This window comes from Bradyrhizobium sp. CCGUVB14, assembly GCF_024199935.1.
In the GTDB taxonomy this organism is placed as follows: Bacteria; Pseudomonadota; Alphaproteobacteria; order Rhizobiales; family Xanthobacteraceae; genus Bradyrhizobium.
Genome location: NZ_JANADS010000001.1, coordinates 6,452,595 through 6,507,406 on the forward strand (window position 1 = coordinate 6,452,595; position 54,812 = coordinate 6,507,406).

Annotated in this window: 57 protein-coding genes (2 of these 57 cut by a window edge); 25 read left to right on the forward strand and 32 right to left on the reverse strand. The window is 64.7% G+C overall.

All coding sequences use genetic code 11. The features are described 5' to 3' along the window. The 3 genes from NLM32_RS30320 to NLM32_RS30330 all read left to right on the forward strand — a co-directional run. Positions 1 to 362 carry the 3' portion of a glutathione binding-like protein gene (locus tag NLM32_RS30320; RefSeq protein WP_254132418.1) on the forward strand. Its footprint begins 277 nt before the window's first position, so only the last 362 of its 639 coding nucleotides appear in the window; its start codon lies beyond the left edge, outside the window; it ends in the stop codon at positions 360 to 362. Between the two features lie 111 nt (positions 363 to 473). Further along, positions 474 to 1,796, forward strand: coding sequence for a caspase family protein (locus NLM32_RS30325; protein WP_254132419.1), 1,323 nt, complete (start codon positions 474 to 476; stop codon positions 1,794 to 1,796). A gap of 82 nt (positions 1,797 to 1,878) precedes the next feature. Continuing rightward, positions 1,879 to 2,703, forward strand: a complete 825-nt coding sequence (locus NLM32_RS30330; RefSeq protein ID WP_254132420.1) for an SDR family NAD(P)-dependent oxidoreductase — start codon at positions 1,879 to 1,881, stop codon at positions 2,701 to 2,703. A gap of 69 nt (positions 2,704 to 2,772) precedes the next feature. Here the strand turns inward: NLM32_RS30330 and NLM32_RS30335 are convergent, their stop codons facing one another. Next, on the reverse strand, positions 2,773 to 3,849 hold the full coding sequence (locus NLM32_RS30335) for a DUF2778 domain-containing protein (protein WP_254132421.1): 1,077 nt from the start codon (positions 3,847 to 3,849) through the stop codon (positions 2,773 to 2,775). A 658-nt stretch (positions 3,850 to 4,507) separates the two neighbouring features. On the opposite strand from NLM32_RS30335, the gene NLM32_RS30340 reads away from it, so the two are divergent. Beyond that, a complete protein-coding gene (locus tag NLM32_RS30340; protein ID WP_254132422.1) occupies positions 4,508 to 5,035 on the forward strand; it encodes a FecR domain-containing protein in 528 nt (175 codons plus the stop codon). 92 nt (positions 5,036 to 5,127) lie between these two features. After that, positions 5,128 to 7,014, forward strand: coding sequence for a CHASE2 domain-containing protein (locus NLM32_RS30345; RefSeq protein WP_254132423.1), 1,887 nt, complete (start codon positions 5,128 to 5,130; stop codon positions 7,012 to 7,014). 20 nt (positions 7,015 to 7,034) lie between these two features. Here NLM32_RS30345 and NLM32_RS30350 read toward each other — a convergent pair whose 3' ends face one another. Further along, positions 7,035 to 9,035 carry a glycosyltransferase gene (locus NLM32_RS30350; RefSeq protein ID WP_254132424.1) on the reverse strand — a complete coding sequence of 667 codons (2,001 nt, stop codon included), beginning with the start codon at positions 9,033 to 9,035 and terminating at the stop codon, positions 7,035 to 7,037. Between the two features lie 210 nt (positions 9,036 to 9,245). On the opposite strand from NLM32_RS30350, the gene NLM32_RS30355 reads away from it, so the two are divergent. Continuing rightward, positions 9,246 to 9,986 carry a glycosyltransferase family 25 protein gene (locus NLM32_RS30355; RefSeq protein ID WP_254132425.1) on the forward strand — a complete coding sequence of 247 codons (741 nt, stop codon included), beginning with the start codon at positions 9,246 to 9,248 and terminating at the stop codon, positions 9,984 to 9,986. A gap of 31 nt (positions 9,987 to 10,017) precedes the next feature. Here the strand turns inward: NLM32_RS30355 and NLM32_RS30360 are convergent, their stop codons facing one another. The 4 genes from NLM32_RS30360 to NLM32_RS30375 all read right to left on the reverse strand — a co-directional run bounded on the left by NLM32_RS30360 (position 10,018) and on the right by NLM32_RS30375 (position 13,588). After that, positions 10,018 to 11,523 (reverse strand): glycosyltransferase family 39 protein, encoded by a 1,506-nt coding sequence (locus tag NLM32_RS30360; protein WP_254132426.1) that lies wholly within the window; start codon positions 11,521 to 11,523, stop codon positions 10,018 to 10,020. A 30-nt stretch (positions 11,524 to 11,553) separates the two neighbouring features. Beyond that, positions 11,554 to 12,681, reverse strand: coding sequence for a glycosyltransferase family 2 protein (locus tag NLM32_RS30365; RefSeq protein ID WP_254132427.1), 1,128 nt, complete (start codon positions 12,679 to 12,681; stop codon positions 11,554 to 11,556). A 230-nt stretch (positions 12,682 to 12,911) separates the two neighbouring features. Continuing rightward, a complete protein-coding gene (locus tag NLM32_RS30370) occupies positions 12,912 to 13,118 on the reverse strand; it encodes a hypothetical protein (RefSeq protein ID WP_254132428.1) in 207 nt (68 codons plus the stop codon). Between the two features lie 89 nt (positions 13,119 to 13,207). Further along, a complete protein-coding gene (locus tag NLM32_RS30375; RefSeq protein ID WP_254132429.1) occupies positions 13,208 to 13,588 on the reverse strand; it encodes a hypothetical protein in 381 nt (126 codons plus the stop codon). Positions 13,589 to 13,706: 118 nt separating this feature from the next. Here NLM32_RS30375 and NLM32_RS30380 point away from each other — a divergent pair, with 118 nt between their 5' ends. Together NLM32_RS30380 and NLM32_RS30385 are read left to right on the forward strand one after the other, a co-directional pair. Continuing rightward, positions 13,707 to 14,528, forward strand: coding sequence for a DUF72 domain-containing protein (locus NLM32_RS30380; RefSeq protein ID WP_254132430.1), 822 nt, complete (start codon positions 13,707 to 13,709; stop codon positions 14,526 to 14,528). A 9-nt stretch (positions 14,529 to 14,537) separates the two neighbouring features. Then, positions 14,538 to 14,999 (forward strand): DUF488 family protein, encoded by a 462-nt coding sequence (locus tag NLM32_RS30385; RefSeq protein ID WP_254132431.1) that lies wholly within the window; start codon positions 14,538 to 14,540, stop codon positions 14,997 to 14,999. A gap of 235 nt (positions 15,000 to 15,234) precedes the next feature. Here NLM32_RS30385 and NLM32_RS30390 read toward each other — a convergent pair whose 3' ends face one another. The 10 genes from NLM32_RS30390 to NLM32_RS30435 all read right to left on the reverse strand — a co-directional run bounded on the left by NLM32_RS30390 (position 15,235) and on the right by NLM32_RS30435 (position 24,563). Further along, entirely contained in the window at positions 15,235 to 16,149 is a 915-nt protein-coding gene (locus NLM32_RS30390) for a PhzF family phenazine biosynthesis protein (RefSeq protein WP_254132432.1), read from the reverse strand. 119 nt (positions 16,150 to 16,268) lie between these two features. Then, positions 16,269 to 17,162, reverse strand: a complete 894-nt coding sequence (locus tag NLM32_RS30395; protein WP_254132433.1) for an amidohydrolase — start codon at positions 17,160 to 17,162, stop codon at positions 16,269 to 16,271. 22 nt (positions 17,163 to 17,184) lie between these two features. After that, positions 17,185 to 18,429, reverse strand: a complete 1,245-nt coding sequence (locus NLM32_RS30400) for an MFS transporter (protein ID WP_254132434.1) — start codon at positions 18,427 to 18,429, stop codon at positions 17,185 to 17,187. Between the two features lie 50 nt (positions 18,430 to 18,479). Beyond that, complete coding sequence (locus tag NLM32_RS30405; RefSeq protein ID WP_254132435.1) at positions 18,480 to 19,211, reverse strand: GntR family transcriptional regulator; 732 nt, start codon at positions 19,209 to 19,211, stop codon at positions 18,480 to 18,482. 129 nt (positions 19,212 to 19,340) lie between these two features. Then, positions 19,341 to 19,538: a hypothetical protein gene (locus tag NLM32_RS30410; protein WP_254132436.1), complete on the reverse strand. Its 198-nt coding sequence runs from the start codon at positions 19,536 to 19,538 to the stop codon at positions 19,341 to 19,343. A 114-nt stretch (positions 19,539 to 19,652) separates the two neighbouring features. After that, positions 19,653 to 20,960 carry an adenylate/guanylate cyclase domain-containing protein gene (locus NLM32_RS30415; protein ID WP_254132437.1) on the reverse strand — a complete coding sequence of 436 codons (1,308 nt, stop codon included), beginning with the start codon at positions 20,958 to 20,960 and terminating at the stop codon, positions 19,653 to 19,655. A 30-nt stretch (positions 20,961 to 20,990) separates the two neighbouring features. After that, on the reverse strand, positions 20,991 to 22,154 hold the full coding sequence (locus NLM32_RS30420) for an ABC transporter permease (RefSeq protein WP_254132438.1): 1,164 nt from the start codon (positions 22,152 to 22,154) through the stop codon (positions 20,991 to 20,993). Between the two features lie 5 nt (positions 22,155 to 22,159). Then, positions 22,160 to 23,095, reverse strand: a complete 936-nt coding sequence (locus NLM32_RS30425; RefSeq protein WP_254132439.1) for an ABC transporter ATP-binding protein — start codon at positions 23,093 to 23,095, stop codon at positions 22,160 to 22,162. Continuing rightward, entirely contained in the window at positions 23,092 to 23,880 is a 789-nt protein-coding gene (locus NLM32_RS30430) for an HlyD family secretion protein (RefSeq protein ID WP_254132440.1), read from the reverse strand. The genes NLM32_RS30425 and NLM32_RS30430 overlap by 4 nt, the downstream gene beginning before the upstream one ends. Beyond that, complete coding sequence (locus NLM32_RS30435; protein WP_254132441.1) at positions 23,877 to 24,563, reverse strand: TetR/AcrR family transcriptional regulator; 687 nt, start codon at positions 24,561 to 24,563, stop codon at positions 23,877 to 23,879. Before NLM32_RS30435 ends, NLM32_RS30430 begins: the two co-directional genes overlap by 4 nt. A gap of 106 nt (positions 24,564 to 24,669) precedes the next feature. Here NLM32_RS30435 and NLM32_RS30440 point away from each other — a divergent pair, with 106 nt between their 5' ends. From NLM32_RS30440 to NLM32_RS30450, 3 genes are read left to right on the forward strand one after another with little or no spacing between them, the layout of a single operon-like run. Beyond that, positions 24,670 to 25,005, forward strand: coding sequence for a helix-turn-helix transcriptional regulator (locus tag NLM32_RS30440; RefSeq protein ID WP_254132442.1), 336 nt, complete (start codon positions 24,670 to 24,672; stop codon positions 25,003 to 25,005). After that, positions 25,002 to 25,460, forward strand: a complete 459-nt coding sequence (locus tag NLM32_RS30445) for an SRPBCC domain-containing protein (RefSeq protein ID WP_254132443.1) — start codon at positions 25,002 to 25,004, stop codon at positions 25,458 to 25,460. Before NLM32_RS30440 ends, NLM32_RS30445 begins: the two co-directional genes overlap by 4 nt. 30 nt (positions 25,461 to 25,490) lie before the next feature. Continuing rightward, positions 25,491 to 25,904, forward strand: coding sequence for a GFA family protein (locus NLM32_RS30450; protein ID WP_254132444.1), 414 nt, complete (start codon positions 25,491 to 25,493; stop codon positions 25,902 to 25,904). A gap of 172 nt (positions 25,905 to 26,076) precedes the next feature. Here the strand turns inward: NLM32_RS30450 and NLM32_RS30455 are convergent, their stop codons facing one another. Continuing rightward, positions 26,077 to 26,487: a DUF2000 family protein gene (locus tag NLM32_RS30455; RefSeq protein ID WP_254132445.1), complete on the reverse strand. Its 411-nt coding sequence runs from the start codon at positions 26,485 to 26,487 to the stop codon at positions 26,077 to 26,079. A gap of 200 nt (positions 26,488 to 26,687) precedes the next feature. On the opposite strand from NLM32_RS30455, the gene NLM32_RS30460 reads away from it, so the two are divergent. Then, the gene (locus tag NLM32_RS30460) at positions 26,688 to 28,520 is read left to right on the forward strand and encodes a CYTH and CHAD domain-containing protein (protein ID WP_254132446.1); all 1,833 of its coding nucleotides are present in this window, start codon (positions 26,688 to 26,690) and stop codon (positions 28,518 to 28,520) included. 38 nt (positions 28,521 to 28,558) lie between these two features. On the opposite strand, the gene NLM32_RS30465 is transcribed toward NLM32_RS30460, so the two are convergent. The 9 genes from NLM32_RS30465 to NLM32_RS30505 form a co-directional block, all read right to left on the reverse strand. Further along, the gene (locus NLM32_RS30465; protein WP_254132447.1) at positions 28,559 to 28,948 is read right to left on the reverse strand and encodes a DUF4189 domain-containing protein; all 390 of its coding nucleotides are present in this window, start codon (positions 28,946 to 28,948) and stop codon (positions 28,559 to 28,561) included. A gap of 245 nt (positions 28,949 to 29,193) precedes the next feature. Further along, positions 29,194 to 30,798, reverse strand: coding sequence for an NTP transferase domain-containing protein (locus tag NLM32_RS30470; RefSeq protein WP_254132448.1), 1,605 nt, complete (start codon positions 30,796 to 30,798; stop codon positions 29,194 to 29,196). Then, on the reverse strand, positions 30,795 to 31,496 hold the full coding sequence (locus NLM32_RS30475; RefSeq protein ID WP_254132449.1) for an XdhC family protein: 702 nt from the start codon (positions 31,494 to 31,496) through the stop codon (positions 30,795 to 30,797). The genes NLM32_RS30470 and NLM32_RS30475 overlap by 4 nt, the downstream gene beginning before the upstream one ends. 2 nt (positions 31,497 to 31,498) lie before the next feature. Next, complete coding sequence (locus tag NLM32_RS30480; protein WP_008564652.1) at positions 31,499 to 31,822, reverse strand: XdhC family protein; 324 nt, start codon at positions 31,820 to 31,822, stop codon at positions 31,499 to 31,501. 12 nt (positions 31,823 to 31,834) lie between these two features. Further along, on the reverse strand, positions 31,835 to 33,037 hold the full coding sequence (locus tag NLM32_RS30485; protein ID WP_254132450.1) for a VWA domain-containing protein: 1,203 nt from the start codon (positions 33,035 to 33,037) through the stop codon (positions 31,835 to 31,837). A 65-nt stretch (positions 33,038 to 33,102) separates the two neighbouring features. Beyond that, positions 33,103 to 34,011 (reverse strand): MoxR family ATPase, encoded by a 909-nt coding sequence (locus NLM32_RS30490; RefSeq protein ID WP_254132451.1) that lies wholly within the window; start codon positions 34,009 to 34,011, stop codon positions 33,103 to 33,105. A 62-nt stretch (positions 34,012 to 34,073) separates the two neighbouring features. Further along, entirely contained in the window at positions 34,074 to 34,880 is an 807-nt protein-coding gene (locus NLM32_RS30495) for a xanthine dehydrogenase family protein subunit M (RefSeq protein WP_254132452.1), read from the reverse strand. A 30-nt stretch (positions 34,881 to 34,910) separates the two neighbouring features. Continuing rightward, a complete protein-coding gene (locus NLM32_RS30500; protein ID WP_057748873.1) occupies positions 34,911 to 35,396 on the reverse strand; it encodes a (2Fe-2S)-binding protein in 486 nt (161 codons plus the stop codon). Positions 35,397 to 35,535: 139 nt separating this feature from the next. Beyond that, a complete protein-coding gene (locus NLM32_RS30505) occupies positions 35,536 to 35,982 on the reverse strand; it encodes a carbon monoxide dehydrogenase subunit G (RefSeq protein WP_254132453.1) in 447 nt (148 codons plus the stop codon). A 172-nt stretch (positions 35,983 to 36,154) separates the two neighbouring features. On the opposite strand from NLM32_RS30505, the gene NLM32_RS30510 reads away from it, so the two are divergent. From NLM32_RS30510 to NLM32_RS30520, 3 genes are read left to right on the forward strand one after another with little or no spacing between them, the layout of a single operon-like run. After that, complete coding sequence (locus NLM32_RS30510) at positions 36,155 to 37,510, forward strand: 3-carboxy-cis,cis-muconate cycloisomerase (protein ID WP_254132454.1); 1,356 nt, start codon at positions 36,155 to 36,157, stop codon at positions 37,508 to 37,510. 35 nt (positions 37,511 to 37,545) lie between these two features. Further along, on the forward strand, positions 37,546 to 38,328 hold the full coding sequence (pcaD, locus tag NLM32_RS30515; protein WP_254132455.1) for a 3-oxoadipate enol-lactonase: 783 nt from the start codon (positions 37,546 to 37,548) through the stop codon (positions 38,326 to 38,328). A gap of 35 nt (positions 38,329 to 38,363) precedes the next feature. After that, complete coding sequence (locus NLM32_RS30520) at positions 38,364 to 38,756, forward strand: carboxymuconolactone decarboxylase family protein (RefSeq protein WP_135169198.1); 393 nt, start codon at positions 38,364 to 38,366, stop codon at positions 38,754 to 38,756. On the opposite strand, the gene NLM32_RS30525 is transcribed toward NLM32_RS30520, so the two are convergent. Together NLM32_RS30525 and NLM32_RS30530 are read right to left on the reverse strand one after the other, a co-directional pair. Next, positions 38,718 to 39,263 carry a hypothetical protein gene (locus tag NLM32_RS30525; protein WP_254132456.1) on the reverse strand — a complete coding sequence of 182 codons (546 nt, stop codon included), beginning with the start codon at positions 39,261 to 39,263 and terminating at the stop codon, positions 38,718 to 38,720. The two genes, NLM32_RS30520 and NLM32_RS30525, sit on opposite strands and share 39 nt — an antisense overlap. Before the next feature lie 203 nt (positions 39,264 to 39,466). Next, a complete protein-coding gene (locus tag NLM32_RS30530) occupies positions 39,467 to 39,628 on the reverse strand; it encodes a hypothetical protein (protein WP_254132457.1) in 162 nt (53 codons plus the stop codon). 288 nt (positions 39,629 to 39,916) lie between these two features. On the opposite strand from NLM32_RS30530, the gene NLM32_RS30535 reads away from it, so the two are divergent. The 5 genes from NLM32_RS30535 (at position 39,917) to NLM32_RS30555 (ending at position 45,033) form a co-directional block, all read left to right on the forward strand. Next, positions 39,917 to 40,834 (forward strand): branched-chain amino acid ABC transporter permease LivH, encoded by a 918-nt coding sequence (locus tag NLM32_RS30535; RefSeq protein WP_254132458.1) that lies wholly within the window; start codon positions 39,917 to 39,919, stop codon positions 40,832 to 40,834. A gap of 13 nt (positions 40,835 to 40,847) precedes the next feature. Further along, positions 40,848 to 42,173: a high-affinity branched-chain amino acid ABC transporter permease LivM gene (gene livM / locus NLM32_RS30540; RefSeq protein ID WP_309144864.1), complete on the forward strand. Its 1,326-nt coding sequence runs from the start codon at positions 40,848 to 40,850 to the stop codon at positions 42,171 to 42,173. Then, entirely contained in the window at positions 42,170 to 43,003 is an 834-nt protein-coding gene (locus NLM32_RS30545) for an ABC transporter ATP-binding protein (protein WP_254132459.1), read from the forward strand. The genes livM and NLM32_RS30545 overlap by 4 nt, the downstream gene beginning before the upstream one ends. After that, complete coding sequence (locus NLM32_RS30550) at positions 43,000 to 43,743, forward strand: ABC transporter ATP-binding protein (protein WP_254132460.1); 744 nt, start codon at positions 43,000 to 43,002, stop codon at positions 43,741 to 43,743. The genes NLM32_RS30545 and NLM32_RS30550 overlap by 4 nt, the downstream gene beginning before the upstream one ends. Before the next feature lie 171 nt (positions 43,744 to 43,914). Continuing rightward, positions 43,915 to 45,033 carry a branched-chain amino acid ABC transporter substrate-binding protein gene (locus NLM32_RS30555; protein ID WP_254132461.1) on the forward strand — a complete coding sequence of 373 codons (1,119 nt, stop codon included), beginning with the start codon at positions 43,915 to 43,917 and terminating at the stop codon, positions 45,031 to 45,033. 75 nt (positions 45,034 to 45,108) lie between these two features. Here the strand turns inward: NLM32_RS30555 and NLM32_RS30560 are convergent, their stop codons facing one another. Next, positions 45,109 to 45,495, reverse strand: a complete 387-nt coding sequence (locus tag NLM32_RS30560) for a response regulator (RefSeq protein WP_254132462.1) — start codon at positions 45,493 to 45,495, stop codon at positions 45,109 to 45,111. Between the two features lie 239 nt (positions 45,496 to 45,734). Between NLM32_RS30560 and NLM32_RS30565 the strand changes: the two genes are divergently transcribed. Beyond that, on the forward strand, positions 45,735 to 48,539 hold the full coding sequence (locus tag NLM32_RS30565) for a PAS domain S-box protein (protein WP_254132463.1): 2,805 nt from the start codon (positions 45,735 to 45,737) through the stop codon (positions 48,537 to 48,539). Between the two features lie 51 nt (positions 48,540 to 48,590). Further along, positions 48,591 to 49,586 (forward strand): P1 family peptidase, encoded by a 996-nt coding sequence (locus NLM32_RS30570; RefSeq protein WP_254132464.1) that lies wholly within the window; start codon positions 48,591 to 48,593, stop codon positions 49,584 to 49,586. A 15-nt stretch (positions 49,587 to 49,601) separates the two neighbouring features. On the opposite strand, the gene NLM32_RS30575 is transcribed toward NLM32_RS30570, so the two are convergent. Beyond that, positions 49,602 to 50,441 (reverse strand): EF-hand domain-containing protein, encoded by an 840-nt coding sequence (locus NLM32_RS30575; protein ID WP_254132465.1) that lies wholly within the window; start codon positions 50,439 to 50,441, stop codon positions 49,602 to 49,604. Between the two features lie 253 nt (positions 50,442 to 50,694). Between NLM32_RS30575 and rpe the strand changes: the two genes are divergently transcribed. From rpe to NLM32_RS45925, 3 genes are all read left to right on the forward strand, one after another. Beyond that, the gene (rpe, locus tag NLM32_RS30580) at positions 50,695 to 51,396 is read left to right on the forward strand and encodes a ribulose-phosphate 3-epimerase (protein WP_254132466.1); all 702 of its coding nucleotides are present in this window, start codon (positions 50,695 to 50,697) and stop codon (positions 51,394 to 51,396) included. A 236-nt stretch (positions 51,397 to 51,632) separates the two neighbouring features. Further along, a protein-coding gene (locus NLM32_RS30585; RefSeq protein WP_254128247.1) for an IS630 family transposase occupies positions 51,633 to 52,575 on the forward strand; the annotation gives its coding sequence in 2 pieces (ribosomal slippage) (positions 51,633 to 51,971 and positions 51,973 to 52,575; 942 coding nt in all). 57 nt (positions 52,576 to 52,632) lie between these two features. Beyond that, on the forward strand, positions 52,633 to 52,767 hold the full coding sequence (locus tag NLM32_RS45925; protein ID WP_256561761.1) for a hypothetical protein: 135 nt from the start codon (positions 52,633 to 52,635) through the stop codon (positions 52,765 to 52,767). A gap of 406 nt (positions 52,768 to 53,173) precedes the next feature. Here the strand turns inward: NLM32_RS45925 and NLM32_RS30590 are convergent, their stop codons facing one another. Continuing rightward, positions 53,174 to 54,607 (reverse strand): bifunctional serine/threonine-protein kinase/universal stress protein, encoded by a 1,434-nt coding sequence (locus NLM32_RS30590; RefSeq protein ID WP_254132467.1) that lies wholly within the window; start codon positions 54,605 to 54,607, stop codon positions 53,174 to 53,176. Between the two features lie 6 nt (positions 54,608 to 54,613). After that, positions 54,614 to 54,812: the final stretch of a metallophosphoesterase gene (locus tag NLM32_RS30595; RefSeq protein WP_254132468.1), read on the reverse strand. 542 nt of this gene lie beyond the right edge of the window; the window shows 199 of its 741 coding nt (coding positions 543–741); its start codon lies off the right edge, out of view; it ends in the stop codon at positions 54,614 to 54,616.

The window sequence follows — 54,812 nt, forward strand, 5'->3', positions numbered from 1 at the left end:
GCTACCGGTTGCAGGAATGGCTGAGCTTCATCGGTACGGAGATCCACAAGGCGTTCCTGTTTCCGACCTTTTGGTACAAGGACGAGGGCTCGCTCGCCAAGCCGCGCGCGAGGATCGGACAGACATTGTCGGTGCCGGCGGCCTATCTTGCAGACCGTGAATTCCTCGTGGGTCAACGCTTCACAGTTGCGGATGCCCATCTCACCTGGGCTTTGCTGCTGCTCCGTGCCGCAGGTGTCGACGTCGCGCAATGGCCGTCGTTGACTGCCTATCTCGAACGCATGCAGGCGCGGCCGACTGTGAGAGAAGCAGTCGCGACCGAGATGGCGCTGCGCAAGACCATGGTAGCCAGCTCGGCGTGACGGGATGTCACGACCGCCAGATCTGACGGTTCCATAGCGGCGAAGCCATTGATGCCGGCGCGGCATGCGCTAATCTGGGAGATATTTTTGATATTTCCCAGGAAGGCATTCATGCGTGCTGCTTCTGGAATTTTACGTCGAATTTCCCTGACTCTTCTCGCCCTCTGGCTGAGCTTTGTCCCCGCGTCGGCGGACAGGCGCGTTGCACTGGTGATCGGCAACGGCGCCTATGTGAGCACGGCGCAGCTTGCCAACCCGTCGCACGATGCGGAGGACGTCGCGGCCTCGCTCAGGCGCAGCGGCTTCGAGGTCCTGCAAGGCATCGACCTGCGCCAGGCCGACATGCAGGACCTGACCATCCGCTTCGCGCGCGCCGCAAGCCAAGCCGACGTCGCCCTGTTCTATTACAGCGGCCATGCGATGCAGTACAACGGCGTCAACTATCTAATGCCGGTCGACGCCGTGCTGGCCGATGAAGCGGACCTCAAGCGCTTCGTGCGGGTCGACGACATCGTGAACGATCTGCAGCAGGCCAAGAACCTGCGCATCCTCGTGCTCGATTCCTGCCGCGACAATCCGCTCGCCGAAAACCTCAAACGTTCCGCGACGCGCGCCGCCTCGATCGGACGCGGTCTGTCGAAAGTCGAAGCGCCGCGCGGCACGATCGTGTCGTTCTCGACCCAGTCCGGGCAGACCGCTGCGGACGGCAGCGGTCGCAACAGCCCCTATACGACTGCGTTCCTGAAGCATATCGAGGAGCCGCAGGAGATCGGCGACGTCTTTCGCGATATCAGCAGCGACGTCTATGATTCCAGCGGCAAGACGCAGCTCCCCGAGCTCTCGCTCTCGATCATCGGAAAATTCTATCTGAACGGGCCGGTGTCGGTCACGGTCGCGCCGGCTGCGCCGAAGGCCGATCCCTGCGCCTCCGCCGAGGCGCACTGGAAGGCGGCCGACAGCATCGGCACGGCCGCTGCCTTCGAGGATCATCTTGCGCGGTTCTCGAATTGCAGCTTCGCCAGTCTCGCCAAGGGAAGGATCGAAACCCTGAAGCAGAAGGTGGTGCTGGCGCCGGCAGCCGGCGACAGCAAGACGTTCGACGGCAAGTGGGACGTCACCATAAGTTGCACGAACTCCGGCAAAGCGCTCGGCTACACCCGATCCCTGTCGGCCACTGTCACGAACGGCGCGCTCCATGCCGAGGATTCGGAGCCGCGCACGAACAACACGCTTGCGATCGACGGACAGATACCGGCTGACGGAAAGACGACGCTGAGCGCTCGGGGCATGACGGGACCGAGCGCCTATACTGTCAACAACGCCGTTCCCGGCTCGCCTTACGCGTACACGATCGACGCGCAATTCGAGCGCACCCGCGGCAGCGGAAAACGCAACGAACTGCGTCCGTGCAGTTTCACTTTCGTCAAACGCTGATCGTGCGATATCACGCACGAGCGGCGACGGCGATCGGCCTCGATCCCGTAGCAAGCTGACATCTCACAACGGGAACAAGATCATGACATCGCATGACGCTACGAAGATATTGGCCGGCAAGGTCGCGCTGGTGACCGGCGCAGGGCGCGGGCTCGGCCGCGCCTTTGCAGAGAAGCTCGCCGCGCTCGGCGCCGATGTCGCCATCCACGGCATGCGCGAGAACGGGCCGGCGGAATATGGCGAGGGCACGACGCTGACCGCAGTGGCCGCGGAGATCGGCCAGCAATTCGGCGTCCGCAGCCAGCGCGTGCTCGGCGATCTCACCAGGGGCGACGACATCGCGCGCGTGGTGGCCGAGACGGAAGGCGCGCTCGGACCGATCGACATCCTCGTGCACAATGCCGGCGGCGACATCGCAGCCGCGGGCGGCAAGCCCGATCCGAACGACGCGGTAAACATCAAGGAGGCCGATGTGCGCGCGGTGCTGGAGCGCAATCTGCTCTCGACCATCCTGACCTGCCAGGCGGTCGCGAAAGGCATGATGCAGCGGCGGCGTGGCCGCATCGTCACGCTCGGCTCGGTCGCCGCCTTCAAGGGACGCACCCAGGGTTCGATCTATGCGGTGTCGAAGGCCGGCGTGACCCACTACACGCGATGCCTGGCAGACCAGCTCCGCGAATACGACATCGCCGTCAACTGCATCGCGCCCGGCGACACCCGCACCGGCCGCTTTCTCGGCACCCGCGCGGTCGACCCCAACCGGATGGTCGAGACCGGCACGCTCGACCGCATCGCGACCGTCGACGAGGTCGCGCGCGTCGTCGAGTTCTTCGCAGGTCCGATGGGCGCCTTCGTTTCGGGCCAGGTGCTGCGGATCGACGGCGGCGGGCAGTGCTGGCCGGGCTGACAACGCAGAGCCATAAAAGAAAAGGGCCGCTGTAAGCGGCCCTTTTGTATTGCCTGGACTTGGCTGAGATCAGTCGACCCGCGCCAGCACCGCGAGCTTGCGGATGCCCTTATTGCGATAGGCGTCGAGGAACGCGTAATAGTCCTTGAACGACACGCAGCCGTTGGAGTCGCCGTTCGGCCCGAGCATGAAGGTGTGCGCAAGCAGACCGTCACGGCCGTAGATCGCGCTCTCACCGCCGATCGGGGTCAAACGCAGCGCCGGCACGCCGTGGAACAGCGCTTCGCGCGGCTTCAGATTGTAGATGTGCGGTGGCGTCACGCCGCGCATGCGGACCCGCGAGGAACGAGGATCGTCGAGATTGGAGCCGAGGCCGGAATGCGCCTCGAGCCTGGTGCCATCGGGCAGGTAAACCGTCTTGGCGGTGATGTCGTAGACCGCGGTGTCGCGCTCATAAGGCGCCGAACCGCCAAGCATCGGGTTCTGCTCCTTCGGCGCGATGGCCGAGGTCACGCTGGCATCGGCCGAGGCATAGGCGAGCAAGCCGCCGGACGGCTCACGCTTGCCCCAGAGCTTTTCCACCATCGATTGGCGCGGACCGGTGATCGACATCACCGCGGCCTTGGCGCGATCGGCAAAGGATTTTGGCTTGGCTTCAGGCGCCGGCACGATCTGGGCCGGATCCGCAGAAGCCAATTGCACCGGCGCTTCGGTGCGCTTGGCCTTCGCGGCGTCCGCGATCTTCTCGACGGCCTTGACCGGGCTCTTCAGGACTTCCGCGACCTTGGCGACGACGGTCGGCTTCGCCACGTCCTTGGCTTCGGCGACGTTCGTCGCAGGCACAGCGCTCGCCGCGTTGGACTCGACGCCCTGCGTCGCGGCCGCGGCAAAGCGCTCGTTGAACATTTCGCGTGAAATCGGCGCAGCCACCTGCAGCCTGTCGGGCAGCAGTGCAAAGGTTTCCCGGATGGCCTCGCCCGCCTCGCGCAACGCGACCCTGGGCTCACGCTTGATCACGGGCTCGTCGTAGCCGGAGCTGCCGACGGTCGGATAGACGCTGGCGGCGAAGATATTGTTGTAGACGGTCCAGCCGGCAAGCGCGACGCAGCCGATCACGGCCGCGCCAAGCACGTTTTGGGTGGTCATTTTCCGGGAAGACTTCCGATGGAAATTTTTCGGATTCCGTGCCGCGTAACTTTGCGCAGCGATACTCGTACTCATTCGCCTTGCGTCCAGGACGGTGTCACTCAGTCCCCCTTCGAAGTGCCGCTGGTCACGTTCCGGAACCAGCATTTCGCAGAGGGTCGGAGCGTCATTAAGGCGACTTTTAGTTAAATGCGGATTAAGTTCTGGCAGATGTAGGGCAGCCCGTTAACGCTGTGCCATTTCGAGAAAAAGGTCCGCAAAACTACGGACTTAAGCGAAACTGTTAACCATAATTCTCGGCCGGTTCGGCACCGTCAGAGGACGTCTCCGGCCCGCATCTCTAGACCCACCAACCAAGTCGTTTTCGTGGTCATCAATATCCGGAAGATAGCGGAGAAGCGTTGCGCGAGGCTGGTGCAGTCAAGTGCAGATGTCAGCAGAACGGCGGCAGCGGATCACAGAGATCACACATCACGCATCGCGCGACGATCGCTCACGCGGCACGGCGCCATGACTGAAAGTTGATCGCGCCGGTCTGGAAATTGCCGCAGCGCAAAAATAGCTAAACGACCCGGCACTTTTCAGCAGCCTCTACGCGTGATACGGTACCGTATCAACATCGCATTGGACTGTGCCGAGCACGCAAACGGAGGCTGGCATGAGAGGGTTTTCGCGCGCCGGGTTTTGCGCCCTGGCGTGGTCATTCGTGTTGATCGGATCTGCAACTGCACAGCCGGCCGCCAATGCGGGCTGCACGGCATCGGCGTCGGCCGCTGGGACTCAGACCTGGCGTTGCGACAACGGCATCACCATCGTTGCCGAAAACGGCGCCCGATTTGAACTAAACGACGCCAACCGCGACGGACATATTGACTCCGTGGAGTTGAGCAGCAAGGCGCTGCTGATCGAAGTGCCCAAGAAGCCGGGCGGCAATCCCTTCAAGGTGCTGACGCCGCAAGCCATCGCCGCCGTGCGGGGCACCAAATGGGCGGTCGATGTCGCCGAGGCCAAGACGTCGGTGTTCGTCGCCAACGGCCGGGTCGGCGTGACCCGCAGGGCGGCGCGTGGACGAGGCGTCGTGCTGGGAGTTGGCGAAGGCGTCGACGTGGAAGCGACCGGTCCGCTGACCGTCAAGACATGGGGCCAGCCGCGCGTCGACGCGCTGATGGCAAGACTCGGCCAATAAGACTGGGCCAGTAAGACTCGGCCAACAAAACTCGGTCGTCACGACCTGCTCAGGCAGGCCCGACAACAAAAAGAAGATTGCAGTACGGCGGCATGAAGAGACGCGTTCAAATTCTGGTGGCACTTGTCCTCGCCGCGCTGTGGGGCGCGGGCATCTATGCGGGCCACGCCAACGGTCACCTGCGTTTCCTCGATCGGCTCGAAGCCACGCTAACGGATTGGCGAACGCAGGTCCGCGGCGTGCAGGCTCCGCCCGATCTCGTCACCATCGTCGCCATCGACGACACCGTGGTGAAACGTGGCGGCAGCTATCCGCTGCCGCGCGCCGATCTCGCCCGCGTGGTCGACACCATCGTGCAGTTCAAGCCGAAGGTCGTCGCGATCGACCTGCTGCTGATCGACCGCAGTGCTGCGATCGGCGACGCCACGCTGGCCAACACGCTCGCCACCGGTCCCATGGTGCTCGCAGCAGCCGCGATCTTCCCGAGCGCGAGCGAGACCGTGGCACCCGCCAGCGCCGGGCCGCTCGCCGCCCTGCCCCAGGCCGAGCGCTTCCTGCTGCCGTTGCCGGCGTTCGCCGATCACGCCGATGTCGGCATCGTCAACGTCGCGACCGGGCAATCGGGCTCACCGCTCTCGGTGCCGATGCTGTTCCGGACGGACGACAAGGTCGAATTATCGTTTCCCCTGCGGGTCGCGAGCCGCGCGCTGGACAAGCCGCTGACGATCGCGCCCGATCATCTCATGCTCGGCGATCGCGCCGTGCCGACCGACGCCGACTTCGCGCTGCCGATCACTTATTACGGCCCGCGCCGCACCATCCGCACCGTGAGCGCACAGAGCATTTTCGACGGGACGCTCGACCGCAAGGCGATCGAGAACCGGATCGTCGTGATCGGTGCCGCCGTTGCCGGCGGCGGCGATTTCTTCCCGACGCCGTTCGATTCCCTCATGCCGGGCGTGGAGGTGATCTCGACCGCGATCACGCATCTCGTCGCCGGCGACAGCGTCGTGCGCGATCGCAAGGTTCACATCGCCGATGCGCTCATCGCGATCCTGCTGCCGATGCTGCTGGTGGGCCTGCTGGCCTGGCGACGCAGCGCGCTCGGCTTCGTGGCGGCGGCCGTGGTGATGATCGCCTGGGCCGGGCTCAATCTGTTCGCGTTCACGCACGGCATCTGGCTCGATGCCGCGACCACGCTCGCGGCCGCGGTGCCACCGGTTGCGGTGTTCATCGGCGTGCAATTGTGGGCAGGAGGCCGCCGCACGCAGTATCTCGCCGCCAAGAGCCGGTCGCTGGCGCAATTCCAGGCGCCGGCCGTGCAGGAGTGGCTGGCCCGCGATCCCAATTTCCTGGCGAAGCCCGTCCGGCAGGATGCGGCCATCGTCTTCATCGATCTTTCCGATTTCACGGCGTTGAGCCAGCGGATCGATCCGGACGAACTTCAGGACATCCTGCAAGTATTCCACGCGCTGATCGACCGGGCCGCGGTCGATTGCGGCGGCATGATCACCAGCTTCCTCGGCGATGGCGCCATGATCCTGTTCGGCCTGCCGGGCGCTATGCCGGATGACGCAGCGCGGGCGCTGAAATGTGCGATCGACCTGCATCGCGGCGTCGAGCGCTGGATCGCATCACTGCCGCCTGCGATCGGTGGCCGGCTCGGCTTCAAGATCGGGGCGCATTTCGGCCCGATCGTGGCATCGCGTCTCGGCGAGAGCCATCAGCACATCACCGCAAACGGCGACACCGTCAATCTCGCCAGCCGGCTGATGGAGGTCGCCGCGCAGAACGGTGCCCGGCTCGCGATGACCGACAAGCTGCTGGATGCCGCCGACTTTCACGGCGCGCCCGACGGGGTCTTGTCGGGCCCTCTGCTGACGCAGATTCGCGGCCGCTCCGGCGTCGTGACCGTCTGGTTCTGGCGCGACCAGGACAGGCCCAACCAGGCCGCGGCCAAAGCCGAGATGATCGACTGAGGCCGCGGGCCAAGCTCCGGCTATCGCGCCTTGCGCTTCAGCACGCCCAAGCCACCCAGCTTGCCGCGCGACATCAACTCGCGGAAACTGTCGTTGAGGAGGATCTCGTCGACTTCGTCAGAGATCAGCTTCGCTTCGGCTTCGGTCATGACGTTGGAGATGAACGTGCCGCTCGCCTTCATGGCGTTGAGCACATCCTTGACCAGGGGGGCGCCGTTGGACGGGATCTCCGGCGGCTGCCAGTCGAGATCCTCGATCACGAACAAGCCGCCCGGCTTCAGCGAGGGAAACAGCACGCCGAGCGTCAGGTGCTGGTGCACCGAGGCGTGAGAGCCGTCGTCGATGATGATGTCCAGCGCGTTTTCTTTGCTTGCGAGCTCCGCCAGCATGGTCCGGTCGCCCTGATCGACGCGATGGATCCTGACCCGCGGATGGGAGAACCAGCTGAAGTCCTCGATGTCGACGCCGATGACTTCCGCATTCGGGAAGTAGTCCAGCCACATCTGCAGCGACGGCACCTGATCCTGAGTCCAGCCTTCGACCCGCCCGCGGCACAGGCCGATTTCGAGGATGCGAATGGGCTCGAGCGCCTTCGATCGGAACAGCTCGTGATAGACGCGCGTGTAGTGATGGGCAAGGTGGCCCTTGTAGACTGCGCCCTTGTCGGAGTCGTATTTCGCCGCAAGCTGCGTCAGCCAGTTCGGCTCGAGCACCAGCTTCTTGAGATAGCCCGCCACGCTCTGCTCGGGGACCGCATCGAAGCGCAGACCCCGTTCGGCCCACATTTTTCCCCAGAGATGGACACCCGTGACACGGGGATCGCTCAGGAGATCGAAGCCGGCGCGGCCCTCGGCCGCGAACAGATCCACTTCGCGCCAGTCGATCGCGTTGAATGTCGTCGGCGGCAGAATCGAGGATTGGAGCGCCTCATCGCCTGCCACGAGAAGGTATTCGCTGAGCAGCAGCGGCCCGACCGCGCCGTATTCGACGCGCTTTTCGCTGAACATCCGCTGCAGCGACAGGGCATACAGATTGGCCATGTGAACCGAGCCCTTGGGCGCGCGCATCACGTCGCCGACGCAGACATGCCCGTTCTCGACTCCCGACCACTGCGCGGAAAACACATGCTCCCGGCCAAACTCCAGCGGCTTCACCAGCACGATGTCCGTGTCGAGCCACCAGCCGCCGAACTCGTGGAGAACGGCGTAGCGGAAGATGTCGCTGAAGTAACGGATCTCGCTGTTCAGGACGGCGTGCTGGTAGATCGCACCCGGCACGAGATTTCCCGCATCGACCACCATGACGCCGGGCGGCACGCGTGCCTGCATGGCGGCGACATTGTCGTAGGTGTACAGCTTCACCGGATGGCCCTGGCGGACCATCGACTGAAGCGAGAGACGCGACATCTCGCTCAGCGGGGCGTTCGACCAGAAGCAGTGAATGGGATCGCGGGCTTCAGTTGCGCCCGGGCGGCTCCGAAGATGCGGATTGAACTGCGCCGTCAGGGCATTCCAATCGCTGCGCGGGACCGAACGGCACTCCGCGAGGAACGGCAATTTCTGATAGGCCCGCGCGATCAGAACGCAAAGGCTCGCCTGGTTGACATGCCCCGTCCTGCTCAAGGCGTTGCCGAAATTCTCCCAGATTGACGGATCGACGGGATCGAGCGCCACCGCGCGCTGAAACGCCTCCAGCGCCTCCGCCTGGAGACCCTTGCCCAGCAGAGCCGTTCCGAACGTTGCGAGATAGGTCGCCTTCATCTCATTGGTGAGGGCGCGGCCGGCCCACTCCAGGGCGGCATCGTAATTCCCGTTGAGCAGAGAGACACCGGCCATCAGATGAAGCAGACCGGCGTGGTTTCCATCGGAAGCAAGCCCTTCCCGGCAACGGGCTTCGGCCTGTTCGAGCTCACCCGTTTTCAGATGCCGAAGGCAGATCTGGTAAACTTCATCCCGCGTCAGCGAAGACGGCCCTGTCGAGATCTCGTTTGTTCTTGCGAGAGTGCCGTCGTGATAATTCATCGGGGACCTTCCGGATCAAGGGAGAGCGGGCAGCAATCCGATTCCTGACAGTGCAGGAAGGTTGCCGCTTCCCAATTATCCCGTGGAGCTTGCTCGAAGCTGGACACCGCATTCGCCTCGACGCGCCGGCGCGTGGCGAATCAAGGGGCCCGTTGATATGGCTCAATTAGCGGTCGACGCTTTATCCGAACTTTGAATCTGGTCCTTTCCATGAAGAACTTCGTCGTCAACCTCAACCGTCAGCCGGAAAAGTACGAAAGCTTCCTGAGACTGAATGCCGGATCGAAGATCGCCTTCGAACGATTTGAGGCATCCGAAGGCGCATCGTTCTCACCGCAGGACGCGCTCGGAATGAACCTTGTCGTGCCCGGAGCGCAGTTCACGCCCGGCGCGGTCGGTTGCGCGGCCTCGCACTTGCGGATCTGGCAACAGACGGTTCAATCCGAAACCCCGGCGCTCGTGTTCGAGGACGACGCGATCATCCGCAATGACATCACCGAGCGCCTGGATTTCCTTCATCGTCTCAAGGACTGGGACTACGTCGCGCTCGGCTACAATACGGACTCCATTCTCGCCCTCGAGCTGACGCCCGGCTTCAAGACCGAGATGGTGTTCACGCCCAAGCATCAGAGCAATGAAAGCGCGCCTGTCTTTCAGAGATCAACCTCGGAGGTCGCCGCGTTTCGGCTCGTCAATTGCTTCGGCACGGCGGGTTATGTGGTTTCGCCCCGGGGCGCGAAGAGGCTCCTGGAGCTTTGCTTCCCGATGGAGAACCGGTTTCTGCAGGTTGCAGCGCTCAATCGCACGATCGCGGTGATGGGGGTCGATGGCATGATGAACTTCATCTATAATTCGATCGAGGCCTTCGCCTGCCTCAGCCCGCTCGTCGTTCCCAAGAACAACAACGCGGTTTCGACGACCGTTCCGACCGGCGAAATCCCCCGCTGGTGAGTGCAGCCCGCACCCGCGAGGTGCGGCCGGTTCAGGGCAGAAGTTCAGGCGGCGGCGAGCGGTCCAGCACGTCGCCCTTGGCGCCCTCGAGCAGATCCACGCCGTAGGTCTCGACCACGAGCGGCCCGCGCTTGCGCTGCAGCTCGGCGACACGGCTCACCTGCGTGAAGAGGTCGTTCAGGAACGGACGGCCGTCGGGGCGCAGCTCGTCGACATAGATCAGCTTCCCCGCGAGCAGTTTTGGATCGGGCTCGGGCATGTTGACCCAGCGGATGCGCTGGTTCTGCTGCACCACGCAGGTGCCGCGGGGCAGATAGAAGGCAAGCCAGCCCGTGGTGCCGTAATCCGGCGTGAGCACGCAGGTCGCGCCTGCACGGACACGTGCCGCTTCGATCTCCGCGGCAAGCTCCCGCCAGCCGACACCGACGCTGCGGACCGTCGCATCGCGGCGATAGCCGGATAGCCAGCCCGTATTGGCCTGAAGGATCAGCGCGGCAAACATCACGATGCCGGTCGGCGCGGCCCAGCGCAGGCAAAAATCCACCAGCCGTTGCGCGCGCGGTTTCCACTGTACGAGATTGGCCGCGGCGGCGGCGGCAACGACGAAGGGCGGATAGACCGGCGCAAACCAGTTGGCCTCGACGCGGGCATGCAGCGAATGCCAGACGAAATAGGCGACGATGGTCCAGAACATCGTCTCGATCAGCACGCGCGAGGCCAGCGCGCCGGCTCTCCGCCAGGTCAGCGCGTGCAGGCCCATCGCACCGAGGATGAAGACCAGCGGGGTCGCAAACGCGATCTGGGTCGGGATCAGCTCGGCAATGAAGACCGGCCGAAAATCCTCGATCCTGGCGCGACCGAGCTGCTTGACGAACGAAACCCAGTGATGATCCGCATTCCAGAGGATCACCGGCGAGAACAGCGCGAGCGCGACGAGGCCGCCGAGATAGGGCCAGGGCGAGAGGAACCAGCGCCGCAGTTTCGGCACGGACGCGAGCCAGATCAGGATCGCCGCACCAAAGAACATCGCGGTGTACTTCGACAGCAGCGCCGCGCCGACGGCGGCACCGACCGCGAGCCACCAGGCACCGCGACCGGTCTCCAGCACTTTTGCCAGGAAGAACAACACGAAGCTGGAGGCGACCAGCAACGGCGCATCCGGCGTCACGATCAGCGTGCCGACCGAGGCCATCATCGTCACGTTGAGCAGGATGGCGCTGGTCGCTGCCACCCGGGCACCGCCGAACAGGATCGCGGCCGAACGATAGATCGCATAGCTCATCGGCAGCGCGAGCAGGATCGAGACCAGGCGGACGCCGAGCTCGGTGTCGCCGGCGATCATGGTGCCGGCGCGGATGACGTAGGCCACCATCGGCGGATGGTCGTAGTAACCGCCCGCCAGGTTCCTCGACCACATCCAGTAATAAGCTTCGTCGAAGGTGATCGGCGTGAAGGCGGCCGCGACCAGCCGCAATGCGACCAGCGCAAGAATCACCAGCGCCGTATTGCGGACGATCCGCGCGTCAGCCCCGCCCATACCCGAATCCTTGTCCGTTTTCTGGGCGCACTATTTCTTGCGCCAGACGAACAGTCCGGACATCGCGTAATTCCACACCACGCCCATCAGCGCGCCGGCGAGGCCCGCCAGCCACCAGATCGGTTCCTGGTCGTAGACCGAGAAGGCGACGCCGACATTGGCGAGCAGGCCGACGCTGCACACGATGTAGAACATGATGAGGCCGCGCAGGATCGCAAAGCCCTTCAACCGCTGATCCCGATAGGTGAGGAAATTGTTCATGATGAAGTTGGTCGTCATGGCGATGATGGCGCCTGCGGCCTGCGCCTCCGCGAACGGCGCCTTGAACAACTGAAGTCCGATGAAGAGCGTGGTGAGATGCACCACGAGGCCGATGCCGCCCACCATCGCGAACAGGATGAAACGCAGCGAGACGATGTCGTTGGTGAGCTTCGCCAGCACGAGGCCGATGAAATCGAGCGCGACCATGGAATCGAGCTTGCTCTCGCCATGCTGGCGGGCGCCGAACGTGTAGGGAATCTCGACCGCGCGCAAATTGCCCTGCGCACTCGCGACGAGATCGAGCAGGATCTTGAAGCCGTGCACCGACAGTTTTGGTGCCAATTGCTCGAACCGGTCGCGGCGGACCATGAAGAAGCCGCTCATCGGGTCGGCGATCTCGACCCGGAGCATCTTCTTCGCCACCTCGGTCGCCAGCGCACTGGCGCCGGCGCGCTGCTTGTTGAAGCCTTCGCTCTTGTAGCCCTCGATGTAGCGGCTGCCGACGACGAGGTCGGCCTGATCGCTTGCGAGCAGCAACAGCATCTTCGGCAGCTGCGTCTCGTCGTGCTGGAGGTCGGCGTCGATCACGGCGGCGAAAGGCGCGCTGGAGGCCAGGATGCCCTCGATGCACGCGCCCGACAGGCCGCGGCGGCCGATGCGGCGGATGCAGCGCACGCGGCTGTCCTGCTGCGCCAGCGCCCGCACCACGTCGGAGGTGCCGTCGGGCGAATTGTCGTCGACGAACACGACTTCCCAGGCGACGTTGACAAGCGTCGCCTCCAGCCGCCGGTACAGCACCGTGACGTTGTCGCGCTCGTTGAAAGTCGGGACGATGACCGACAGTTCCGGCCCCTCTTGAGCCTGGCCGCCGACGCCCGGTCTGATCGCTTCATTCATGACGCCAGCGTATATCCGCCGCGTCCTGCGATGCCAAGCCGGGGTTCTCGGGAGATGGCCCAAAAATGCCAACGACCCCGGAATGGCGGACCGCGCGTACATCCGGCGCTAGCCCAAGCTATTCCAAGGTCGTCTCAACAACGGAGATTGTTACTCAACGTTGCCGTTGTCACCCAAATGGGGACGACGCGGCCGCTCCGCAAGGGGGCCGGGAGGTCTTTTTCAGGCCATTACTGGTTCGGGACTTCCCGGATCACCGGGCCCCGCGGCGCCGGCGCAGCCGGGGCTGCGGGCGCCATGGCGGCGGGGGCCGGCTCGACCTTGGCCGGCTTCGGCGGCTTGCCGTACTGCCCGATCGGCCCGAAGACGACGGCGACCGCCAGCACGACCGCCGCGACGATCGCGCCAAAGATGCCACCTACCGACTCAGACGACATGCCAACCCGTCCCCGCTCCAGATGCCGCCAGTCATACCACGGATGATCGCGCGGCCGGAAGGGCCGCCGGACCGCAACGGTCCGCCGCCCTATTTCTGCGGCGGCCGGTGCTTGACGAAGGCGGTCACGATGTCCTTCTGCGCCGCCTCCACCGCCCTGTTCGCGGTCGCGAGATGGGCGCCGGATTCGATGTTCGGATACTGCGAGGTCAGATAGTCGAGCAGCGCCACCCGGTAATATTGCCGTTCCGAGGGGCAGGCCCCCGAAACCGACTTTCCAAAATCCTGTTCCGACATGCCCTGATTGCTGTCGCGCGAATACTCCCGCGCCAGGCAATGCCAGTAATCGTCGCGGCCCTGCATGGCGAGCTTCTGCGCGCCCTTCGCGTCGTCATCGTCAGCCATCGCAACAGACGTCATGGCAGCAGATGTCATCATGACGAGCGCCGCTCCCAGCATCAGCATCCGCATCTTGTTCTCCTTTTTGCGCAGATTTCTTCGTCAGCTTAGACGGGACACCGCAACTGGCCAATCACTTCTGGTTTGACTAGGATGCAGACCTCCCCTTCCCGTCGATGCGAGATCCCCCGTGGCCAAAGCAAAAACCGCGACCAAAAAAACCGGCAACATCTTCATCGGAATCGGCGGCTGGACCTTCGAGCCGTGGCGCGGCGTGTTCTATCCGGAGAAACTGACGCAGGCGAAGGAGCTGTCCTACGCGGCCTCGAAGCTGACTTCGATCGAGATCAACGGCACCTATTACGGATCGCAGAAGCCGGAGAGTTTTCGCAAATGGGCAGCCGAGGTGCCCGAGGGTTTTGTGTTCTCGGTGAAGGGGCCGCGCTTTGCCACCAACCGCCGCGTGCTGGCCGAGGCCGGCGATTCCATCAAGCGGTTCTATGATTCCGGGGTGCTGGAACTGGGCGACCATCTCGGCCCCGTGCTCTGGCAATTCGCGCCGACCAAGAAATTCGACGGCGCCGATTTCGGCAAGTTTCTGGAGCTGTTGCCGCGCAAGCTCGAGGGCCGCGCGCTGCGCCACGTGGTGGAGGTGCGCCACGACAGTTTTTGCGCGCCGGACTTCATCGCGCTGATCCGCGAGTTCGAGACGCCCGTGGTGTTCGCCGAGCACGGCAAATATCCGGCGATCGCCGATGTCGCCGGCGACTTCGTCTATGCCCGGCTGCAGAAGGGCAATGACGAGATCAAGACCTGCTATCCGCCGAAGCAGTTGGACGCCTGGGCCGAGCGCTTCCAGGCCTGGGCCGACGGCGGCGAACCGGACGACCTCCCGAAGGTCGACAAGGCGAAGCCCAAGAAAGAGCCGCGCGACGTGTTCGCCTATGTCATTCACGAGGGCAAGGTGCGCGCACCGCACGGCGCCATGGAACTGATCGCGCGAGTCTCGTGAGGAGAGTCCATGGCCAAGGCGAAGAAGCTCTTCACCATCGGCTATGAGCAGACGCCGCCCAAGGCCGTGCTGGACGAGCTGGAGCAGGCCGGCGTCAAGCTGGTGGTCGATGTGCGCGCGGTGACGTCGTCGCGGCGGCCGGGCTTTTCCAAGAAGCAGCTGGCCGCAGGCCTCGACGAGCGCGGCATCGCCTATGTGCATCTCGCAGCACTCGGCACGCCGAAGGAAGGCCGCCTCGCCGCGCGCAGTGGCCAATACGACGTGCTGGAAAAGATCTTCTCAAAGCACTTGAAGGCGCCTGAGGCCAGGGAAGCGATGGACGAGCTCTCGGCGCTGGTGAAGAAGGCCGGCCCCGTCTGCCTGCTCTGCTACGAGCGCGACCACACCCACTGCCACCGTCAGATGATCGCCGAGATCATCGAGGAGCGCGACGAGGTGGCGGTGAAGAATCTGGCTGGACGGCAGGTGTAGCTACCTCCGTAGCCGTCACCCTGAGGTGCCGTAGCGAAGCGGAGGCCTCGAAGGGCGGCGGCGTGGCATTGATGCTGCGACACATCGGCCGTGCATCCTTCGAGGCTCGCAAGAGCTCGCACCTCAGGATGACGGGTCCAAGTCTGTAGCCCGGATATAGCGCAGCGCAATCCGGGAAAGTGTTTCCGTCGCAGGTACTGCCCCGGACTTCGCTTCGCTCCATCCGGGCTACGGTCTAACTCTCCCCCGCCAACCTGAACGTCCCCTCCATCATCTGCACGCAAGCGCCGCCGACATGGGCGGAGACGACCTTACCGCCCTGCTTGCGCACGCGCGTCTGCAGAATGCTCGGCCGGCCCATGTCGAAGCCCTGGCCGACCGTGAGCTGCAATTCGCCGTCGCGCGTAGGATCGAGATCGGCGAATAGCGCGGCGGCCGCAACGGTCGCGCTGCCGGTGGCGGGATCTTCGGTGAGGCCGCTCGCGCCGCGCATGAACATGCGCGCCTGCCGCTCGCAGGGCGCCTCGGCTGCAGGCACGTCGCGCGTATAGAACCACACCGAGCGGGCGCCATCGCGCGGCAAAACCTTGCCGTAGGCTGCCGCATCGGGGCGGGCCCGCTTCAATGCCTCGCGCGAATGCAGCTCCATCACCAGAAACGCGTTTCCGACGGTGACGACATGCGGTGCGTGGTTGTCGGTCCTGACATCATCCGCGGTCAGCGAAATGCAGCTCGCGGCTTCAGCCGGTGACAGCGGCGCATACCGCGCCAGCGGCTGCGGTGCGGTAAGCTCCGTCCTGATCACCCGGCCCTGCTCTCTCACGATCTCGACCGGCACGAGCCCGGCTTTCTCCTCGAACAAGAGCCGGGGCTTCGGCTCTTTCGCCATCGAGGCGAGTACGAAGGCCGTTCCGACATTGGGGTGGCCGGCAAAGGCAATCTCCAGCACGGGCGTGAAGATGCGCACCTCGGCGTCGTTGGCCTTGTCGCGCGGCGGCAGCACGAACGTCGTCTCGGAAAAGTTGAACTCGGTCGCGATCGCCTGCATCTGCTGCGTGGACAGCCCGCCAGCGTCGAGCACCACGGCAAGCTGGTTGCCGCCGAAGGCGCGGTCCGTGAACACGTCGACGGTGATGTAGCGGCGCTGCATGTAAAGTCCTCACGCAAATGGCGGCAGAAAACCGGCCGCCTCGCGCAGCACTCTACAAGCCCAAAACATCGTCCGTCATGCCCCAAAATAGAGAGCAATCGGAGCAATCGCGATGCGTGTCAGAAACGAAAGAGCGGTCGCGGCGATGCCAGCACTTGCGCGCGCTCGCTCTTGTCGACGATGAGCGTGTCGAGGAATTGCCGGTTCTTCGCGTAGCTCTGCGTTGCCTCGAACTGCGTATGCGGCCAGTCGCTGCCCCACAACAGGCGATCGAGGCCGTACGCGTCGCGCAGCAGCGGATAAGCCTCTTTCGCAAAGCTTTCGCCCGCAGCACCGTTGCGGTACGGCGCGGAGATCTTGACCCACACGTTTCGCGTCGCGCCAAGCTTCAGCACCGATCGGAAGCCGGGATCGGCGACACCGAGTTTCGGATCGGGCAGCGCGTAGTGATCGAGCACGACGGTGACGCCGAGATCGAGCAGTTGCGGCGCGATCACGGCGAGATCGGAGGCATTGCGCTGGATCTCGACCTGCCAGCCCATCGCCTTCACATTTACGAGCAACCCCTTCCATTCGCTCGCAGCGAGATCGGGCAAGGGCTGGCCAACGAGATTGAGGCGAATGCCGACCACGCCGGCGCGATCGAGCTGGCGTAACTCGTCCGCGCTGATCGCGAGATCGACAACAGCGACGCCGCGCAGGCGGCCGTTGGTCTGCTTCAGGCAGTCGACCAGATAGGAATTATCGGTGCCCAGGAAGCTCGGCTGCACCAGCACGCCGTTGGTCACGCCGTTGTGCTCGAGCTGCTCGAGATAGAGGGACAGCGGCGCGTCATAGTCCGGCGCGTAACGCCGGCCCGGCGCGAGCTTGAGCTCGCGATGAAAGACATGGGCGTGGGTGTCGATAACGGGCAAGGGCGCCTCACTCCTGGCTGTGGTCGCGACCACGGTGGCGAGCGATGCGAGGCCCGCACCAAACTGGCGGCGCGTCAGCCCGCGCTGGGACAATGTCATGATGGCTGCTCCTCATACTTCGTCAGGCGCGCGTCGCCACGGCCTGCTCGAACACCTTGCCGCGGGTCTCGGGCAGGAGCAGCACCGCGATCAGCACCAATGTATAGGCAAACGCCGCATCGATGCCGATCGCGGGCCCGAGACCGATGCGATCGCCGAGAAAGCCGACCAGGAAGGGAAACGCGGCGGAGACGACGCGGCCGAAATTGTAGCAGAAGCCGACGCCGGTGCCGCGCACGCCCGCGGGATAGAGCTCGCTGAACAGCGCCGCCATGCTGGCCGGAATGCCGGCCGAGAAGAAGCCGAGCGGAAAGCCGAGCAGCAGCATTTCGCCGTTGGTCAGCGGCGCAAAGATGTAGACCAGCACGGTTGCGATGCAGGCGCTGGCGAACAACGCGACATTGGCCCGGCGCCCGATGCGGTCGCTGATGATGCCGCTGGCGACACAGCCGCAGAAGAAGGCGACGATGATGACGGCGAGATAGCCGCTGGAGCCGAGCACCGACAAATGCCGCACTTCGCGCAGATATGTCGGCAGGAAGGTCGTCAACGCGGCATAGCCGCCATGGGCACCGATGCCGAACAGGCCGCCGACCAGGGTCGAGCGCAGCACGTCACGGTGGAAGATGCCGGAAAGCGTGGCAAGGAACGGCATCTCTGCGTCCTTGGCAACGGCGCGCGGCGGCTCCTTCAGCCCGCGGCGGATGAAGATGATGAGCAGCGCCGGCAACAGTCCGATCGCAAACAGGATGCGCCAGGCGATATCAGCCGGCGCATAGGTGAAGACCAGCGCCGATAGCAGCACGGCCGCGCCCCAACCGACGGCCCAGGCGCTTTGCACGGTGCCAAGCGCCTTGCCGCGATGCTCGGGCCGGATGATCTCGGCCATCAGCACCGCGCCGCAGGCCCATTCGGCGCCGAAACCGAGGCCTTGGATCGCCTTGAGCACCAGGAGTTGGGTGTAGCTCATCGCAAAGGCTGAAGCGAACGTCGCCAGCGCAAAGGTCGCAACCGTGATCTGGAGCGCCTTGACCCGGCCGAAACGGTCGCCGAGCGCGCCGCCGAGCCAGCCGCCGAACGCACCGAAGAACAACGTGACCGAGCCGAGCAAGCCGGCATCGGCCTTGCTGATGCCGAAGGCCGCGATCAGCGCGGGGATGGCAAGGCCGAACATCTGGACGTCGAGCGCATCCAGCGCCCAGCCGCCAAAGCTTGCCCAGAACGTGCGCCGCTCCAGCGGCGAGCTTTCACTGTACCAGTTCGACATGTTTCCTACCCCTGTACTCGTTTATTGCTTGATGTCGTTGAATAGCCGCGTCAGCGGATCTCGGCGTGGTAGCGGAAGCGATCCGCCGGCCCGCGCGAACGGCGCCATTCGATCGGCCGTCGCTCCAGATCGAGCGCGAGGCGTTCGATCACGATCAGCGGCGCGTGGGCCTCGAGCCGCAACAATCGCGCCTGCATCTCGTTGCAGGTCTCGACCGTCAGGATTTCCTCGGCGGAGACCACGACCTCGCCGCAGCGCTCCTCGTAAAGCGGATACAAGAGGTCGCCGAACTCGGCGGTGTCGATCTCGAGAATTTTTGCGAAACGCGATTGCTGGAGCCAGATTTCCTCGGCCAGCAGCGGCACATCGTCGATCAGCCGCAGACGCGAGAGGCTGATCACCGGCTCGCCCACCGGGATACGCAGCGCCGAGGCGACGGCCGATGTCGCGGGCACGCTCTTGCGCCGGATGATGCGGCTCTTCGGCACGCGCCGCTCGCCGCTCTCGGACTGGAAGCGGAAGAAGCGGAACAGCGAGGAGTTGAAGCGCGCGCGGCGCACGAACGTGCCGCGGCCCTGCTGGCGCTCCAGCACCGCGTCCGCGACGAGCTGGTCGATCGCCTTGCGCACGGTGCCGATGGCGACGCCGTAATGGGCGCCAAGCTCGGCCTCCGACGGAATCGGCTCGCCCGGCCGCCATTCATTGCGGTTGATGCGCGCGGCGAGGTCGTCGCGCAGAAGCTGATAGCGGGGAAGGCGTTCGTCGCGCGGAGCTGAATTCATCTAGTCATATAGATGACTAGATGAGAGGGGAGTCAAGAACTACCAGGATACCGAAGGAAGATCGGGGCACGCGGGCGCGAGGCCGGGTTGGCTGACGTCGCCTCACCCGGCCTCGCCTGGCTTCGATTGTCAGTTCGTCTTCGGCATGCAGGGCGGCTCCTTGTACGGCGCAGTCGCGTACGCACCCTCCGCCGGAGCCCGCGCGCAGTCCGCCGTCGCATGGGCCGCGCCGCGCCGCATCGGGGCGACGTCACGAGCCGCAGCGGCCTGTATTTGATAGACCGAAGCAGCGATCAGAGCAGCCGAGACAAAGGTCAATCGGGTCATGGTTTCCTCTCCAGGTGATATCAGGAAGCCGGGTTGCGGCTTCCTGAAGTCCAAGAGCGGAATGGCGCCGCGGATATTTCAACGCGCGCCTTCAAAGAAACGCGAGCGGTACCCTCACCCCAGCTGAAACACCGCGACCGGCTGCTCGTAACCGCGAACCGTGACCTCGCCGAGCGCGACCGCATCCTCGCCATCGTCGCCGAGCGCGTCGCGCACGGATGCTGAGATCAGGAGCTGCGAGCCGAACTCCTTGTTGAGTGCTTCCAGCCGCGAGGCGAAGTTCACGGTGTCGCCGATCACGGTGTATTCCTTGCGCCGGGGCGAGCCGATATTGCCGGCGACGACCTCGCCGAAATGGATGCCGATGCCGATACGCAGCGGCCAGCTCGTCTGCGCATTGATGTGATCCATCGCGGTCAGCATGTCGCGGCCTGCGGCGACCGCGCGATGGGCCGCATCGGATGCCTCCAGCGGCGCACCGAACAGCGCGAGAAAACCGTCGCCGAGAAACTTGTTCACGATGCCGCCGTGGCGGTCGAGAATATCGACCAGCACCGCGAAGGCACCGTCGAGCCGGTCGACGACCTCCTGCGGCGTGCGCGACTGCGCACCCGCGGTAAAGCCGCGGAAATCGACGAACATCACGGCGACGCAGCGGAGGTCGCCCGCCGCGCTCGTCCCCTCCGCCATCAGCCGCTCGACCACTTGCGGCGAGACGTGCTGGCCGAACAGATTCGTCACCCGGTCGCGCGCGGTGGCCGCCGCGATGCTCGCGGCGAATTGCCGCCGCAATTGCGCGCCGACGGAGCCCGCCAGCACGCCGCAGACCAGGATGACCATACTGCGCACGGTGTGGAAGTAGATCAGAGGCTCGCCGGCGTCGCTCACCGGATTGTAGTACAGCGCAACAGCCAACAGTTCGGCTGCGGCGACAAATCCCGTGAAGGTGGACAGCCAGAAATCGAGCCGCAGCGTCGAAAGAATGACGAAGATGAAATAGACCAGAGGCAACACGAAGCCGAGCGCCTGGCTCGCGCCCATGCTGCGGATCTGGAGGATCAGGATGAGCGTCGGCAGCGACGTCTCGATGAAGGCGCCGATATAGCGCCTGACCACCGGCAGGTCGCGATCGAGCTTGATGTTTCTCCTGATCTGGCTGTGGACCCAGACCTCGAACAGCAGAAACCCCGCCACGAGGACATATTCGCGGACCATGCCCTCGGTCCCGCGCCAGATCCGGTTCGAGATGGCAGGATCGATCACGAAGGTTGCCGTGAGCATGACCATCATGACGCAGCCGGTGGCGATCAACGCCTTCACCCGCAACAGCTCGGTGCGCAGCACTTCGCGCGTCAGCTCGCGCTCGAACTCCTCCGACAAGACGGCTTTCTGCCGGACTTTCCCGCTGACCAGGCTGACCATTTCACCCCCTCGATTCCGGGGCAGTCTGCCTCAATCCAGCGTGCGGCGGAAGCGCGTCACGGCGATGGTCATCGCGACCAGCATCAGGACGGCGAGCGCTGCCGCGTCGAAACGCAGGTTAGGCATGGAGGCGCCCTTCAGCATGATGGCGCGGACGATGCGCAAATAATGCGTCAGCGGCAGGCATTCGCCGACATATTGCGCCCAATTCGGCATGCCCGCGAACGGGAACATGAAGCCGGACAGCAGGATGCTCGGCAGGAAGAACATCATCGACATCTGCATGGCCTGGAGCTGGTTCTGCACCAGGGTCGAGATCGTGTACCCGATCGAGAGATTCGTGGCGATGAAGAGCGTCGACAGCAACGCCAGCAGGAAGACGTTGCCGAGCAGCGGCACGCCGAACAGGCCGATACCGATGCTGATGATCAGGAAGGCCTGGATAAAGCCGACCAGCACGTAAGGGATGATCTTGCCGAACATCACCTCGACCGGCTTGATCGGCATCGACAGCAGGCTCTCCATCGTGCCGCGCTCGACCTCGCGCGTCACCGAGAGCGCGGTGAAGATCAGCATGGTCATGGTGAGGATGGTGCCGACCAGGCCCGGCACGATGTTGAGGCTGGAATTCGCGGCCGGATTGTAGCGGGCGTGCGCGCGGATCTCGAACGGCATTTCCGGGGGATCGCCGATGTAGAGATCGTGCGCCAGCGCAGTCTGCACGATCATGCCGAGCGAGCCGAGCGCGGCGCTCGCCGCGACCGGATCGGTGGCATCGGCCGCGACCAGCAGCGCCGGCTTGTCGCCGCGGCGCACCGCGCGCTCGAAGCCGCGCGGGATCTCGACGCCGAACAGCACCTTGCCGGATTTCAGGAGGTTGTCGAATTCGTCGACGTCATGCACCTCGTAGATGAAGCGGTAATAGGCGGTATTCTCCAGCGCCTTCAGGACCGAGCGGGCGAGATCGGAATCTTCCTGGAGCAGCACCGCGCTCGGCAGATTGTGCGGCGTGGTGTTGATGGCATAGCCGAACAGCAAGAGCTGCATCACCGGCAGCATCACGATCATCGCGAACGAGACGCGATCGCGCTTGAGCTGGATGAACTCCTTGACCAGCATCGCATAGGAGCGCTTCCAGAAGCCGAACCGCTCCCGGATTTCGTGCGCTGGCGCGGGATGATCGACGGCGCTCATTGCAACTATCCTTGAAAATTGTCCTTGGAGCGGCCCATCAGCTCGATGAACACGTCTTCCAGCGAGGGCGCCGATTTGTGCCAGTGCAGACCGCTGTTGTCGCGCCACGGCGCGATGCTGGCCTCGAGCGCTGCGACGTCGCGCCCGGAAACATGCAGCGATGTGCCGAACGGTGCGACCATATCGATTCCGGGCTTGCCGGTGAGTGCGGCCGTGAGGTCGTTCAAATCCTCGCCCGTTACGGTGTAGGTCGAAAGTGCGGATCCCGCGATCACCTCCTCCACCGTGCCGTGCGTCAGCAGATGACCGTAGGCGATGTAAGCGATCTCGTGGCAGCGCTCGGCCTCGTCCATGTAATGGGTCGAAACCAGCACGGTGAGCCCTTCGGCCGCGAGCGCATGGATCTCGTTCCAGAAATCGCGCCGCGCCTTCGGGTCGACGCCGGCCGTCGGCTCGTCGAGCAAGAGCAGCTTTGGGCTCGGCAGCGTGCAGGCACCTAACGCCAGCCGCTGCTTCCAGCCGCCGGAGAGCTCGCCGGCGAGCTGCTCCTCGCGGCCCGAAAGCCCGAGCCGCTTGATCATGTCGCGCGCCGCACCGCGCGGGTCGGTGATGCCATAGAGCCGCGCGACGAATTCGAGATTCTCGCGCACGGACAGGTCCTGGTACAGGCTGAAGCGCTGGGTCATGTAGCCGACCTGGCGCTTGATCTTGTCGGCGTCCTTCAGGATGTCGTAGCCGAGGCAGGTGCCCTCGCCGCTGTCGGGTGTGAGCAGGCCACAGAGGATGCGGATGGTCGTGGTCTTGCCCGAGCCGTTCGGCCCGAGAAAGCCGTAGATCGAGCCGCGCTTCACCTGCATCGACAGATCGTGCACGACCTCGCGGCCGCCGAACGACTTGGTCAGGCCCTTGACGTCGATCGCGATGTCGTTGCCGGCGTTCATCGCTTGTCCGCCACCGGCGTCTTGGGATGGAGATAGACGTCGATCGGCTGCCCCACCCGCAAGGCATCGGGCCGCGAGGGCCTCGCCTGGATCAGGTAGACGAGCTTGTTGCGCTCCTCCAGGCTGTAGATCACTGGTGGCGTGTATTCAGCCGAGGTCGCGATGAAATAGATCTTGGCGGTGAGATCGGCCGCGCAATTGTCGCAGGCGACCCGCACTTCGTCGCCGATCGACAATTTCGGCAACTCCGCCTCCGGCACGAAGAAGCGCAGCTTCATGTTGCCGGGCGGCATGATCGAGAGCACCGGCCGCTGCGCCGCGACCATCTCGCCTTCGCGGAAATAGATCTGCTGGATGGTCCCGGCGACAGGCGCAAAACCCTTGCGCCGCGCCAACCGCGTCTCTGACGTGACCACCCGCGCCTGCGCGACCCGCAAGTCGGAGACGGCGGAATCGAGCGCGGCTTGCGTGCCCGAGCCGGTCTTGCGCAGGGAATCCGCGCGATCGAACACCTGCTGCGCGTTGGCAAGCGTCGCCTTGGTCTGGTTGAGATCGGCAAGCTGGAGATCGTCGTCGACGGAATACAGGGGATCGCCGACCTTCACGACATCGCCTTCGCGGATGTCCAGCTTGATGACCCGGCCCGCTTCGTCCGGACTGACATAGATCATGTCAGCTTCGACCCAGCCCTGGAAGCCGGGATCGCGCTTCTCATTGCAACCGGCAAGTCCGGTTGCGAGCACAGCGGCCAATGCGATTGCAAATATGCTTTGCGACGACCTCATGTCGTCCTCCGTTCGCCAAAAATCAAATCGAGATGGACGCGCAGCATGTCCTGCGCATCGAGCGGCGCGTGCCGCGCAAACAGGCTCTGCCAGATCACCGCGATCATCGCGGGCGCGATCAGGATCTGCGGATAGCGAGCGAGATTCTTCTGGTGGATCTCGCCACGGGCCACGCCGAGCTCGATCAGCGCGCGCATGCCCGCGATCCCGCGCGACACGACCTCGCGGTAGTAGAAGTCGGCGACCGATGGAAAGCGCGGCCCTTCGGCCACGATGAGGCGGACCAGATCGCCGCGCCTCGTCCCGATCACCTCTTTGAGAAAGTTGCCGGCAAAGGTTTCGATCAGATCGCGCACCGAGCCCGTCGGCGGCGGCAACGCATTGAGCCGCGCCACCACCGGCACGATCACGGTGCGCACCAACTCCTCGAACATCGATTCCTTGTCCTTGAAATGCAGGTAGATCGTGCCCTTCGCGACGCCTGCGCGCTTGGCGATGTCGTCGAGCCGCGTCGCGGCAAAGCCGCGCGCGATGAACTCCTCCATGGCGGCCTCGACGATCGCATCACGCCGCTCGGCCGCGCGCGTGGCGCGGCTCGATGCCGGAGCAGCGGCTTCCCCGTCCGCTTCCGGCTGGGGACTTGCTGCTTTGGCCGCAGCTGCTTTGGTGGGCTTCTTTGTCATTCCCTATTTATGACTGACTAGTCAGTCATAGTCAATCGAGATCGCGGCCACTGATGCCGAACAAATTAGCATTGACTAATGCATTAGCTAACGCTAATTGATTGACATGATCGAAGCCGCCCCAAGCCCTGTCTCCGTCGTGATGCGCGCCCTCGCCGATCCGACCCGCCGCGCTGTGTTCGAGCGCGTGTTCGAGAGCAAGGAGATCAGCGTCGCCGAACTCACGCGCGGCAGCGGCGTGACGCAGGGCGCGATCTCGCAGCACCTCAAATCGTTGAAGCAGGCCGGCCTCGTCGCCGAGCGCGCCGAAGGCCGCAACGTCTATTACCGCGCCGCGCCGCAAGGCCTCGAGCCGCTGGTGACCTGGATGGATCATTACGGCGTCTTCTGGCGCGAGCGCTTCCAGAACCTGCGTGACCTCTTGAAGGAGATCGACCCGTGAGTGCAGCCGCGTTGAAAGCCGAGACCAAGGACATCGTTCTGGACGACGTCTTCCCTCACGCACCCGAGACGATCTGGAAGGCGCTGACCAGCGCCCAGCTGATCGCGCGCTGGCTGATGCCACCGACCGGTTTCGAAGCCGTCGTCGGCAATGTCTTCACTTACCAGACCAAGCCTGGCGGCAACTGGGACGGCGTCATCCATTGCCGCGTTCTGGAGGTCATACCGAACCGGCGCCTCGCCTATGCCTGGCAGGGCGGCGACGCGCGCAACATCGGTTACGGCGCGCCGCTCGACACTGTCGTGACGTGGTCCCTCACCCCGGTCGAAGCCGGCACGCGGATTCAACTGGTGCATGCGGGCTTCGTGCTGCCCCGGAACGAGAGTGCCTACACCATCATGAGCGGCGGCTGGAAGAAGGTCGTCCGGCAGCTCGACGAGATCAGCGGCGAATAAAAGTAACGAGACAGTCGAGGAGTGATCACGATGGACAAGCCCTACACCGGCGGCTGCGCCTGCGGTGCGATCCGCTATTCGATCGCCGGCGAGCCCCTGTTCGCCAACCATTGCCAGTGCCGGGACTGCCAGCGTGAAAGCGGCACCGGACATGGCTCCTACGCCACCTTCGCGCGCGAAGGCGTCACGGTGACAGGCGACGCCAAAAAATGGGACATAACCGGCGACAGCGGCAATGTGAAGACGCGAGCCTTCTGCCCCGCGTGCGGCGTGGCCGTCTACATGACCTTCAAGGCCATGCCCGACATCTTCACGATCCGTGCCGCGAGCCTCGACGAACCCGCCCGCTACAAGCCGCACGTGGTGACCTACGCGGCGCGTGCGTATGACTGGGACCATCTCGATGCTGGCCTGACCAAGTTCGAGACGATGCCGCCGAGCTGAGGTGCGCTCCCTCTCCCGCTTGCGGGAGAGTGTTGGGGAGAGGGTATCTCCGCAACGGGACAATCCCCAAGCGGAAAGAACCCTCACCCAGCGCGCGGGACGATGCTTCGCATCGCCTAGGACGCGCCGACCTCTCCCGCGAGCGGGAGAGGTGAAAACAACCAGCACCTTTTCAGCTATGGAACTTCAACCCGTCGACGATCTTGTCGATCACTTTGCGATCGGCGCGCATCGCAATGCCGACGAGATTGAGATCGGTACGCGCAACGGTTTTCACCGCCTCGCGATTGGCGGCATCATGCGTGGTCTTGAACATGTCCTCGGTATAGACCGCGGGCGTGACGCTGCGCGTGAGTGCACGATCGAGTGCACGCGACAATGCCGGACCATCGGCACCATAAATCAGGATCGGCTGGCCGATCAGCGCAAGATATTTCGTAGCCGAGGCGTCCTCATAGGTGTCGCCGATGCACTCCGGAAAGGCGGCCGCGACGCCGCTCGTCAGGAACGATGCGACATTGAGCTTCTGCCAGGCCTGGAGATCGTTGCGGATGACAACGGCGATCTTGGTGTCGAACTGCATGATTTCTCCCAACACACGTCCAAGCGTCGGGAAAGAAAGAAGATTCCCCGCGCGAATGACGGCGGACATGAACGTAACCCGGATTGACCCATCGATCACAGCTCGGAAATTTCAATGGAGATGCGACGGCTCGCGCTTCTCCCCGCGAGTCAAGTCGGGTATATGTCAGCGCTCTGTCACCGAACTGTCATAAAGCGTGTATGTCCGAAACCGGCGCCATCAAGCGAGCCCTCGACCCCGTACAACGGCTTGCGAAGGCCAACGGCCATCCGATCCCTGAGGATGGGAAGAAATCTAACGATTTTGTTGTTCCTCCCGCTGGTGAGGCGCCCGGCTCCGCGTTCCCCGACGATGCATCTTCGCAAGAGTCTTTGCAGGCCGGGTTCTCCGCTGATGACGCGCGTGCGGAGACGACAGCGCCGGAACTCCCGCCGTCTCGCGATGACGTGCCGCGCGCGACCGAAATCGAGCTCAAGCTCCTCGTGGCTTCCGACCGCCTGGCGGGGTTCAACGCTGCGCCCATCATCGCGACGAATGCGCGTAACAAGGGCACGCGCAAGCACCTGAAGGCGATCTATTACGACACGGCCAAGCATGCGCTCCAGCGTAGCGGATTGAGCTTTCGAGTCCGTCAGAGTGGCGCGCGTTTCACGCAGACAGTGAAAGCCGAATTGGCCAACGATCCGTTGCGGCGCGGCGAGTGGGAGGCAAGCGTGCCTTCCATTGCGCCCGACATCGCGCTGGCGCTTCCCTTTATTCCGGAGAAGCTGCGCGCCGATCTCGAACGTCATCCGCTCGAAGCGGTCTTCACGACCGACATTCGTCGGCATCAGCGCATGGTGGACCTGCCGTCCGGCACGGTCGAGATCGCCTTCGACCAGGGCCATTTGATATCCGGTGATCGCTCGCTGCCGGTCAGCGAGATCGAACTGGAGCTCAAGAGCGGTAGCCCGTCCGCAATCTGGGAATTGGCTTTGCGGCTTGCCGAGCACGGTTCGGTGAAGCCTTCGATCCGGACCAAATCGGCGCGCGGCTTCGATCTCGCGGCCGATGCGCCGCCGCGGGCACCGAAGCCGCCAAAGCTTCGTCTCGATCCCTCCACATCGCTCGATGAGGCCTTTTCCGAGATCCTGCGATCCTGTCTTTTGCATTTGCTGCAGTCGTTGCCGGCTGCCGAGGACGGGCGCGATCCCGAAGGGATGCATCAGCTTCGCGTCGCGTTGCGACGCCTGCGATCCGCGCTCGATCTGATGCGATCAGTGGTGTCGCTGAACAAGCTCGACCTGATGCGCGCCGAGGCGAAGTGGCTCGCGGCAAGTCTCTCCGGCGCACGTGACTGGGACGTGTTTCGACAGGAGACGTTGCGGACCGTCGCGGATGGCTGTCCGTCTGTCGCCGGCTTCGACACGCTGGGCGCACTCGCCGACGAACGTCGCGCGACCTGCTACGAGGAGGCCCGCCTCGCCCTCGCCGACCGGCGCTGCCAGTATTTCGTGATCGGGCTCGGCGCCTGGATCGAAGCGCGCGGCTGGCGCAGCGAGGTCGCTCCCGAAGGTCTGGCGCAACTCGCAGAGCCCGCGATCAATTTTGCACGCAACATCCTCGCTGCTCAGCATGCAAAGGTGCTGAAGCGCGGCCGTCGCTTCAAATCGCTGCCGACCGAGCAGCGGCACCGCGTCCGTCTCGCCGCGAAGAAGCTGCGCTATGTCGCCGACTTCCTGCTCCCGCTCTGCGAGCACCGCAAATCGGCGCGGCGCTTCTCGCGCAGGCTCGCCGACCTCCAGCAGGAGCTCGGTATCTACAACGACATGGCGACGACGACGTCACTGCTTGCGGATGTCGGCGCGGGCTCGACCGGCAGCGGCGTGGCCGCCGCGGCGATCGCCGGCTGGCAGGCCCATGCCATGGTCGGCATCGAAGCGCGCCTCTTGAAGGCCTGGTCGGAATTCACCGGGGGCAAGGTGCCTTGGTCGGTGGATGCGCAGGAGCAGCCGGCAAAACTGGTGCAGACCAACGCGGGATGGTTGCGCTAGGCTTGGAATCGCTGCGCTAGCCTTGGATCAACCCTCGATCAGCCTTTGGCGTCGCAGGCCCAGGCGCGGATCACGCATTCCTTGCCGCCATATTTGTAGCATTCGCGCGTGGCGGCATTGAGCGTGGCCGAGATCTTCGGCTTCACGGCATAGCCATAGGCGCCGCAGGGATTGGTCATGTCGACCGACATCGCCGCACAGGCGCGCTTCATCGTCACGGTCGTGCAGTCGCCCTTGCACTGCTTTTGTGCCGCGACACGCGCTTCGTGCTCGGCACCAAAATCATAGGCCTGGCCATAGGCGCCGCACTTGCCGACGGCAAACGCGCCGGCCGCATGAGCTTCGGTGATATGACGGGCGCCGGCGACACAAACCGACAGCGCAAAGAAAAACATCGCGCAGCGGCGCGCGACGACGTTCGAAATCATGGAAAGCCCCTCACCCCCAAGGCAGGTGGAGAGGACTCTAAGCGGGGGACCGTTTCCAGATGGTGAACGAGGGGTTGAAATTGGTGATCTGGAATGTGTCGCTGCGGAAACAGCGCCGCAGGGTGGCCAAAGCGACTTGTCCGCCGTGGTTCGAAGAGCGAAGGCGGAAGCGTGCCCACCATCGCTCACCGCATGGTGAGATCGTGGGCACGGCGCTGCGCGCCTTTGCCCACCCTACGGCAGCTTTATCCGCGTCTTGCGGCTTCCAGCGCCTGCGGTGTGTCGATATCGAGAAAAGCGCCCTCACCGTCGACTGGCACTTCGGCGACCGCTTCGGTGTGCCTGGCGATCAGGTGCCGCGCACCGACGTCGCCATCGAGCGTCATCAACTCCTTGAAGAAGCGGCGCGACCACAGCACGGGATTGCCGCGGCGGCCGTCGGCTACCGGCACAACGATGAGATTGCCGCGGTCCGGCGCAAACCCGTCGATGAGACGGTCGATCAGGCCGGCGTCGATCAGCGGCATGTCGCCCAGGCAAACCACGGCGCCGTCGCTCGTTTCAGACACGGCCGCGATGCCGGCCTTGACCGAGCTCGCGATGCCGCCGGCGAAATCCGGATTCTTGACGAAACGCACCTTCAGGCCCTTCAGCGCCTGCTCGACCAGCTCGGTCTGATGGCCGGTGACGACGATCACCTCGGACGCTTTCGACGCCAGCGCCTGCTCGGTCGCGATCCTCACCAGCTTCTTGCCGTCGAGCTCGGCCAAGAGCTTGTTCGGCCCACCCATGCGGGTGGAGCGCCCGGCTGCGAGCACGATGGCGGCGACCTGGCTGTTGCCCTCGATCTCCGGCTTGGCGCGCGGCTGCGGCCGCGTCACGATCTCCATCAGGAGGCCGCCGACGCCCATGCCCATCAGCTCGGAGCGCGTCACCTTGATGCCGGCCAGGAGCCGCATCAGCACCCAGTCAAAACCGTTCTCGACCGGCGAACGTGCGCAGCCCGGCGCGCCCAGCACCGGCACGCTGCCGGCACGCGCGATCAGTAGCAGATTGCCAGGATCGACCGGCATGCCGAAATGCTCGATCTCGCCGCCGATCTCGGTGACCGCGGCCGGGATCACATCGCGGCGGTCGGCAATCGCCGATGCGCCGAACACGATCACGAGCTCGGCGCCAAGCGCCAGCAATTCCTTGATCGCCGCCGACAGCGCGCGCTCGTCATGCTGCACGCGACGCTCGGCAATGATGCTGGCGCCCGCCGGCGCGAGGCGCTCGGCGGTGACGCGCAGCGTCTTGTCGACCACTTTGGAGGACAGACCCGGTAGCAGCGTCGAGACCACGCCGACGCGCTTGACGACGTAGGGCGCGATTTTCAGCACGTCGTGGCCTGCGGCCTTCACCGCGGCGTCGCGCAGATTTCCTTCAACGCCGAACGGAATGATCTTGACGGTGCCGACCATCTCGCCTTCGACCACCGGCTTGTAGGCGGCGAGCGTGGCGAAGGTGATGGCCTCGTCGATGTTGTTGATGCGGTCGACCGCGGCGCGGTCGATCACCAGCAGGCCGGGACGCGCGGCAAACAGGTTGGCGCGGCCGGTAAAGGCGCGCTCGACGTGAATCCCCTCGCCGCCGATCGCAAGCGCGATGCTGGCGGCCGCGACGTCTTCGGAGACGTCGCCCTCCTCCATCCGCACCACGACGACATCCTTGATGCCGGCGCGCGTCAGCGCCTCGACCTCGGCAGGCCCGATGGTCGTGCCTTTCTTCAGCACCAGCGGACCCTGACGCAGGGTGTGGACGGTCACCCCGCCGATCGCATCCTTGGGGCTCGCCGGGCCGAACTTCATGCCGCTTCTTCTTTTTCTTTTGGTGGTAGCCGCAGCACCGCCGTGATCTCGGCCATGATCGACACCGCGATCTCGGACGGCGAGACTGCGCCGATTGCAAGCCCGATCGGCGCGTGGATGCGCGCGATATCGGTGTCCTTGGCGCCCTGGGCTCGCAGCCGGTCGCCGCGCTTGGCGTGCGTCTTCCGCGAGCCGAGCGCGCCGATATAGAAGCAGTTACGCTCGAAGGCATGCAGCAGCGCGGGATCGTCGATCTTCGGATCGTGCGTCACCGCAACGAAGGCGGTGTAGGCATCGACATTGAGCGGCGGCAGCGCCGTGTCCGGCCACTCCGCGACCAGCGGAATATCGGGGAATCGTTCGGGGCTCGCAAACGCCGTGCGCGGATCGACGACTGTGACGTCGTAGCCGAGCGAGCGCGCCAGCGGCGCCAGGGCCTGGCTGATATGGACCGCACCGATGATGACGAGCTTTGCGGTCGGCGCGTAGACGTTGAAGAACAGCTTTTTGCCGCCGGCCTCGACATTGGCGCTCTTGCCCATGCGAAGCTGCTTGTCGAGCTCGGCGCGGAGCGGATCTTTGGCGAAATCCGCCGCCTTCACCAGCCGCTGCTCGCCGCTCTCGGTATCGGTCACCAAAATCACGGGCCGGCGCGCGGCGCGCTCGGCGTTGAGTTCGTGCAAAATCGCGAGCTTCACGGCTAGCCGACCTTCTCGACGAAGACGCGGATGGTGCCGCCGCAGGACAGACCGACGTTCCAGGCTGTCTCGTCGGCGACGCCGAACTCGAGCATCTTGGGCTTGCCGCTCTCGATCACGTCCATGGCCTCGGTGACCACGGCGCCCTCGACGCAGCCGCCGGAGACCGAACCGAGAAACGTGCCTTCGTCGTTGATGACGAGGCTCGATCCCGCCGGGCGCGGGGCCGAGCCCCAGGTCTCGACGACGGTTGCCAGCGCGACGCCACGGCCGGCCTTCTGCCAGTCCTCCGCCGCCTTCAGAATATCCTCGTCGCGATCGAGCATGGGCTTTGCCTCTTAGGCTGCGGGGCGGATCAGGCTGCGGTGATGCGGCGGCAGCGGCCGGGACAGCGTGGTGATCAGCTCCTGGATAGAGCTCAAATTATGCACCGGACGAAATTCGTCAACGTGCGGGAGCATCATTTTGATGCCCTGGGCCTTGGCCTCGAAGCCGCCGAACCGCAGGAGCGGGTTGAGCCAGATCAGCCGCCGGCAGGAGCGGTGTAGCCGGTCCATCTCGAAGGCGAGCTTGGAATCGGCCTCCCGCTCCAGCCCGTCGGAAATCAAGAGCACGATGGCGCCCTGGCTCAGCACGCGCCGCGCCCACAATTTGTTGAAGTTGTGCAGCGAGGTCGCAATCCGCGTGCCGCCGGCCCAGTCCTCGACCGCGGCCGAGCAGCTCGCCAGCGCCTCGTCGGGATCGCGCTGGCGTAACGCGCGTGTCACATTAGTGAGCCGCGTGCCGAACAGGAACACCGAGACGCGCTTGCGCGCGTCCCCGATGGCATGGAGGAAATGCAGGAACAGACGGGTGTACTCGCTCATCGAGCCGGAGATATCGAGCAGCGCCACGATCGGGGCCGGCTTCTCGATCCGCCCCAGGCGATGGATGTCGATGATGTCGCCGCCGGTGCGCAAGGACGCGCGCAGGGTGCGACGCATGTCGAGCCGCAGGCCGCGCGGATCGGGCTGGTGCCGGCGCGTCAAGAGCTCCGCCTGCGGCAGCCGCATCATCTCGATGGCACGGAGCGCCTCGGCGATCTCGGCCGCGCTCATCTGCGCAAAATCCTTCTTCTGAAGGATTTCCTTGTCGGAGACCGACAGGCGCAGATCCTGCTCCTGGTGCTGCGGCGTCTCCGTCATCCGCGGCTGCGACATCGCTTCCTGGACGCGACGCGAGGCGGCCGGCGGCTTCTTCTTGGCGCCATCCGGCAACGGCACCGAATCCAGCATGTGCTTCCACTCTTCCGAGGCGCGGAAGAACAGGTTGAAGGCCTGCTTGAAGATCAGCGCATGCTCATGCCGCTTGACGAAGATCGCCTCCAGCGTGGTGAAGACGTCGGCGCGGCTGCCGATGTCGATCACCTGCAGCGCATTCATGGCATCGATCACCGCGCCCGGACCAACCGGCATGCCGGTCGCGCGCAGCGCACGCGCAAAGCCGACGATATTGTCGGCGAACTGCTCGGTCTTTTCAGGCGCGAGGTGGTTGATGGCCATGGTTCAGCACTCTCACTCATCCCCGTCGCGACGCGCCGGTTGAAGAGTTCAGTCTTGGCGCGAGATCAGCTCTCGCTCGTCGCGTCCTTGAGCGCCTTCTGCAAGGTATCGCCCTGCATCCGCGTGATGTCGTCCTGATATTTGAGCAGCGCGCCCAGCGTGTCGCCGACCACCTGCGGGGTCAGTGAGCGGGCGTCGAGCTCCGACAGCGCGGTGGCCCAGTCGATGGTCTCGGCGACACCAGGCGATTTGTAGAAGTCCTGGTTGCGCAGCGCCTGCACGAAGCGCACGACCTGCTGCGACAGCTTTGCCGAGATGCCGGGCACACGCGACTTGACGATCGCGAGCTCGCGCTCGGCGGCGGGATAGTCGACCCAGTGATAGAGACAGCGCCGCTTCAGCGCGTCGTGGATCTCGCGGGTGCGGTTGGAGGTGATGATGACGATCGGCGGGTGCGGCGCCTTCACGGTGCCGAACTCGGGGATGGTCACCTGGAAGTCGCTGAGGATCTCGAGAAGGTACGCCTCGAATGCTTCGTCGGCGCGGTCGAGCTCGTCGATCAGCAGCACCGGCGGACCGGCCACGTCGGGCTCCAGCGCCTGCAGCAGCGGCCGCTTGATCATGTAGCGGTCGGCGAAGATGTCGCTCGAGAGTTGCTCGCGGTCGGTATCGCCGGCGGCTTCCGCCATCCGGATCGCGATCATCTGCGCGGCGCTGTTCCACTCATAGACCGCGGAGGAGACGTCGAGGCCTTCGTAGCACTGCAGGCGGATCAGCTTCCGCCCCAGCGCCGCGGACAGCACCTTCGCGATCTCGGTCTTGCCGACGCCGGCCTCGCCTTCGAGAAACAGCGGCCGTCCCATACGCAGCGAAAGATACGCCACCGTCGCCAGCGACCGCTCGGCAAGGTAGCCGCGCGAGGTCAAGAGTTCGAGCATCGCATCGACCGATGCCGGCAAGGTCGCTGAAGTCATGAAAGAGCCAGTCTCGCTACGCCCTCACAAGGGCAAGTATTGGGCCAGATCGTGAGGCCCACTCATTCCTTGGCATTGGCGGCATCGAGCGCACGCCGTGTCAGCACGCCGATGAGATGCGCGCGGTATTCGGCGCTGCCGTGGATGTCGCTGTTCAGCCCTTCCACCGGCACCTCGATGCCATCGAGCACCTTCGAGGAGAACCGCTTCTTCAGCGCCTCCTCGAATGCCTCGACGCGGAACACGCCGTCCGAGCCGGCACCGGTGACGGCAACCCGCACGTCCGACGGACGCCGCGCCACGAACACGCCGACCAAGGCGTAACGCGAGGCCTGGTTGCGGAACTTGATGTAGGCGGCCTTCTTCGGCAGCGGGAACATCACCTTGGTGATGATCTCGTCGGCTTCCAGCGCGGTCGAGAACAGGCCCTGGAAATACTCCTCGGCCTTGAGGCGACGCTTGTTGGTGACGATAGTCGCGCCGAGTGCAAGCACGGCGGCCGGATAATCCGCGGTCGGATCGTTGTTGGCGAGCGAACCGCCGATCGTGCCCTTGTGGCGCACGGCGGGATCGCCGATCTGGCTGGCGAGACTGGCCAGTGCCGGGATCGCCTCGCCGACGATGGCGGAGCTCGCGACCTCGGCATGCTTGGCGGTGGCGCCGATCACCAGGGAACGGCCCTTCATCTCGATCGTGTTCAGCCCCTCGATGTGGGAGAGGTCGACCAGATGCGGCGGGCTTGCGAGCCGCTGCTTCATGACCGGAATCAGCGTGTGACCGCCGGCGATCACCTTGGCGTCTTCGTTCTTCACCAGGAGGTTGGCAGCCTGCCGCACGGTCCCGGGGCGATGGTATTTGAATTCGTACATGAGGGTGTCCTGATCGCGGAGGGCGCGCGGTTACGCGAGATCGGATTTCGCCATCGCCTTCGCGCCGGCGGCGATCGAGGCGACGATGTTCTGGTAGCCGGTGCAACGGCAGAGATTGCCTTCCAGCTCCTCGCGGATCGTATGGTCGTCGAGCTCGTGGCCCTTGCGATGCACGATGTCGATCGCGGTCATGATCATGCCGGGCGTGCAGAAGCCGCACTGCAGGCCATGGTGCTCACGGAAAGCCTCCTGCATCGGATGCAGCGGCGCGCCGTCGGCGGCCAGCCCCTCGATGGTCTTGACCTCGTGGCCGTCGGCCATCACGGCGAGCGTGGTGCAGGACTTCACGGCCTTGCCGTCGAGATGCACGACGCAGGCGCCGCACTGCGAGGTGTCGCAGCCGACATGAGTGCCCGTCAGCCGCAGATTCTCGCGCAGGAACTGCACCAGAAGCGTACGCGGGTCGACATTGCCGGTAACAGGATTGCCGTTCACGATAAGGGAGATTTTTGCCATAAGCACTCTCTATCAGCGCCCCGACGGGTCCCGTCGAAGCGGTTCTTTTTTATAATTATTCCAACCCATCATATTGGCCCTTGTCCCCTTGGGCAACATCGCCCGGGACGCAAGCCGCCATGCCAAAAGGCGGTAGGTTTCAGCCTTGTACCGCCTTGGCGAAATTCGCGAAAAACTCGTCGGCCAGCTTCTTGGCGGTGCCGTTGATCAGGCGCTGCCCGAGCTGCGCCAACTTGCCGCCGATCTGCGCCTCGACCTCGTAAGACAGCAGCGTGCCGCCATCCTTCTCCGCAAGCTTCACCACGGCGCCCCCCTTGGCAAAGCCGGCCACGCCGCCCTCGCCTTCGCCCGAGATCTTGTAGCCGTTCGGCGGGTCGAGATCGCTCAGCGTCACCTTGCCCTTGAACCGCGCCGAGACCGGGCCGACCTTCATTTTTGCGGTCGCGCGAAAGCCGCCGTCATCGGTCTTCTCCAGCTCCTCGCAGCCGGGGATGCAGGCCTTCAGCACCTCGGGATCATTGAGCTTCTCCCACACGGCCTCGCGCGGCGCCGCAAGCTGGACTTCGCCGTTCATTGTCATGGCCATGGGGGAGCCTCCCGGATCGCATCAGAATAATATTGCTCAAGTAACGCACGGAGGCCGCAAAGGAAAGGGCAGCCCCCGGTCACGTGCAATGCATATTCGCACCTGCAAAATGCCTTGTGCGGTCGGTCAGGGATTGGCAGAGCCGGGGCATGGTGATTAGGTCCGCCGCAACATGAGCACAGCCCTCTCCCCCCTGCTTGCGCCGATGCTGTCGAGCGCAGCCATGCGCAACGTCTGCGACGACCGCTCCACCCTGCAAAACATGCTCGATTTCGAGGCAGCCCTGGCCCGGGCCGAGGCCGCCGCGGGTGTGATTCCCGCATCCGCCGTGGGCCCGATCGAAGCCGCCTGCAAGGCCGACGCCTTCGATCTGACCGCCCTCGCCGAGGCCGCGACCCGGTCGGGCAATCTCGCGATTCCCCTGGTCAAGGCGCTGACCGCCAATGTCGGCAAGGCCGACGTCGAAGCCGCCCGCTACGTGCATTGGGGGGCGACCAGTCAGGACGTCATCGACACCGCGACCATGCTCGGCTTGCGCGCCGCCATCGATGCGCTGGACGCTGATCTCAGCCGCGCCATCAAGGGCTTTGCGACACTTGCCCGCGCCCATCGCAACACCGCGATGGTGGCACGGACCTGGCTTCAGCACGCGCTGCCGATGCCGTTCGGGCTGAAGGCGGCCGAATACGCATCGAGCCTCGCCCGCGCCCGCTGCCGCCTGCGGCGGCTCCGCCGCGAGGGCCTTGCACTGCAATTCGGCGGCGCCGCCGGCACGCTTGCCGCCCTCGGCGACAACGGGCTCGCGGTGGCCGAACGGCTGGCGCGGGAGCTGAGCCTGCCGCTGCCCGAGGCACCCTGGCACACCCATCGCGACCGCATCGCGGAGGCCGCTTCAAGCTTCGCGATTCTCGCCGGCACCTGCGGCAAGATCGCGCGCGACGTCTCGCTGATGATGCAGACCGATGTCGGTGAAGCCTTCGAGCCCGCCGGCGAAGGCCGCGGCGGCTCGTCGACGATGCCGCACAAGCGCAACCCGGTCGCGGCCGCAAGCGCGCTTGGCTGCGCGACCATGGCGCCGCAACTCGCCGCGACAATTTTCGCGGCCCAGGTGCAGGACCACGAGCGCAGCGCCGGCCCCTGGCACGCAGAATGGCCGACGCTGCCGCAATTGATGCTGGTCACCTCCGGCGCGCTTGCCGCGATCGTCGACATCGCCGAAGGGCTGGACGTCGATGCCGCGCGCATGCGCAGCAATCTCGATGCGACGCACGGGCTGATCATGGCGGAAGCCGTCACCTTTGCGCTGGCCGACAAGATCGGCAAGAGCGACGCCCATCATCTGATCGAGGCCGCGAGCAAGCGCGCGGTTGCCGAGAAGAAACACTTACGCGAAATTCTCGCCGCCGATTCGCAGGTCACTGCGCATCTGACGCCCGAGAAAATCACGGCATTGTTCGAGCCGATGGCCTATCAAGGGACGTCGCAGGCCATGATTGACCGGCTGCTCGACAGCCTCGATCGCGAATAGAGCAGCCCTGAGCGGACATAAAACGGAGACGCCGCATGCCCATGATCGATGCCGACGGTTGCCTGATCAATGTCTCCGTCGAGGGCCGCGACGGCGGGCCGACCTTGATGCTCTCCAACTCGCTCGGCTGTACGCTGCAGATGTGGGAGCCGCAGATGAAGGCGCTGACGCAGGTGTTCCGCGTCATCCGCTACGACCGCCGCGGCCACGGCAAGTCAAGCGTAGCCCCCGCGCCCTATACGATGGAACGCTTCGGTCGCGACGTGCTGGCGATCCTCGACGACCTCAACATCGAGAAGGTGCATTGGTGCGGCCTGTCGATGGGCGGCATGGTCGGGCAATGGCTGGGCGCCAACGCGCCGGAGCGCTTCGGCAAGCTCATCCTCGCCAACACCTCCTGCTACTATGCCGAGCCGACCAAATGGCTGGAGCGCATCGACGCCGTGAAGAAGGGCGGCATCGCCGCGGTCGCCGACGGCGTGATCGCCGGCTGGCTCACCCAGGATTTCCGCGAGCGCGAGCCTGACATCACCGCCAGGATGAAGGCGATGCTGCTCGCGACCCCGGTCGAGGGTTATCTCGCCTGCTGCGAGGCGCTGTCGACGCTCGACCAGCGCGCGCTGCTGCCTGACATCAAGAGCCCGACGCTGGTGATCGCCGGCCGCCACGACCAGGCAACCCCGATCTCTGCGGGCGAGCTGATCCGCTCGAGCATTCCCGGCGCCAGCATGACCATCATCGACGCCGCCCACATTTCCAATGTCGAGCAGCCGCACGCGTTCACCGACGCGGTGGTGGGATTTTTGACGCAAAGGTAGTTTCGCAGCTCGTCATTGCGGAGAGGAGGATGGATATGGACGATCAGAAGCGCCGCGATGCCGGCATGAACGTGCGCCGAAAAGTGCTGGGCAATGCCTGGGTCGACAAGTCGATCGCCAACCGGAACGCCTTCAACACCGACTTCCAGGACATGATCACCCGCTACGCCTGGGGCGAGATCTGGACGCGGCCGCATTTCGACGAGCGCACGCGGCGGGTCCTGGTGATCGGCACCATGGTCGCGCTCGGGCAATGGGACGAATTCCGCCTGCACGTGCGCGCGGCGCTCGCCGAGGGCGGCTTCACCCCCGACGACATCAAGGAAATTCTGCTGCAGCAGGCGATCTATTGCGGCGTCCCGGCGGCAAATCACGCCGTCAAGGAAGCCTCAGCGATTGTGCAGGAGCTCGGCCTGCTCAAGCCCTAGCGATTCAAGACCTGTCGGCACAGTATCCGCGACATCGACGGTCTTCGGCGCAGGCGCCGGCCGCTCGATCACCAGCACGACCGCGGCACCGAGCAGCAGCAGAAGCTCGGTGGCATGCAGCCGAAGCGCGGCCATCTCGCCGACCTTCGAGGCCATCACCATGCTCACAAACGAGATCAGGCTGCCGATCGCGAGCGCAATGCCGAGCGCCTCGTCGCTGGCGCCGCTCTTGCGGGTGCGCGGAATGGCGAGCAGCGCAAGATAGATCGCGAAGAACGCCACCACGGTCAGACGCCCGAGCGCCAGCAGCCAGGCCGCGCGCACCGTGCTCATGCCGGACATCTGAAGCTGGTCGCTGAGAAACAGCGCCACCGCGACGCTCGGCCGCTCATAGAGGCCGTGCACAGGCGCCACCATGATGTTGAAGGCGACCATCGTCCAGGCCGGGATGAAATAAGCCGCCAGCAGCGCGCCGTTGATGGAGCCGATCCGCCAATTCGTGAACATGCCGCTTCCCGCTTCGCCTGCTACCCGCCTTCGAGGGAAGGCTTTGCCGGGAGCTAACTCGCATCGGACTGTGGCGGCAATTTAAACCCTTTATTTACCTTAATCGCCCGGCTGGCCTCCCCATCCAAAGAAAAAGCCCCGCCTTGCGGCGGGACCCTCTTCGTTACTCTTGTTACGCTTGGGTTGCGCTTGGGCTCCCAAAACTACCTGTTGTCCTGACGAGGCTGACCGCCCTGCTGCTGGCCGGGCTTGTCGCCCTGGCGCTGCGGATCCTGCTGCTGCTGGCCCGGCTTGTGACCGCCACCCTGCTGCTGGCCCGGGTTCTGGCCTTGCTGGCCCGCGTTCTGGTTCTGCTGCTTCGTCATGGGGCAAACTCCCTTGTTGGACGTCAGTGGGGAAACAACAGGCGGCAGCTCATTTGGTTGCTATGCGGAACCCGGTTCCTCGCAGTTGCGGGAACTGGACATGACATCCGTCACCGAAATGACCTCTGTACAAGCCTTTATGCCGAGACATCGACAGTTGCAGCCGCCAGTTCCCTCCTGTTACAAAACGGGAAGAACGCTCAAGGGCTGCCGGGGCCCGAGAAGAAACTTTATCACTCTCTCGAAGTCCTCCCTTTGAGTCGCGTCAGGTTTGGGTAACGGCAGCCTATGGATTATTTCACCCAGCAGCTTATCAACGGCCTCGTGCTCGGCTCCATCTATGGCCTGATCGCGATCGGCTACACGATGGTCTACGGCATCGTCGGCATGATCAATTTCGCCCATGGCGACGTCTTCATGATCGGCGGCTTCATCGCGTTGATCACCTTCCTGATCCTGATCTCGCTCGGCTTGACCGCGATCCCGGTGATCCTGCTTGTGGTACTGCTGGTCTCGATGGCGATCACGGCACTCTATGGCTGGACCATCGAGCGCATCGCCTACCGGCCGCTACGCCATTCGTTCCGCCTCGCGCCGATGCTGTCGGCGATCGGCATGTCCTTCGTGCTGACCAACTACTCGCAGATCGCGCAAGGCGCGCGCGTCAAGCCGATCCCGCCTTTCATCACCGGCGGCTACACGTTGCATGAGAGCGCGGACGGCTTCGTGATCCAGCTCTCCAACATCCAGATCATGGTGGTCCTCACCACCATCGTGCTGCTGGCGATCTTCACCTGGCTGGTCTCGCGCACGCGGCTCGGGCGCGACATGCGCGCCTGCGAGCAGGACCAGACCATGGCGGCGCTGCTCGGCGTCGACGTCGACCGCACCATCTCCATGACCTTCGTGATCGGCGCTGCGCTCGCCGCGGTCGCAGGCCTGATGTACCTGCTCTATTACGGCCTGGTCGATTTCTTCATGGGCTTCGTCGCCGGCATCAAGGCCTTCACCGCCGCCGTGCTCGGCGGCATCGGCTCGCTGCCCGGCGCCATGCTTGGTGGCCTCGCGATCGGCCTGATCGAGACGTTCTGGTCGGCCTATTTCTCGGTCGAGTACAAGGACGTCGCCGCGTTCTCGATCCTGATCGTCGTGCTGATCTTCATGCCGACCGGCCTGCTCGGCCGTCCCGAAGTCGAAAAAGTCTGACGGACCGCCCCGCGTGACAGCCACCCCGCACGAGACCACCAAAGCAAGTCGCACCGCCGGCATCCCCTTCCTTCTGAAGACCGCCTTCATCAACGCAGCGATCGCGCTGGTGCTGTTCTCGCTGATGGTCGGCATCCGCACCGAGGCGGGCTCCGACGGCCAGCTCACCTATTGGACGCGTTTCGGCGACCTCGCCTCGCTCGTCGGCGCCGTGTTCGGCGGCTCGATCGTGATCGAGCTGCTGAGGCAATGGATCGGTCCGACCGGCGCCGAGAAGCTGGTGCCGCCCAGCGTACAAAGCGGGATGTCGTTCATCGGCCGCTACCTTGCGCCGGCGCTCCTGATCTTCACGCTGCTGGTGCCCGTGATCTTCTATAACCAGCGCTACATCCTCGACCTCGCGATCCTCGTGCTCACCTATGTGATGCTCGGCTGGGGCCTCAACGTCGTGGTCGGGCTCGCGGGCCTGCTCGATCTCGGCTACGTCGCCTTCTACGCGGTCGGCGCCTATTCCTACGGGCTGCTCGCCACCAGTTTCGGCTGGTCGTTCTGGACCTGCCTGCCGCTCGCCGGCATCCTTGCCGCGTTCTGGGGCGTGCTGCTCGGCTTTCCCGTGCTGCGCCTGCGCGGCGACTACCTCGCGATCGTGACGCTGGCCTTCGGCGAGATCATCCGCCTCGTCATCATCAACTGGCAGGAACTGACCGGTGGTCCGAACGGCGTCTCCGGCATTCCCCGGCCCTCCTTCTTCGGCATTCCGCTCGACAACAGCGACGACGGGCTGGCTGCAAAGCTCGGCATCGAGTACTCGCCGACCCATCGCATCGTCTTCCTGTTCTATTTGATCCTGGCGATGGCGCTGCTGACCAACTGGGTCACGATCCGCCTGCGCCGCCTTCCGATCGGCCGCGCCTGGGAAGCGCTGCGCGAGGACGAGGTCGCCTGCCGCGCGCTCGGCATCAACACCACGACCACCAAGCTTACGGCATTCGCAACGGGCGCCATGTTCGGCGGCTTTGCCGGCGCGTTCTTCGCCACGCGCCAGGGCTTCATCAGCCCGGAATCCTTCACCTTCCAGGAATCGGCCCTGGTGCTCGCCATCGTCGTGCTCGGCGGCATGGGTTCGCAGCTCGGCGTCGCGCTTGCGGCACTCACCATGATCGGCGGCTTCGAGCTGTTCCGCAGCCTCGAGACCTACCGCATGCTGGTGTTCGGCATGGCGATGGTGCTGATCATGATCTGGCGGCCGCGTGGCATCATCGGCCATCGTGCGCCGACCGTGTTTCTGACCAAGGCGCAAGCCATCTCCTCCGACCTCGTCAAGGAGGGACACGGATGAGCAGCGAGCCAATTCTCAGCGTCGACCGGCTCACCATGCGTTTCGGCGGCATCGTCGCCGTGCAGGAGCTGTCGTTCGCGGCCGAACGCAAGAAGATCACCGCGCTGATCGGGCCCAACGGCGCCGGCAAGACCACCGTCTTCAACTGCATCACCGGCTTCTACAAGCCGAGCGGCGGCGCCATTCGCCTCACGCACGACGACGGCCGGCAAATCGCGTTGGAACGGCTCAACGATTTCCGCATCGCCAAGCAGGCCAAGGTCGCCCGCACCTTCCAGAACATCCGGCTGTTTCCCGGCATGACGGCGCTGGAGAACCTGATGGTGGCGCAGCACAATGCCTTGATGCGCGCCTCCGGCTTTACGTTTCTCGGCCTGATCGGTGTCCCGACCTATCGCGACGCCGAGAAGCAGGCGATCGCGCTCGCCACCGACTGGCTCAAGCGGATCAATCTGCTCGACCGCGCCGATGACGCCGCCGGCAATCTCGCTTATGGCGACCAGCGCCGACTCGAGATCGCGCGCGCGATGTGCACCGAGCCCGCGCTGCTCTGCCTGGACGAGCCTGCCGCCGGCCTCAATGCGCGCGAGAGCGCCGCGCTCAGCGAGCTTTTGCTGTCGATCCGTGACGAGCTCGGCACCTCGATCCTCCTGATCGAGCACGACATGTCCGTGGTCATGGAGATTTCCGACCACATCGTGGTGATGGACCATGGCGTGAAGATCGCGCAGGGCACGCCGCGAGAGGTCCGCGACGATCCCAAGGTGATCGCCGCCTATCTCGGCACCGACGAGGAAGAGGCTGCGGCCGTGATGGAGAGCGGGACGTGACGTCGGCTTCCACTCCCCTGCTCGCGATTCGGGGCTTGCGCGCCGCCTACGGCAAGATCGAGGCGCTGAAGGGCGTCGACGTCGAGATCAGTGCCGGCGAGATCGTGGCGCTGATCGGCGCCAACGGTGCCGGCAAATCGACGCTGATGATGACGATCTTCGGCAAGCCGCGCGCCCGCGCCGGCCAGATCCTGTACGAAGGCCGCGACATCACCGACGTCCCCACCCACGAGATCGCGCATTTGCGCATCGCGCAGTCGCCGGAGGGGCGCCGCATCTTCCCGCGCATGAGCGTGGCGGAAAACCTCCAGATGGGCGCGGACGCGACCGAATGCACCGATGCGGAGCGAGCGGCGACGCTGGAGCGCGTGTTCACGCTGTTTCCACGGCTGAAGGAGCGCTACGTCCAGCGCGGCGGCACGCTGTCCGGCGGCGAGCAGCAGATGCTGGCGATCGGGCGCGCCCTGATGAGCCGCCCGCGCCTGCTCCTGCTCGACGAACCCTCGCTCGGGCTCGCCCCGCTGATCGCCCGCCAGATTTTTGACGCGATTCGGACCCTGAACCGGCAGGACGGCCTGACCGTCCTGATCGTCGAGCAGAACGCCAACCACGCGCTCAAGCTCGCCCATCGCGGCTACGTCATGGTCAATGGCCTGATCACGCTTGCCGGAACCGGCGCCGAGTTGCTGCAGCGCCCTGAGATTCGCGCCGCCTATCTGGAAGGCGGCCGGCACGGCTGAGCCGCCCAGGTCCGGGGGGCGTCCGCCTCGAACGCGACGGAATGCGCCGAAATATCTGCGCTTATGCCCGTATTTTGCCGGTGACTTCTCCCAGGATTCAATCAAGAATGGTGCCGGTTTGAACCGGGCCAACCCGGCAACTTCCACAGGCGATCACCCGCGAGGTATCTCATGAAATCACTAAAGCTCATCGGTCTGGCATTCGGTGCGTCGATCGCGCTGTCGAGCGCGGCATTCGCGCAGGATGTCACCATCGCAGTCGCAGGCCCGATGACAGGCACGGAGTCCGCATTCGGCCGGCAGATGAAGAACGGCGCCGAGATGGCCGTGGCTGATATCAACGCCGCCGGTGGCGTCAACGGCAAGAAGCTCGCGCTCAACGTCGAGGACGATGCCTGCGATCCCAAGCAGGCCCGCTCGGTTGCGGAAAAGATCGCCGGCGCCAAGATCCCCTTCGTCGCCGGGCACTACTGCTCGTCATCGTCGATCCCGGCGTCCGAAGCCTATGCCGACGGCAACGTGCTCGAGATCACGCCGGCCTCGACCAACCCGCTCTTCACCGAGCGCAAGCTCTGGAACGTGGCGCGCGTCTGCGGCCGTGACGATCAGCAGGGCCTGATCGCGGCGCAGTACATCGCCAAGAACTTCAAGGGCAAGAACATCGCGATCCTCAACGACAAGACCACCTACGGCAAGGGTCTTGCGGACGAGACCAAGAAGGCGCTCAACAAGGCCGGCATCACCGAGAAGATGTACGAGTCCTACAACAAGGGCGACAAGGACTTTAACGCGATCGTCTCGCGCCTGAAGCGCGACAACATCGATCTCGTTTATGTCGGCGGCTACCATCAGGAAAGCGGCTTGATCCTGCGCCAGATGCGCGACCAGGGCCTCAAGACGATCTTGATGGCCGGCGACGCGCTTGCCGACAAGGAATACGCCTCCATCACCGGCCCCGCCGGCGAAGGCACGCTGTTCACCTTCGGTCCCGACCCGCGCAACAAGCCGACCGCGAAGAAGATCGTCGACGCGTTCAAGGCCAAGAACATCGATCCCGAAGGCTACACGCTCTACACCTACGCGGCGATGCAGGTCTGGTCGCAGGCTGCCAAGAAGGCCGGCACCACCGACGCCAAGAAGGTCATGGAAGCGATGAAGGCCGGCAAGTGGGACACCGTGATCGGCCCGATCGAGTATGACGCCAAGGGCGACATCAAGCAGCTCGACTACGTCGTCTACAAGTGGGACGCGAAGGGCGGCTACGCCGAGATCAAGGGCAACGGCACCTGAGACAGGACGCCTGACCCTTTAACCAGACCGACGTCAACGCCCCGGTTCGCCGGGGCGTTTTCTTTTTCAGTCCGATCAGACGGCTGCGGACAGCTCGTCGCCCGCGGCATCTTGCGCCTTCCGGAGCGCCTGCAGCAGGTCGTTCGGCCGAAACGGCTTTTGCAGGCAGACCACGCCGTCCAGGCCGGGTGCCTCGCCCATGAAGTCCAGCGTCGTCATGCCTGATATCGCTACGATCGGAAATCCGGGAACCCGCTCGCGAATGGCGGCCATGATCTCGATACCGCTGGTGTCGGTCAGGAAAATATCGACAATCGCTGCATCGAAAACGTCCTCGCCGAAGGCTTTCAGGCCGGCCGCGCCGCTCTCCGCTTCAACGACGTCGAAGCGGTTGACCCGAAGCACGATCGAGACCATGGCGCGGACGTCCTTCTGGTCGTCGACAACAAGGACACGAGGCATGGGAACAACTCCCGGATTCATATCATTAATTGGTTCAATTCAACGGCGACGTGCGCCAAGGCAGTATGGGTCTGGTCCAGTAAAGCCAACCTTACCGATTGCCTATTCCGATTCCCTGTTCGAGTTAAGTAAGCTGTAACCCTCGGTTGAGTCGTGGGCGCTTCCCGTTCGGACACGCGCCCGGAGCCGGCTACCATGAAGACCAAGGCAGCCGGCCAACGAAGTCATGTGGACTACCCATGCCGACCCAGCGAGAGGTCAACGTGCACGCAAAGAACGACCGAAGCACATTCCTGTCGACCTTGCCGGCCGCGCAGAGCGATCGCACTGCAGCATTGGCGATCGTCGGCATCTCCGCGATCCTGTTCGCGCTGACTGTCCCGTTCGCCGGCAGGCCGCTGGCCCAGGTGCCGGCCTTCGTGGCCAGCTACCAGTCGGCGCTCGCCGTGAGCGATATCATCACCGCGGTTCTGCTGCTGTCGCAATTCGCCGTGCTGCGCAGCCGCGCGCTGCTGCTGCTGTCGACCGGCTATCTGTTCACCGCGGCAGCGGCGGTGACCCACGCCCTCACCTTCCCGGGGCTGTTCGCACCGACCGGGCTGTTGGGCGCGAGCACGCAGACCACGGTCTGGCTCTACATGATCTGGCACGGCGGGTTTCCGCTGTTCGTGCTGGCCTATGGCTGGCTCAAGGACGGCAACGGCGACAGCAGGATCGACGGACCGACCGCGCGTCCCATCATGCTCGTCATCCTCGGCGTGATCGTCTCGATGGTCGCCATCGCCTGGATTGTCACGGCGCAGCACGATCTGCTGCCGGTCCTGCTCAGGGACGGCCGCTACACCACCACCATGATCGGCGTGGTGTCGTTCGTCTGGTCCTTGAGTTTCGCGGCGCTGGTGACGCTGTGGTTCCGCAAGCCGCATACGGTGATCGACGTCTGGCTCATGGTCACGATGTGCGCCTGGCTGTTCGACATCGCGCTGTCGGCGATCGTCAACGTGGCCCGCTACGATCTCGGCTTCTACGTCGGCCGCCTCTACGGCCTCCTTGCCGCGAGCTTCGTGCTCGCCGTGCTCCTGATCGAGAACGTCCGCCTCCAGGCGCACACCGTCGGCCTCGTCGGGCGGCTGCGCGAGCAATCGGCGTCAGATCGCGACTTCTACACAAAACGTCTCGCGCTGTATGGCGCCGTCGTCGAGTCCTCCAACGATGCGATCATCACCGAATCGCTCGACGGCATCATCACCGGCTGGAACAAGGCCGCCGAGCATCTGTTCGGCTATTCCGCGAGCGAGGCGGTCGGCCAGTCGATCTATCTCGTGGTGCCGGAGGACCGGAGGGCCGAAGCCAGGGGCATGCTCAACCGCGTCAGCAGCAACGAGTCGATCGCCCAGCACGAGACGGTCCGCACCCGCAAGGACGGCCGTCAACTCGACGTCGTCCTGAACGTCTCGCCGCTGCGATCGGACAACGGGCAAATCATCGGCGCATCCAAGATCGCCCATGACATCACCGAGGAAAAGCAATCGCGCGAGAAGCTGCGCCGCGAGACCGAGGAGCGCCAGCGCATCTTCGAGACCTCGCGCGACCTGATCCTCGTCACCGACGGTTTTGGCAATTTCATCCAGGTCAGCCCGAGCGTGAAGGACATTCTCGGCCTGAGCCCGGAAGACATGATCGGGCATAGCGCGACCGACTTCATCCATCCCGACGATCTCGAGAATACGCGCAGCGAGATGCGCGCGGCGCGCCGCGGCCAGACCAAGCGCAGCTTCGAGGCGCGCTACTACCATTTCGACGGCCACGAGGTCTCGCTGAACTGGATGGGGACCTGGTCCGAGCCGGTGAAGCGCCATTTCTTCATCGGTCGCGACCTGACCGAGAAGCAGGCTGCGGAAGCCCAGTTCCGGCAGGCGCAGAAGATGGATTCGATCGGTCAGCTGACCGGCGGCGTCGCCCACGATTTCAACAACGTGCTCACCGTCATCACCGGCACGATCGGGATCCTGGCGGATGCGGTTGCCGACCGGCCAGAGCTCGCCGCCATCACCAAGCTGATCGACGATGCCGCCGAGCGCGGTGCGCAACTGACCAAGCACCTGCTCGCCTTCGCCCGCAAGCAGCCGCTTCAGCCGCGCGAGATCGACGTCAATGCGCTGACGCTGGAGGCGGCCAAGCTGCTGCACCCGACACTCGGCGAGCAGATCTCGATCATGCCGCAGCTCACCGAGGATGCCTGGCCCGCCCTGGTCGATCCGGGCCAGCTCTCCACCGCGATCCTCAATCTCGCGCTGAACGCCCGCGATGCGATGCCCGACGGCGGCACGCTGGTGCTGGAGACCCGCAACATCTTCCTCGACGACGGCTATGCCAGCATGAATCCCGACGTCGTCGCCGGCAATTACGTGATGATCGCGGTCAGCGACACCGGCTCGGGCATTCCGGCGGAGCTGATCGAACGGGTGTTCGACCCCTTCTTCACCACCAAGGAAGTCGGTAAGGGCACCGGCCTCGGCCTCAGCATGGTGTTCGGCTTCGTCAAGCAAACCGGCGGCCACATCAAGATCTACAGCGAGGAGGGCCACGGCACGAGCGTGAAGATCTACCTGCCGCGCTCCACCGGCGTGCAGGAGACCGAATACGAGGCGCTCCAGAACGTACCCATCGCCGGCGGCGACGAGAGAATCCTCGTCGTCGAGGACGACGCACTGGTTCGGCAGTATGTCATGACCCAGGTCAAGAGCCTCGGCTACACCGCGCTCGAAGCGGCCAACGCGGCCGAAGCCCTCGTCATCATCGATGCCGACAAGAACATCGACCTGCTCTTCACCGACGTGATCATGCCCGGCAACATGAACGGCCGCCAGCTTGCCGACGAGGCGGCGCGGCGACGTCCCGAGCTGAAGACGCTGTTCACCTCAGGCTACACCGAAAACGCCATCGTCCATCACGGCCGGCTCGATTCCGGCGTGCTGCTGCTGGCAAAGCCCTATCGCAAGTCGGAGCTCGCCAAGATGCTCAGGACGGCGCTGGCGAGTTGAGCCTGCCGCCCGGCTGCGCTATCGCTGAGACGATGCAGCGGAGTGCCGTCCTTGAAAAACCTCCTCACCGATATCGCCGGCGTCCGCGTCGGCCATGCCCATGATGCAAAACTCGCCTCGGGCACGACGGCAATCGTGTTCGACCAGCCGGCGGTGGCGGCGATCGATGTCCGCGGCGGCGGCCCCGGCACGCGCGAAGACACGATGCTCGACCTTGCCAGCACACAGGATCGCGTCGATGCGATCGCGCTGTCCGGCGGTTCCGCCTTCGGGATCGAGGCGGGCGGCGGCGTGCAAGCCTGGCTCGCCGAACAAGGACGCGGCCTCAATATCCGTGGCGCGTTGATTCCCCTGGTGCCGGGCGCGATCCTGTTCGACCTGCTCAATGGCGGTGACAAGGCGTGGGGGCGCTTCGCGCCCTATCGCGACCTCGGCTACACCGCGGCCGTCTCTGCCGGGACGGAGTTCGCGCTCGGCAGCGTCGGCGCCGGCTTCGGTGCCACCACCGCGACGTTCAAGGGCGGGCTCGGCTCGGCATCCGCCGTCACCAGCAGCGGCGTTACGGTCGCGGCGCTGATCGCCGTTAATGCGGTCGGCAGCGCCACCGTCGGCGATGGACCGTGGTTCTGGGCGGCCCCGTTCGAGGTCAACAACGAGTTCGGCGGCCGCGGCCTGCCTGCTGCGTTCACGGATGACATGCTCAGGATGCGCATCAAGGGTGGCCCCGCCGCAACCGAGCGCGAGAACACCACGATCGGCGTCGTCGTCACCGATGCGGTGCTGACCAAGCCCCAGGCCAAACGGCTGGCGATGATCGCGCATACCGGCTTCGCGCGCGCGATCTACCCGGTCCATGCCCCGACCGATGGTGACGTGCTGTTCGCCGCCGCGACCTGTGCGAAGCCGATCGATCCGCTTATCGGCATGACCGAGCTCGGCATGGTCGCTGCCAACGTCGTCGCGCGTGCGATCGCCCGCGGCATCTACAGCGCAACCGCGCTGCCGTTCCCGGGCGCGCTGCCGGCGTGGAAGGATCGGTTCGGCTAGGACCTCAGAGCGCGCTTACACGCTCATCGACATCGAGGAAGAGGCCGAGGCAGCGGACGATCCCTGCCCCTGGCGCTGCATCATCTGCGCAAACCAGTCATAGGGCGAATTGCCTGCGCCCGAGCCATTCGAAGAGCTGGAAGCGCCCGGGACCGTCGTCGTCATCTTGAAGCCGTCGGCATAGGTGACGGTGGTGGTGGTCGAACCATCGGCGCCGGTCGTCGTGGTCGAGGTCGAGGTCGACCCGCCGCTCGACGAGGACGATGAGGAATCCGAGCCGCTGCCGGACGCATCGTCCGAGCTGCTCGCGGCCTGCGCGTGATGGTGGCCGCCGTGATGGCCGCTGCCCTTCAGCGCCTTCGACATCTCGTCGAGGCTGACGCTGCCGTCGGAATTGCCATCGAGCTTGGAGAACACGTCGTCGGCCTGCGCCAGATTGGTGCCGCCGGCGCCCAGTGCGTTCTCGAACTCGGACTTGCTGATCTGGCCGTCGCCATTGGCGTCGAGCTGCGAGAACAGATCCTTCAACGCATCGTCCCGGCTCGTCGACGTCGAGGACGTCGCGCTCGACGATGTGGAGCTGGTCGCGCTGGACGTAGCACTCGTGCTGTCCGACGACTGGCTTTGCGCGGCGATCAGCGCGCTCATCGTCTCCGGCGAGATCTGCGCGCAATTGCCGGAATTGACCGACGAGGTCGCACCACTGCTGGTGCTGTTGCTGCTGGTATCGATCGCGAACGGATCGGTCGCACCTTGCGACGACCCCGTCTTCTGGGTCGACGACGAGGACTTCGAGTTCGTCAGCGATTGAATCGCATCAAGCGCACTCGAGACGGCGCCAAGCGCAAACAACATTGCACAACTCCAACCCATGCGGCATGCCGCAGCCAATGTTCTGGCCGTCAGGTCAGCAAGCGACGTGCCAGCGCGAAAAGCTCAATGAAATCCGTGTCCACCTCGCTTTTCAGGACCGGGGAACATCGGCAATTCGTGCCGCCGACGGCAGAATTTTCCGCCCACAGGAAGCTCGCCCTCCCTGCATTGCCCGGCTGAGAGGCCCATGTTAGGCGAGGCCATTCGCCCCCATGCCGCCACGGGAAACAGCGCCATGACCCAAGCCTTCGCCCCCCGCCCCCTGGCAATCGCGCCCTCGATCCTGGCCTCGGATTTCTCCAGGCTCGGCGAGGAGGTGCGCGCGGTGGACGCCGCGGGCGCCGACTGGATCCATCTCGACGTGATGGACGGGCACTTCGTTCCCAATATTTCGTACGGCCCCGACGTCATCAAGGCGATACGCCCGCACACCAAGAAGGTGTTCGACGCGCATCTGATGATCTCGCCCTGCGATCCCTATCTCGAGGCCTTTGCCAAGGCCGGCTGCGACCACATCACCGTGCATGCCGAAGCGGGTCCGCATTTGCACCGCTCGCTCCAGGCGATCCGCGCGCTCGGCAAGAAAGCCGGCGTCTCGCTCAATCCGGGCACGCCGATCAGCGTGCTCGAATACGTGATCGACCTGGTCGACCTCGTGCTGGTGATGTCGGTCAATCCGGGCTTCGGCGGCCAGGCCTTCATCCGCTCCGCGATCGGCAAGGTCAGCGACATCCGCGCGATGATTGCCGGCCGGCCGATCGACATCGAGGTCGATGGCGGCGTCGGCCCCGACAATGCGGGCGCGCTGGCAGCGGCCGGCGCCAATGCCTTCGTCGCTGGCACCTCCGTGTTCAAAGGCGGCACGCAGGACGCCTACAGGACCAACATCGCGGCGATCCGCAACGCGGCGCTCGGGGCCCGCGGCGAAGCGATCTGAAGCACACGCCATCGCTCGATCAACCGGCAAGGGTCGCGACTCGTCGCGACTCCTGGCGCGCCGCAGCGCGCAATAGTTAAAATTACAACCTCTTTCCGTACTCCTCCGGACTTCCCTGATTCGCGCAAATCACTGCTAGAGCGGTTTCCACTTTATGTGAATCGGAAGGGTACAGGGGATTCCCTCGGTCGCGCAAATCAGATTCGATTGCTCTGGCTTTAACGACGGGGCGAGCGATGGCGAAGGGATATTCGAAAGACCTGAGAGTGCGTGCGGTGGCACTTGTCGAAGACGGCGAGAGCAGACGGGAAGCCGCGCGCGTGCTCGGTCTCAGCGCCTCGACCGCGATCCGCTGGATCGAGCGCTGGACGAGGACGGGCAGTGTGGCGGCATTGCCCGGCACGGGCCAGAGCCGCTCTCCGCTCGAGGCGCATCGCCAGTGGCTGCTCAATCTCATCGCCGCGGAGCCGGACTTGACACTCGAAGAGATTCGCGCGCGGCTCAAGTCCGAGAAGCGGCTGAAAGTCGGGACGACATCGGTCTGGCGCTTCTACGAACGCCACGACATCACGTTCAAAAAAAACTCTGCACGCCGCTGAACAGGATCGCTCCGATGTCGCTGCCGCGCGCGCCGAGCTGAAGGCCGAGCAATCCAAGCTTGAAGCGCCGCGCCTCGTGTTCATCGACGAGACGGCGGTCACGACGAAGATGGTACGGCATTACGGCCGCTCACCGCGTGGCGAGCGTCTCGTTGCGAGCGTGCCGCACGGCCACTGGAAGACGCTGACACTCGTTGCCGCGCTGCGCATCGATGGCTTGACGGCGCCGTATGTCTTCGACGGGGCGATGGACGGGCCGTCATTCCTCGCTTATGTCGAGCAGATCCTCGCGCCGACGCTGCGCAAAAGAGACATCGTCTTCATGGACAATCTGCGTACCCACAAGATCGACGGCGTTCGCCAGGCGATCGAAGCGGTCGGCGCCAAGGTGCGCTATTTGCCGGCCTACTCGCCCGATCTCAACCCGATCGAAATGGCATTCTCGAAGCTGAAGACCGCGCTGCGCAAGGGCGCGGCACGCACCGTCAAGGCGCTCATGAAACTGATCGGCAAGCTCATGAAGACATTTGCGCCCGACCAGTGCGACAACTACTTTCGACATGCAGGATACGGGGCCTGATCCACATCAAGCGGAAAATGCTCTAGTGATTCTTGCCTGTTTTCACGGGAGCACATCATGACGACGACCCTGGTTTGGACTGGCGTGGCGTTGTGGCTTGGTTTTTGTGCGTTTGTTGTGTTTGGCCCGTCGGCCGGACCAGTGCAGGTCCCGGTGCGCTCGGTTCGTAACATCCGTCGCGACCGGATCTGACACCGTGCAATTCGCACTCGTGAAGCGTCAGCCGAAACGCAGGTGCCGTCTCCCGCGGCGTCCGCATCCGGATCTCGATTTCTTCTTCGGCCGGCTCGAACGCCCCGAAGGCGATATGCGCGAGGATCCGGTCGCCGACACGGCGGACCTCGACTACCCGCTCCGGTCACCACACCGGTACTGAAATTCTAAACTGGACTCTGAACTGATGAAGCCGCACTGCCCGAACTGCCTGAAGGAAATGACCAAAGCGTCAGCGTCGCGTAACCTCTTCAATTGCGAACCCTGCCGCGAGATCATTCAGTACTTCGGCGGCGGCGCGGATCACGGCGAGCCCGGACCTCAATTCTCCTGGCCGATCCGCCGCAAGCGTTCGGTCCAAACCGCCTGCGCGGCGTGATCGTCCCTAGCCCCACACCACGCCGGCGTCTGGTTTCGCCGCAGCCATCCGCGGCGGCCGCACCACGGTGACGGTGCAGGTCGCCTCTGCCGCCACCTTGGCCGAGACGCTGCCGAGCCAGGTGCGCCTGAACGAATTCTGCCGCGCCCCGATGATGAGATGGTCGACCGAGTTCATCTCGGCGAATTCCAGCAGGGCCGTGGCGGGATCGACGGCTTCCAGCACATGAACCGACAGCCGGCTTTCGTCGAGCTTCAAGGGCGTAGCCCAATGCCGGAGCGCGACGAGGCGGTCGATGTGCTTGTTGGAGCCCTGCTCGTCCAGCGTCTTGTCGACGGCAATGCGATTGAGCTTCAGCACGTTGACACAGGTGAGCCGTGCTGACGGCAAGGTTGTCAGGATGCGTTCCGTGGTGACCCGCAGCGCCTCGTTCAGCTCCGGCGCACCCTCCGCCGTGTCGAGCGCGACCGCGACGATCGGGCTCATCGCCATTTGGGTCGCGAGGTCCGATCTCGCACCCGGCTGTTTGACGTCGGGATTGAAACGGCGCCGCCAGGCGACACTGAGCGGATCGCGCTTCGTCCGCTCCGCGCGCGCAGTGAGCTTGACCAGGTCCGGATGGGTCAGATCGAAAGCGAGCTGGGCGGCCGTCGGATAGCGCCAGTCCGGCTCGATCTCGAGGCACCGCAGCACCACCTCCTGGAGCCAGGGCGGATAGTCCGGACGAAGTGCGCGCGGCGGATAGGGATCACGCCACAGCCGGCGCCGGATCGCGCGCAGCGTCTCACCCTCGCCAAACGGACGTTCGCCGGTGGTGAAGAAATACAGCAGCACACCGAGCGAGAACAGATCGCTGCGCGGATCGTCGCGCACGCCCCGAAGCCGCTCCGGCGCCATATAGGGCGCGGTGCCGTAAGGCAGGCGGAACTCCGCCTGCAACAGATCGGGCAGATGGTTGTGATGCGACAGGCCGAAGTCGATCAGCACCGCCTCACCATCGTCCCGGAACATGATGCTGCTCGGCTTGATGTCGTGATGGATCACGTTCTGCCGGTGCAGATCGGCGAGTGCGGTCGCGATCTTCGCGACGAGCAGCCGGACTTCGTCGTACGGCAGCGGCAGGTCGGGCAGCCGCTTGTAGAGTGTCGTCCCCGAAATGCGCTCGATTACGGCGTAGGCCTGATGCGCGAAATCGCCGGTGCCGTAGCAATGCGGCACGTGGGGGCCCGTCAGGCGGGGCAGGATCATCATCTCCATCTCGAAGGAGACGATCGCCGCCGGGTCCTCGCCCTCGGACGCTCGCGGAATCTTCATCAGCAGCGGCGCGTCGATATCGGCACGCGTGACGGTCCAGAGCGTCGCCATGCCGCCGGTATGCACGCATTCGCCGATGGTGTAGCCGTCGATGACGGCGCCGGGTTTGACCAGGGGTATCGGCATCGGCTTCTAGCGCCCCTCCGACAGCCGGTCGGCGAGCCAGTGCGGCAGGCCGTTCGCACGGATCCGGCTCGCCGCGGTCGCGACGTCATAGGGCGCGCGGCAATACGTGACCTGGCATGAGACCGTATCGAACAGCGCGAACGCCGCCGATGGATCACCGTCACGCGGTTGGCCGACCGCGCCGAGCACGGCCAGCCATTGCCGC

Excerpts from the sequence above, each read along its gene's own strand:
- rpe (WP_254132466.1), top strand. The coding sequence starts at position 50,695 with ATGACCCAAGCCTTCGCCCCCCGCCCCCTGGCAATCGCGCCCTCGATC.
- NLM32_RS30415 (WP_254132437.1), bottom strand. The coding sequence starts at position 20,960 with ATGGTCAGCCTGGTCAGCGGGAAAGTCCGGCAGAAAGCCGTCTTGTCG.
- NLM32_RS30425 (WP_254132439.1), bottom strand. The coding sequence starts at position 23,095 with ATGAACGCCGGCAACGACATCGCGATCGACGTCAAGGGCCTGACCAAG.
- NLM32_RS30385 (WP_254132431.1), top strand. The coding sequence starts at position 14,538 with ATGGCCAAGGCGAAGAAGCTCTTCACCATCGGCTATGAGCAGACGCCG.
- NLM32_RS30500 (WP_057748873.1), bottom strand. The coding sequence starts at position 35,396 with ATGGCAAAAATCTCCCTTATCGTGAACGGCAATCCTGTTACCGGCAAT.
- NLM32_RS30535 (WP_254132458.1), top strand. The coding sequence starts at position 39,917 with ATGGATTATTTCACCCAGCAGCTTATCAACGGCCTCGTGCTCGGCTCC.
- NLM32_RS30480 (WP_008564652.1), bottom strand. The coding sequence starts at position 31,822 with ATGCTCGATCGCGACGAGGATATTCTGAAGGCGGCGGAGGACTGGCAG.
- NLM32_RS30340 (WP_254132422.1), top strand. The coding sequence starts at position 4,508 with ATGAGAGGGTTTTCGCGCGCCGGGTTTTGCGCCCTGGCGTGGTCATTC.
- NLM32_RS30440 (WP_254132442.1), top strand. The coding sequence starts at position 24,670 with ATGATCGAAGCCGCCCCAAGCCCTGTCTCCGTCGTGATGCGCGCCCTC.
- NLM32_RS30325 (WP_254132419.1), top strand. The coding sequence starts at position 474 with ATGCGTGCTGCTTCTGGAATTTTACGTCGAATTTCCCTGACTCTTCTC.
- NLM32_RS30350 (WP_254132424.1), bottom strand. The coding sequence starts at position 9,035 with ATGAATTATCACGACGGCACTCTCGCAAGAACAAACGAGATCTCGACA.
- NLM32_RS30575 (WP_254132465.1), bottom strand. The coding sequence starts at position 50,441 with ATGTTGTTTGCGCTTGGCGCCGTCTCGAGTGCGCTTGATGCGATTCAA.
- NLM32_RS30520 (WP_135169198.1), top strand. The coding sequence starts at position 38,364 with ATGGACGATCAGAAGCGCCGCGATGCCGGCATGAACGTGCGCCGAAAA.
- NLM32_RS30465 (WP_254132447.1), bottom strand. The coding sequence starts at position 28,948 with ATGATTTCGAACGTCGTCGCGCGCCGCTGCGCGATGTTTTTCTTTGCG.
- NLM32_RS30395 (WP_254132433.1), bottom strand. The coding sequence starts at position 17,162 with ATGACATTGTCCCAGCGCGGGCTGACGCGCCGCCAGTTTGGTGCGGGC.
- NLM32_RS30495 (WP_254132452.1), bottom strand. The coding sequence starts at position 34,880 with ATGTACGAATTCAAATACCATCGCCCCGGGACCGTGCGGCAGGCTGCC.
- NLM32_RS30375 (WP_254132429.1), bottom strand. The coding sequence starts at position 13,588 with ATGCGGATGCTGATGCTGGGAGCGGCGCTCGTCATGATGACATCTGCT.
- NLM32_RS30590 (WP_254132467.1), bottom strand. The coding sequence starts at position 54,607 with ATGCCGATACCCCTGGTCAAACCCGGCGCCGTCATCGACGGCTACACC.
- NLM32_RS45925 (WP_256561761.1), top strand. The coding sequence starts at position 52,633 with ATGACGACGACCCTGGTTTGGACTGGCGTGGCGTTGTGGCTTGGTTTT.
- NLM32_RS30455 (WP_254132445.1), bottom strand. The coding sequence starts at position 26,487 with ATGCAGTTCGACACCAAGATCGCCGTTGTCATCCGCAACGATCTCCAG.
- NLM32_RS30370 (WP_254132428.1), bottom strand. The coding sequence starts at position 13,118 with ATGTCGTCTGAGTCGGTAGGTGGCATCTTTGGCGCGATCGTCGCGGCG.
- NLM32_RS30400 (WP_254132434.1), bottom strand. The coding sequence starts at position 18,429 with ATGTCGAACTGGTACAGTGAAAGCTCGCCGCTGGAGCGGCGCACGTTC.
- NLM32_RS30390 (WP_254132432.1), bottom strand. The coding sequence starts at position 16,149 with ATGCAGCGCCGCTACATCACCGTCGACGTGTTCACGGACCGCGCCTTC.
- NLM32_RS30510 (WP_254132454.1), top strand. The coding sequence starts at position 36,155 with ATGAGCACAGCCCTCTCCCCCCTGCTTGCGCCGATGCTGTCGAGCGCA.
- NLM32_RS30470 (WP_254132448.1), bottom strand. The coding sequence starts at position 30,798 with ATGAAGTTCGGCCCGGCGAGCCCCAAGGATGCGATCGGCGGGGTGACC.
- NLM32_RS30530 (WP_254132457.1), bottom strand. The coding sequence starts at position 39,628 with ATGACGAAGCAGCAGAACCAGAACGCGGGCCAGCAAGGCCAGAACCCG.
- NLM32_RS30450 (WP_254132444.1), top strand. The coding sequence starts at position 25,491 with ATGGACAAGCCCTACACCGGCGGCTGCGCCTGCGGTGCGATCCGCTAT.
- NLM32_RS30485 (WP_254132450.1), bottom strand. The coding sequence starts at position 33,037 with ATGGCCATCAACCACCTCGCGCCTGAAAAGACCGAGCAGTTCGCCGAC.
- NLM32_RS30355 (WP_254132425.1), top strand. The coding sequence starts at position 9,246 with ATGAAGAACTTCGTCGTCAACCTCAACCGTCAGCCGGAAAAGTACGAA.
- NLM32_RS30460 (WP_254132446.1), top strand. The coding sequence starts at position 26,688 with ATGTCCGAAACCGGCGCCATCAAGCGAGCCCTCGACCCCGTACAACGG.
- NLM32_RS30405 (WP_254132435.1), bottom strand. The coding sequence starts at position 19,211 with ATGAATTCAGCTCCGCGCGACGAACGCCTTCCCCGCTATCAGCTTCTG.
- NLM32_RS30330 (WP_254132420.1), top strand. The coding sequence starts at position 1,879 with ATGACATCGCATGACGCTACGAAGATATTGGCCGGCAAGGTCGCGCTG.
- NLM32_RS30360 (WP_254132426.1), bottom strand. The coding sequence starts at position 11,523 with ATGGGCGGGGCTGACGCGCGGATCGTCCGCAATACGGCGCTGGTGATT.
- NLM32_RS30420 (WP_254132438.1), bottom strand. The coding sequence starts at position 22,154 with ATGAGCGCCGTCGATCATCCCGCGCCAGCGCACGAAATCCGGGAGCGG.
- NLM32_RS30525 (WP_254132456.1), bottom strand. The coding sequence starts at position 39,263 with ATGTTCACGAATTGGCGGATCGGCTCCATCAACGGCGCGCTGCTGGCG.
- NLM32_RS30435 (WP_254132441.1), bottom strand. The coding sequence starts at position 24,563 with ATGACAAAGAAGCCCACCAAAGCAGCTGCGGCCAAAGCAGCAAGTCCC.
- NLM32_RS30410 (WP_254132436.1), bottom strand. The coding sequence starts at position 19,538 with ATGACCCGATTGACCTTTGTCTCGGCTGCTCTGATCGCTGCTTCGGTC.
- NLM32_RS30365 (WP_254132427.1), bottom strand. The coding sequence starts at position 12,681 with ATGAATGAAGCGATCAGACCGGGCGTCGGCGGCCAGGCTCAAGAGGGG.
- NLM32_RS30430 (WP_254132440.1), bottom strand. The coding sequence starts at position 23,880 with ATGAGGTCGTCGCAAAGCATATTTGCAATCGCATTGGCCGCTGTGCTC.
- NLM32_RS30545 (WP_254132459.1), top strand. The coding sequence starts at position 42,170 with ATGAGCAGCGAGCCAATTCTCAGCGTCGACCGGCTCACCATGCGTTTC.
- NLM32_RS30505 (WP_254132453.1), bottom strand. The coding sequence starts at position 35,982 with ATGGCCATGACAATGAACGGCGAAGTCCAGCTTGCGGCGCCGCGCGAG.
- NLM32_RS30565 (WP_254132463.1), top strand. The coding sequence starts at position 45,735 with ATGCCGACCCAGCGAGAGGTCAACGTGCACGCAAAGAACGACCGAAGC.
- NLM32_RS30555 (WP_254132461.1), top strand. The coding sequence starts at position 43,915 with ATGAAATCACTAAAGCTCATCGGTCTGGCATTCGGTGCGTCGATCGCG.
- pcaD (WP_254132455.1), top strand. The coding sequence starts at position 37,546 with ATGCCCATGATCGATGCCGACGGTTGCCTGATCAATGTCTCCGTCGAG.
- NLM32_RS30345 (WP_254132423.1), top strand. The coding sequence starts at position 5,128 with ATGAAGAGACGCGTTCAAATTCTGGTGGCACTTGTCCTCGCCGCGCTG.
- NLM32_RS30490 (WP_254132451.1), bottom strand. The coding sequence starts at position 34,011 with ATGACTTCAGCGACCTTGCCGGCATCGGTCGATGCGATGCTCGAACTC.
- NLM32_RS30335 (WP_254132421.1), bottom strand. The coding sequence starts at position 3,849 with ATGACCACCCAAAACGTGCTTGGCGCGGCCGTGATCGGCTGCGTCGCG.
- NLM32_RS30560 (WP_254132462.1), bottom strand. The coding sequence starts at position 45,495 with ATGCCTCGTGTCCTTGTTGTCGACGACCAGAAGGACGTCCGCGCCATG.